The sequence below is a fragment of the Candidatus Thiodiazotropha endoloripes genome, assembly GCF_001708965.1.
Classification (GTDB): Bacteria; Pseudomonadota; Gammaproteobacteria; order Chromatiales; family Chromatiaceae; genus Thiodiazotropha; species Thiodiazotropha endoloripes.
In genome coordinates this window covers 230,686-288,356 of record NZ_LVJW01000006.1, presented here as the reverse complement: position 1 = coordinate 288,356, position 57,671 = coordinate 230,686, and the positions used below count along the sequence as shown (strand labels likewise).

The following is a 57,671-nucleotide window of genomic DNA, read 5'->3' as shown; positions in this document are numbered from 1 at the left end:
GCGCTTTGCTGGGCGACCAGCGGATCTATGCCGAGGCCGGTGTCTCTTGTGCGAAGGTTGCCCGTGTTGCTGCCAGAGCCGGACGCTGCGGGGTTGAGTTCCTGGCCGGTATTCCCGGCACCATGGGAGGCGCCCTGGCGATGAACGCAGGTGCATTCGGTGGCGAAACCTGGCAGAGGGTGGAGCAGGTCGAAACCATCGATCGCTACGGTGTGGTCCGGCAAAGAGAGACCACCGACTTCCAGGTCGGTTATCGCCATGTGAGCAGACCCGAAGGTGAGTGGTTTCTCTCCGCCCAACTCTCACTGCTGGCTGGTGATGTGGCGGCGGCCCAGGAAAAGATCAGAGCGCTGCTGGCAAAACGTTCGGCCACCCAGCCCACCACCCAGCCCAGTTGTGGTTCGGTCTTCCGCAATCCACCTGGGGACCATGCGGCGAGGCTGATCGAGTCAATTGGATTGAAGGGCCGGCAGTTGGGCGGTGCCCAGGTGTCCGAAAAGCACGCCAACTTCATCGTCAATACGGGAGACGCTACGGCCGCGGATATCGAAACTTTGATCGAGACAGTACAGCGCGAAGTGAAAGCGGCCACCGGTATCGATCTGATCACTGAAGTCCACCGACTGGGAGGGCCGAAGTAGATGTCTGTTTCAGCTGACAGCTTTGGCAAGGTGGCGGTGTTGATGGGAGGTCGTTCCGCGGAGCGTGAGATCTCGCTGAGAAGTGGTGACGCCGTTCTCTCTGCACTGCTGCGCAGCGGTGTCGATGCGGTTGGCATAGATACCGGTGAGGGGGTGTTCAATCAGCTCGACGGGGCAGGCTTCGAACGGGCCTTCATCATTCTCCACGGACGCGGCGGCGAGGACGGCACCATGCAGGGTGCCCTGCAGACTCTGGGTCTGCCCTATACCGGCAGTGGTGTGCTTGGATCGTCGTTGGCGATGGAGAAGCACCGTACCAAAGTGTTGTGGCGGGGATTGTCACTGCCCACACCTGACGCGGTGTTGCTCGAGACGGAGGAAGACCTCAACCAGGCCGATGCGTTGGGTTATCCGCTGATCATCAAACCCAGTGCCGAGGGTTCGAGTATCGGTATGAGCAAAGTCGAAAACCGAGAGCAGCTGCAGCAGGCCTGGCAGATCGCCAGTGAGTATGACAGCCGGGTTCTGGCGGAACGCTGGGTGGTCGGTGCGGAGTATACCGCAGGGTTTCTGCAGGGGGAGATGCTGCCGCTGATCCGGCTCGAGACACCCCATCAGTTTTACGACTATCAGGCCAAGTACAGTGCGGATACCACCCGGTACCTCTGTCCCTGTGGTCTGCCCGAGGCGGAGGAAGCGCAACTTCAATCACTCTGCCGGAAGGCCTACGAAACGGTGGGTGCCAGTGGTTGGGGGCGAGTCGACCTGATGCTCGATGAGCAGCACCAGCCCTGGTTGATTGAAGTCAACACGGTACCGGGAATGACCGATCACAGTCTGGTGCCGATGGCGGCGAAGGCGGCCGGGATCGGTTTTGATGAGCTGGTGATGCGAATACTGCAAACCAGTCATGAGCAGCAGGTGGCGTCATGAGCAACAGACGTCAGAGTGCAAAACAGCCGCAGAAACCGCTACTGCCTGAGAACAGTCTGCTGTGGCTGAAGCTGGCGCTGTTCTGCCTGGTAATGATCTCCGCACTCTATTGGGTGGGGAGGATGCTGGGGGATCCCGCCGTGATGCCGGTTCGTACCGTGGGTGTTGACGGTGAGATGCGATTTGTTAAGCGGGAGCGCCTGGAACAGGTCGTTGCGGAAGCGGTCAATGGCAGCTTTTTCAGTATTGATTTGAAGCGGATGCGCGAGCAGATCGAAGCCATGCCCTGGGTAAAGCAGGCCAGTATACGACGGGTCTGGCCCGACAAGCTGAGAGTGCAGGTAACGGAACATCAGCCACTGGCCTACTGGGGTGAAGAGGCGATGGTCAGTCAGTTGGCCGAGGTCTTTGAGCCGGAGAACCTGCCGCAGCTGCCGGGGCTGGTGACCCTGGTTGGCGATGCTCAACAGGCGAAGACCATCACCCGGGAGTATCAGCGTATGCAGACCCTGCTCGATACCGCAGGTTTGAGTCTGACCCGGATCTGGGTGGATGCGCGACAGGCCTGGCGGATCAAAACCGAGCGTGGCCTGTTACTCCAGTTGGGGCGGCGGGATGTGATGCAGAGGCTGACCCGCTTTGTGCGTCTCTATCCCGATCTGATGGCGCAGCATGATCGTCAGCTGGTGAGTGTTGATTTGAGATATACCAATGGCTTTTCCGTGCAGTGGCGGACCAATGAGGAAGCGACTGCCGAAGCTGGCCAGGCGTTGGGGTTTTATAGGGATGGGGCTCGGATGAGCCGCGCAGATTCCGAAAATAATTTGAGGAAAACGGGCAAAAGTCCCGGGTAGATGCATGACTAAACGAAGTGAGAAAAACCTGATCATCGGGCTCGATATCGGTACCTCGAAGGTGGTGGCCATTGTTGGCGAGATCAAAGCGGACAATGGCATTGAGATTATCGGTATCGGTTCCCATCCTTCACGCGGATTGAAGAAGGGAGTCGTGGTGAATATCGAGTCCACGGTGCAGTCGATTCAGCGTGCGGTTGAAGAGGCGGAGCTGATGGCGGGTTGTGAGATCCATTCAGTCTTTGCCGGGATTGCCGGCAGCCATATCCGCAGCCTCAATTCCCACGGTATTGTTGCAATCAAGGACAAAGAGGTCAGTCAGAGCGATGTTGAACGGGTGATCGATGCCGCCCGGGCGGTTGCCATACCGGCCGACCAGAAGATTCTGCACATCCTGCCTCAAGAGTTCATCATCGATGAACAGGAAGGTATTCGCGATCCGGTGGGTATGTCAGGTGTGCGTCTCGAAGCCCGGGTTCATATGGTCACCGGTGCGGTGAGTGCGGCACAGAACATTGTTAAGTGTGTGCGTCGCTGCGGGTTGGACGTGGATGACCTGATTCTGGAGCAGTTGGCCTCCAGTTATTCCGTGTTGAGCGATGACGAAAAAGAGCTGGGTGTCTGCCTGGTGGACATCGGTGGCGGCACCACCGATATCGCGGTATTCACCGGTGGTTCGATCCGCCATACCGCGGTGATCCCCATTGCCGGAGATCAGGTGACCAACGATATCGCGGTCGCCCTGCGTACCCCGACCCAGCATGCGGAAGAGATCAAGATCAAATATGCCTGCGCTTTGACCCAGCTGGCGACCAGCGATGAGACCATCGAGGTGCCCAGTATCGGCGAGCGGCCACCGCGCAGGCTCTCCCGCCAGACCCTGGCGGAGGTGGTCGAGCCACGTTACGAAGAGTTGATGACGCTGATCCAGGCGGAGTTGAGACGAAGTGGTTTTGAAGATGTGATTGCCGGTGGTGTGGTGCTGACCGGTGGCAGTTCGAAGATCGAGGGAGTTATCGATCTGGCGGAAGAGGTATTTCACATGCCGGTGCGATTAGGTGTGCCCCAGTATGTCAGCGGTCTGGCTGACGTGGTGCGCAATCCGATCTATTCCACTGGAGTGGGATTGTTACTGTTTGGTCAACGAAATCGCGCCCAGGGTGGGCGGGAGTTGGCCAATGATGGTGGCCTGAAAGCGATATGGGAAAGAATGAAGCATTGGTTTCAGGGCAATTTTTAATTTTATTTTTTGACATCTGTTAGGCGCAACAGACGCGGAGGTAGAACATGTTTGAATTAATGGATACACACAGTCAGAATGCTGTGATCAAAGTGATCGGTGTCGGCGGCGGTGGCGGCAATGCGGTCAATCATATGCTGACCGGAGAGATTGAAGGGGTCGACTTCATCTGTGCCAACACCGATGCCCAGGCACTGCGTAACAGTGAGGTGCGTACCCTGCTGCAGCTCGGTTCCGATATCACCAAGGGATTGGGCGCGGGTGCCGATCCTGAGATCGGTCGCCAGGCGGCGCTTGAGGATCGTGACCGTATCGAAGAGGCACTCGACGGTGCGGATATGATCTTCATCACCGCTGGAATGGGTGGCGGAACCGGTACCGGCGCCGCACCTGTGGTAGCACAGGTCGCCAAGGATCTGGGTATTCTGACCGTGGCGGTGGTCACCAAACCGTTTGGTTTTGAGGGGGGCAAACGGATGAAGATCGCTGAACAGGGTATGGAAGACCTGGGAAAACATGTGGATTCCCTGATCACCATCCCCAATGAAAAGTTGTTGGCGGTACTCGGCAAGGAGATGAGTCTGCTGAATGCCTTCAAATCGGCCAATGATGTGCTGCTGCATGCGGTTCAGGGCATTGCCGAGCTGATCACCCGGCCCGGGCTGATCAACGTGGACTTCGCCGACGTCAAAACCGTGATGTCGGAGATGGGTGCTGCGATGATGGGCTCCGGTGAGGCGAATGGTGACAATCGAGCCCGCGAAGCGGCGGAACGGGCGATTCGCAGTCCACTGCTTGAAGATGTCAATCTGGCCGGCGCGAAGGGTATTCTTGTAAATATCACGGCCGGACTCAATCTGGCGATCGGTGAGTTTGACGAAGTCGGCACCACGATTCGTGAATTTGCCGATGAAGATGCCACCGTGGTGGTCGGTACTGTCATCGATCCCGACATGCAGAACGATATGCGGGTTACCGTGGTGGCTACCGGTCTGGGTGAACGGCTCAAGGCCGAGCTGCCGAAACCGACCAAAGTCGAGGATCTGCCACCGGTTAAACTGGTCGATAGCCAGGAACCGCAGCGGGTTCCGGAGGACTATCGGGAGTTGGATCGCCCCACAGTGTTGCGAAATAGCAACAGTGACCGCAGTGCTGCAGTGGCAACCGCCGATGGCAACCTGGATTACCTGGATATACCAGCTTTTTTACGTCGCCAGGCAGACTAATGTAGAATTCCCAGTTACAATGTGATGACAAGTTTTGTATGCTTGTTACAACAATGCTGGGAATATAACTGTTTTTACAGATGAACCAGCTGTGATAGCATGCGCGCCTTTTGTGGTGCCAATGGCCATTTTCAGTATGGGAGCTGCGAGTCGATGATTTGGCAACGTACGTTGAAGAACGTGATACGCGCTACCGGTGTGGGACTGCACACCGGTGAGAAGGTCTACCTGACCCTGCGACCGGCCGCTCCGGATACGGGAATCATTTTCAGACGGGTCGATCTCGATCCGCCGGTTGAGATTCGCGCCTGCGCGGAAAATGTCGGAGATACAAGGCTTTCCAGTACTCTGGTACAGGATGGGGTGCGGGTCTCCACGGTCGAGCATCTGCTCTCCGCTTTGGCTGGCCTGGGTATCGACAACGCCTATGTGGATGTGAGTGCAGCGGAAGTGCCGATCATGGACGGCAGTGCCGGTCCTTTCGTGTTTCTGTTGCAGTCCGCCGGGGTTGAGGAGCAGAACAAGGCCAAGCGGTTCATTCGTATCAAGCGAAAAGTTGAAGTGGTTGAGGGTGACAAACGCGCCAGTTTCGAACCCTTTGATGGTTTCAAGGTCTCTTTCTCGATCGATTTTGACCATCCCGCCTTCAAGGAGCGATCCCAGTTCGCCACGATTGATTTCTCATCTACCTCTTTTGTCAGAGAGGTCAGTCGGGCGAGAACCTTCGGCTTTTTGCGTGATATCGAGATGTTACGACAGAAAGAGCTGGCACTTGGCGGCAGTCTCGACAACGCGGTTGTGGTCGATGACTACCGGGTGATGAATGTGGATGGCCTGCGCTACGAAGATGAATTCGTCAAGCACAAAATCCTCGACGCCATCGGTGACCTCTATCTTCTGGGACACAGTCTGGTTGGCGCCTTCAATGGTCATAAATCTGGACATGCCTTGAACAACCGGCTGCTGCTTGAGCTGATCAGTCAGGAGGATGCCTGGGAGGAGATTACCTTCGAAGAGCCGGAGGACGCGCCGATCTCCTACATGCAGCCTGCTCATCTTACGGTCTCTTAGAACCTGTAAACATTCATAACCCCCCTGCTTCACTCAGGGGGGTTATTTTCCCTCTTCGCCATGCCGGCTCAATTTCAACAGCGCCTCACTGAGGTCCGGATCACGGATCGCGGCGGCTGTTTGACGCAATATTTCACCGTTATGTTTGCTCAAGGAGAGGGTTTTGTGCTTCAGGGAAGAGGGTTTTATTCCAGCTTCTAGCAGGATACGGGTGCGTATCCGCTCAACTCCCAATCCGTGCTGCTGCAGTTGCTCAAGCAATTGGGGAGCAGCGTAGCGCAGCCGGCTGGCCCACACCGGGGAAGAGACGAACAGACTGAGCACGCCCGCTTGCAGTACGGTGGCCTTCAGCTGCTGGTCGAGAGGGGCTGGCAGGTTGGACCTGACCATCTTGCAGAGTGCTTCGTAGTCAGCCACTCTTTTGCCCAGTTTTGCTGGAGTTGAGTTGCTGCCAACAATGTTCCTGACCGATTTCATAGCGCGAGCTTAGAGCAGTTTTAAAGAAAAAACATCACATTTTGCCCGGAAAGTGGTAAAGTTCGAGAGTTTTTGACCGAAGAAATGTATTGACAGGGTCAGTTCTTTAAGTATTTTTTGCTATGAAATTCATATACTTACGCGGTGCTGTACAAGATTACGATCTCGCCTCCAGGTGGCTGATGCCGGGGGTTTTTCTGCTATTGGGTCTGCTGTTTGGTGTGGCCATGTTGTGGACGGGCTACCAAATGGGCGTCAGTGATACGGAGTTTCCAGAACACCAGCTGGTGACCAGTCTGGAGAACAGCTTTGCCAAGGAGCGTCAGACCCTGCAGGATATGAAAATCGATACCCAAAGTGGCATCGATGCCCTGGCGATTCGTGTCGGCCAGATTCAGTCCCAACTGTTGCGTCTCGATGCACTGGGTGAGCGACTGGTCACGATCGGTGGATTGGATAAAGGGGAGTTCAGTTTTGAAGCACTTCCTGCCCTGGGTGGTCCGAATGGGATCTCATCCGTGAGCGAGGCATCGGCGCTGCCTGATCTGTTGCACGAGATGGAGCAGCTTGAAGCGATGATCGAGCATCGTCATCAGCAACTCAATCTGGTGGAAGACCTGATCATGAACTCAAATCTGGAGAATTCCGTTCATCCGGCGGGTCGTCCGGTGAAAAAAGGCTGGATCTCCTCCTACTTCGGTATGCGCAATGATCCGTTTACCGGTAAACGTGCGATGCACAAAGGTATGGATTTCGCCGGCAAATCGGGATCCGATGTGGTTGCGGTGGCTGCCGGAGTAGTGACCTGGGCCGATGATCGTTATGGTTACGGTAAACTGGTCGAGATCAACCATGGCAAAGGCTACGTCACCCGATACGGGCACAATGCAGAGATCCTGGTTGAGATTGGCGATCGGGTGAAGCAGGGAGAGGTGGTTGCCAAAATGGGCTCTACCGGCCGCTCCACAGGGCCTCATGTCCATTTCGAGGTGGTACGAAACGGCAAGATTGTCGACCCCACGAAATATATCCTGTCGAAACGCGATAAGGGCTGAAGATCCGCTTGCTTGATTTTCCCTGTCGACATCCACTGATGTCACATTCTGTTTCCGCTTAAGACTTTGAGCTGTCTGCAATCCTCTCTGCCGATGGATTGTTTATCGCTGTGGTTGAATTTGTGAGCGCCAATCCCCACATAGGGGACGCAGGCTGAACGCGATCCAGCCTGAGATGATCAGCTTATCCTTCTGCATCGCTACGGCATGCTGTATGATCGCAAACATTTCGCATTCTCACGGAAACCAGGATTCATGGTTAGTAAAATCTTTACAAAGATCTTTGGCAGCCGTAATGACCGGCTGGTAAAACGAATGACAAAAACGGTCGCCCAGATTACCAATCTGGAGTCCGAAATCGAACAGCTCTCAGACGATGCCTTAAAGCAGAAAACGGTGGATTTCCGTGCACGGTTGGATGCAGGTGAGAATCTGGACGGCCTGATGCAGGAAGCCTTCGCCGTGGTACGCGAAGCCGGGCGACGGACCATGCAGATGCGCCACTTCGATGTGCAGATGATTGGCGGCATGGTACTCCATCAAGGCAAAATTGCCGAGATGCGTACCGGTGAGGGTAAGACCCTGGTGGCTACCCTGGCCGCCTATCTCAACGCCCTGCCGGCGAAAGGGGTTCATGTGGTCACGGTGAATGACTATCTGGCCCGACGTGATGCGGCCTGGATGGGGCGCATCTACCATTTTCTTGGTCTCAGCACCGGGGTGATCAACTCATCCGGTGGTGCAGGGCCGGACAGTACATCCTATCTCTACGATCCCGAATATGATGGCGCCAAGGGAGGCTATCTGCATCTGCGTCCGGTCTCCCGCAAGGAGGCCTACGCCGCCGATATCACCTACGGCACCAACAATGAATATGGCTTCGACTATCTGCGCGACAACATGGCCTTCAGCAGCGACCAGCGGGTGCAGCGTCCGCCGTTTTTTGCCATCGTCGATGAGGTCGATTCGATCCTGATCGATGAGGCCCGTACGCCGCTGATCATCTCCGGGCCGACCGACGACTCCTCCGAACTCTACATGGCTGTGAATAAGATCATTCCAAGCCTGACCCGCCAGGATCCGATCACCAATGAAGAGGGTAAGCCCGATTTTGGTCCGGGTGACTACTCGGTGGATGAAAAGGCCAAGCAGGTCTACTTCAGTGAAGAGGGCCACCAGCATGTGGAGGAGATGCTGACCGAGGCCGGATTGCTGGAGGAGGGTGCCAGTCTCTACGACAGCGCCAATATCATCCTCATGCATCATGCCAATGCGGCACTGCGCGCTCATGCGCTGTTTCAGCGTAATGTGGATTACATTGTCAAGGATGGTCAGATCGTCATCGTTGATGAGTTTACCGGTCGTACCATGCCGGGGCGTCGCTGGTCCGACGGACAGCATCAGGCGGTGGAAGCCAAAGAGGGGGTGGAGATTCAGAAAGAGAATCAGACCCTGGCTTCGATCACCTTCCAGAACTACTTCCGGCTGTATGACAAACTCTCCGGTATGACCGGTACAGCGGATACCGAGGCGTTTGAATTTCAACAGATCTACGGTCTCGAAGTGGTGGTGATCCCGACCAACCAGGCAATGGTGCGGGACGATATGGGTGACCTTGTCTACCTCACCCCGGAAGAGAAATATGATGCCATCCTGGAAGATGTCCAGGATTGTGTGAAACGGGGCCAGCCGGTGCTGGTCGGTACCGCTTCCATCGAGACCTCCGAGTTGGTCTCCGGGTTGCTGGAGAAAGCCAAGGTGCCGCACAAGGTGTTGAATGCCAAGCACCATGAACAGGAGGCGGCAATCGTTGCCCAGGCGGGTGTGCCAGGAGCCGTTACCATCGCCACCAACATGGCGGGTCGTGGTACCGATATCGTACTCGGCGGTAATCTGGATACTGAGTTGGAAACACTCGGGGATAACCCTGATCCCGCGACGGTGGAAGACTATAAAGCGCAGTGGAAAAAGGTTCACAAACAGGTATTGGAGGCCGGCGGCCTGCATGTGATCGGTACCGAGCGTCACGAGTCACGACGCATCGACAACCAGCTACGTGGACGTTCCGGCCGTCAGGGTGATCCGGGTTCGAGTCGTTTCTATCTCTCTCTGCAAGACAGCCTGATGCGTATCTTCGCCTCCGACAAGGTTGGCGGACTGATGCAGAAGATGGGTATGGAAAAAGGCGAGGCGATTGAACACCCCTGGGTCTCCCGTGCGATCGAGAATGCCCAGCGCAAGGTCGAAGGGCGTAACTTCGATATTCGTAAGCAACTGCTCGAATATGATGATGTGGCCAACGATCAGCGTAAGGTGGTCTACGAGCAGCGTAACGATCTGATGGATACCTCGGATGTCTCCAGTTCCATCTCGGCGCTGCGTGAAGATGTGCTGGATGAAGTCTTTCATGCCCACATTCCCCGGGACTCCATCGAAGAGCAGTGGGATGTGCCTGGATTGAGTGAAGCCCTGGCCGAAACATTCAGTGGTGAATGGCCGCTACAGCAGTGGCTGGATGATGACAGTGATCTGCATGAAGAGACCTTGAAGGCGAAGATCCTCGATAGGCTCTCCTCCAGCTACCAGGAGAAACAGACCCTGGTGGGTGACGAGAACATGCGCCAGTTTGAAAAGGCGATGATGTTGCAGACCCTGGATAGTCACTGGAAAGAGCATCTGGCTGCCATGGACTATCTGCGACAGGGCATTCACCTGCGTGGTTATGCGCAGAAAAACCCCAAGCAGGAGTATAAGCGGGAAGCCTTCTCCATGTTCTCCGGCATGCTGGAGAGTATCAAGCAGGAGGTGGTCAGCCTGCTTTCGAAAGTTCAGGTTCAGATGCCGGAAGAGCTGGCGCTGCAGGAGCAACAGCCCCAGGTCAATGAGTTTGAGTTCAAACATGAGACATTTGAAGGGCTGGCCGGCGAGTCGGAAGCTGAACAGCCGGCGCCTGAGCAGGAGGAGGCACATCAACCGTTTGTCCGGGATGGGCGTAAGATCGGGCGCAATGAACCCTGCCCCTGTGGTTCCGGGAAAAAGTATAAGCAGTGCCACGGCCGCTTGAATTGAGATGAGTGATTCCGTCCACACGATTGCTGGCGTAAGACTGGGTGTTGCCGCGGCGGGGATATCCTATGCCGACCGGGATGACCTGCTGGTGATGGAGTTGGCGGAAGGTGCGCAATGTGCTGCGGTGTTTACCCGCAATGCCTTTTGTGCCGCTCCCGTGCACCTGGCCAAGCAGCATCTTCGTCAGGGGAGTCCGAGACTGCTGCTGATCAATTCCGGCAATGCCAATGCCGGTACTGGAGAGCAGGGGATGGATGACGCCGTCAACTGCTGCCGTGGACTGGCCGATCTGGCCGCTTGTGAGCCCCATCAGGTGTTGCCTTTCTCCACCGGCGTGATCGGTGAGACACTGCCGGTTGAACGGATGCAGCTGGCTTTCCCCAAAGCCCTGGCGGCACTCACGGAGGCTGGCTGGGAGTCTGCGTCGCGGGCGATCATGACCACCGACACCCGACCGAAACTGGCTTCCCGCAGTTTTCAGGTGGATGGAGTGACCGTCCGGGTTACCGGTATGGCCAAAGGCTCGGGCATGATCCGGCCCGATATGGCAACCATGCTGGCCTATCTTGCAACTGACCTGGCGGTATCCCGGGAGTTGCTGCAAAGCTGCCTCGATCGGGCTGTGAAGCCCTCCTTCAACAGTATTACGGTCGATGGGGATACCTCGACCAATGATGCCTGTGTATTGATTGCCACCGGTGCTTCTTCCCTGCCACCACTCAGCGATGCCGATTCACCCCTCTATCAGCAGCTGGCGGATGCGGTGCTCGACCTCTGTATGGAACTTGCCCGAGCGATCGTGGCCGATGGGGAGGGAGCAACCAAGCTGGTGGATGTGGAGGTCAACGGGGCCGCCAGCGAATCAGAGGCACGAGAGGTAGCCTATACCATCGCTCATTCGCCACTGGTCAAGACGGCGCTGTTCGCATCGGATCCAAACTGGGGGCGAATTCTGGCCGCAGTGGGCCGTGCCGGCATCGAGGATCTGGTGATCGACACGATTGAGATCTGGCTGGGTGATGTCTGCATCGTGCGTCAGGGAGGCCGGGCGGACGACTACACGGAAGCGGCTGGCCAGGCCGTGATGCAGCAGAGTGAGATCACCATTCGGGTCGAGTTGGGTCGCGGCAGCGCCACGACCAAAGTGGTGACCTGCGATCTCTCCTACGACTACGTGAAGATCAACGCCGAATACCGCAGTTAAAAGCCCCGGTGTTGGATCCAAACTTTCAACGGGCTAACACTCATGAAGATCCATGTCGCAGCCGCTGCAATCCTCGATCAGTCTGGCCGGGTATTGATCAGCCAACGGGCTGAAAATACCCACCAGGGTGGTTTGTGGGAGTTTCCCGGCGGTAAGCTTGAGGCAGGGGAGACAGCCGCTGCAGCGCTCTCCCGGGAGCTTGAAGAGGAGCTGGGGATTGTGCCGCTGGCGACTGAACCACTGATCAGGATCCGGCATGACTACGAGGATCGTCATGTGGTGCTCGATTTCTATCGGGTCAGCGCCTATCGGGGTGAGGCCAGGGGTCTTGAAGGTCAGCCTCTGCAATGGCTTTCACCTGCTGATATGCAGCCTGAGTCTTTTCCAGCGGCCGATCGACCGGTGATCACCGCCCTGAAGCTGCCGCAACGTTACATGATTACCGGGGCAGATGCTGAACGGCCCGAAGAATTTCTGAAACACCTCTCCATGGCGATCGAGGGTGGTATAGAGCTGGTTCAGCTGAGAGCTCATCCTTTATCCGATAGCGCTTATCGGCAGCTGCTGGCCAAGCTGCTTCCTGTGTGTCGTGCCAGAGGTGTCAAGCTGCTTGTCAATCGCCCTCAAGGGGTGTTGGGCTGGCAGTCTGAAGCTGACGGTCTGCATCTTACAGCCAACCAGCTGGCGTCACTCTCCCGGCGACCTGATGGGGCCAAGTTGATTGGTGCCTCCTGTCATCATCTGCATGAGTTGCAGATGGCGGAGCGTGCCGGTCTGGACTATGTGCTGCTTTCGCCAGTGCAGAAGACCACAACTCATCCCCAGGCTGCCAGCCTGGGTTGGTCTCGTTTCGCCGACCTGGTGGACCAGGTCAACCTGCCGGTATACGCCCTCGGTGGTCTGTCGGCAGATGATCTGCCGAATGCCATTCTCAAGGGTGCCCAAGGAGTCGCGGCAATCTCTGCATTCTGGTCACCAGTCAATTAATCGCTGAAGCCATACTCCTCGATCAGTTGCTGCAACCTTTCGATTTTTTCGGCGGACTGATCAACGAATTCACAACCCGAATCGTAGAATGCGGTGTTGATATCTTTTGAACTCCATCTGCATATGGCTTTGAAATTCAAGAACTTGATCTCTTCTTCACCATCAGGAAGATGAATTTTCAAATTCAGTTCCTCACCGGTTGGAATCGGTTTTTCACCGATCAGCATCAACCCCTGGGAATTGATATCAACCACCTGTCCCAAGGGCGTATTATCTTCGGTTCGCCAGACTCTCAGGTAGTAGATCAGATGGCGGCGCTTCACGGATCTCCGCTCTTCAGGTTTGAGGCTGTTCTCGTGGATGTGTTCTGCGGGGCTCTTAATGTACATCTTGGAAACCTAAATTTAGTATTTATTTTAAGGGGTTAATGTTGACTGGAAGCTGATTTGAGGAGAAAGTCCATACTTTTCCCAGGGCAGGACCGGTGGATAACTCCCAGTAAGATGATAGTTGCTGGCTGTGAATGCGCAATTCCCTGTGCCATGGGTTAGCCGGGTATGGGCCTGGTAACTCACTGAGTTTTCGCATCGGGATCGGAAAAACCATAAAATTGATCTTCTGCAAAAAACGGGAATATCCTATAAACAGGGGATAGACTGATGGATTTGTGAGTATTTATCCACAAAGTGGATAAATAAAGTGCATTTAATTCTTGTCCGGATTAAAAAATGTGCGAAATATGTAGAACGGAGTTTGAAGGGATGGTTGTGATCTGCAAAGTGGATCCGGGGTATCTGAAGCTGGAATGGCACAACAAACCGTGTCGCTTTGGTCTGCATCCAGGGATACTATTTGATGCTTAAGAGATTCTTCGAGTCAAGGCTGTTAGCCAATTCGGAGTACCAGCAAGCGCTCGTACGGCTGGGAATTTGGCTTTTCTGTTTCCTTTCGATGTGGTTTGCGATCCAAACCAACTACTACTCTGTCGATTTGCAGCTGTTCGTTACCCTCTACACCTCCTACTTCACCTACTTCGTTCTGCTCCTGGTCAGCATCGTCATCTGGCCGAAGGTGCCCTACCGGGTTGAGATCGATCTGATTATCGATATCAGTGCAACCAGCCTGGCGATACTCCTGACCTCGGATGCTTTCAGTCCGTTCTATCTGATCTATCACTGGATCTACATCTCCTACGGAATCAGGTATGGCGCCAGGCCGTTGATGATTGCGTCGATCTTGAGTTTTCTCTCCTACGCTATGGTTCTGACCTATCTGCAACAGTGGCAGGTCCATATCTTCGAAGCCTTCGTGTTTGTACTGCTGCTGTTGGTTATCCCCGCTTATCAGTACATCCTGCTCAGGCAGTTACACAAGGCCAGACGGGAGGCGATGTTGGCCAAGCAGGCCAGGGGTAACTTTCTCGCCACCATGACCCACGAACTGCGTACTCCGCTGGTTGGCGTGATGGGCATGGCCAGGTTACTGCAGAACACCCCACTGGATGCAGAGCAGAAGGAGTATGTGCAATCGATCAATGATTCTGTCCGCTTGCTCAGATCGATGATCAGTGATGTGCTGGATCTTTCCAAGATTGACGCCAACAAACTGGAGTTGACCAGTGACTGGTTCGATCTGCATGAACTGGTGAAAAACATCTCCTCGAGTCTGGCCTCAGAGGCCCAGGGTAAAAAGCTGGAGATGTATTGCTGGGTAGATCCGGAGATTCCGCAGAAGCTCTATGGTGATCGTCTCAGAGTTACCCAGATCCTGTTCAATATGGTGGGCAATGCGATCAAGTTCACCGATCATGGGTATGTCTGCTTGCGGGTAACGCTGGCAGAGGCGGATGCCAATGTACCGACCAGACACATTCTGTTTGAAGTCGAGGACAGTGGTATCGGCATACCGGAGGATAAACTCGCCGAGATATTCAATGCCTACTGGCAGTCAGAGAGTGCCAGTCAGCAGCGGCGTTATGAGGGATCCGGGCTCGGTACATCGGTGATCCGTGATCTGACAGGATTGATGAAGGGGCGGGTGAATGTGGTCAGCAGGCTGGGGGAGGGAACCAAGTTCAGCGTCCAGCTGCCGTTGCTTGGTGAGGAGGTCGATAGCCCGCCACAACCGGTCGTACCGATGACCCGGAGGTACCCTTTGCTGAAGGGTAAGAAGGTGCTGATTTACGATCAGGACCCAAATGCGCTGCAGTTGCATCTGCAATTTGCCGATGAGCTTGAAATGGAGACATTGGCGGCGATGGAATTGAACGCTTTCTGCCGGCAATTGAGTGGTGATGTCAATCTGGTGCTGGTGTGTGACTCCTTCAGTGACAGCTCGATTAAGCAGGTGATCCGTTGCGTCAATACGATTGAGCCCTCGATACCCATGGTGTTGGCTGTCTATCGCACCCAGAACCTGAGTTATACCTCGATCAATACACCGTTACTGATCAAGCCGTTTCTCTGCACTGAGTTTGCCAAGGTGGTGATGGAACTATTGGTGCCACATCAGGAACAGAACCAGGAGGCTGAAGCGCTACTGGAAAAAACCAGTAACAACCGCTCGATCAATGTGCTGCTCGCGGATGACAATGCGATCGCTTCAAAGGTGATGGCCACACTACTGAAGCAGCGCGGGCACCGTGTCAAAGTGACCAAAAGCGGCAAAGAGGCTTTGCAGGCGTTAAACGAGAAAGAGTATGAGTTGGCCTTTGTCGATCTCTGTATGCCCGATGTGGATGGTATCGAATTCACCCGCCTCTATCGGGAGAGAGAGTCGCAGAGTCGCTATATGCCGATCTATGCACTGACGGCGAACAGTGTTGAGGATATGATGGAGCACTGCATCCGGGTCGGTATGGATGGATTTCTGACCAAGCCGGTGGAGCCTGAAGAGCTTGATGGTATCATCGAACGACATCTCAGCGGACGACTCAACTCCAAGCATTGGTTGCCTGTACCGAGCTGAGGCGGTTAGTTCCCCAGACTCAGTATAAATATTGTTCACTTGCCACAGTCTGGTGGATAATGCCAGTCGATCTATCGTGAAAGTGAAATTGTTACTAGCGCTTTCCCGATGATGCACGGTAGTTTCAGATGAATTAATCTCCTGTTGTAGCCAAATGAACGATCGAAATTCTGTTGTTAGAAGTCTCAGAAGTTATAGCTTCTGAAAGATCAGGGATAGATTTTGAATTACCGTAAAGAAATCGATGGCTTAAGAGCAATTGCCGTCATTCCCGTGATTTTCTTTCATGCCGGGTATGAGCTGTTCAGCGGCGGCTACGTTGGCGTCGATGTATTCTTTGTGATCAGCGGTTATCTGATCACATCAATCATCCTCAATGATCTGCAGGCCGGCCGGTTCAGTATCAAGACCTTCTATGTACGACGCTCAAAGCGTATCCTGCCTGCGCTGATCCTGGTAACCCTCTGCAGCCTGCCTTTCGCCTGGGTGATGCTGACCCCCAGCCATTTCGACTCGTATGCCAACAGCCTGTTGGGCGTGGCAACCTTCTCATCCAATATCCTGTTTTGGCTTGAAAGCGGCTATTTCGATACCGCCTCTGAGCTTAAACCGTTGTTGCATACCTGGAGTCTGGCGGTTGAGGAGCAGTACTACATCCTCTTCCCGCTGTTTTTGATGGCCGTCTGGCCCTATGGCAGAAAGCCACTCTTGGTCAGCCTGGCGGTAATGTGTGTGATCAGCCTGGGGATTGCCCAATGGGGTGCCTATAACGCAACGGGAGCGGCTTTCTTTCTGTTGCCCGCACGAGGCTGGGAATTGCTGTTCGGGGTGTTCTGTGCCTTCTACTTGAACCACAAAACAGAGCCATCCTCGCCTCACCTTGAACAGAGTATGAGTCTGCTGGGTTTGTTGCTCATCAGCTACGCGGTTTTCAGTTTTGATGCGACCACACCGACGCCCAGTTTTTATACCATGATCCCGGTGATCGGTACGGTTCTGCTGATACTGTTTGCAAACAGCGGCACGCTGGCGAAGCGGATGCTTGGTTTGGCGCCGGTTGTCGGTATCGGGTTGATCTCATACAGTGCCTATTTATGGCATCAGCCGATCATCGCTTTTTTGAAATACAGCTATCTGTTTGAGGCTGAACCCTTCCGCCTGCTGACGGTGTTACTGGTTTTCCCCCTCTCATACCTCTCCTGGAAGTATGTCGAAAGGCCGTTCAGGACTTCAAATCTAAAAGCGGAAAGGGTGTTGGGTGTCAGCGCCATGGCCTTGTCGGCGCTTTTCGTTGTCGGCTTGTTCGGGCGTTTGGAGTTGTATCCCAGTTACCTGCAGATCGCCCATCCGGAGTGGAGCAATGAGTATATCAGGGAGCCCGCATCGCCACTGGTGGATTGCGAAGGTTTTGAGGTTATACAGGGCGATACCAGCTGTAAACGAATCGGTGACGGCGCCTATAAGATTGTGATCTGGGGAGACTCACACTCGCATATGCTGCGCACCACGACCCCCGACATTGAAGGCGCAACGATCATCAACATTACCCATGGTGGTTGTCCGCCGTTGCTCGGGGTAAAACGTTTTGATGATTTGACCAACTCCGTGAACTGTAACAACACGAAGATCATGTCGTCGTATCTTGACTACATCAATGGCATTGAGCCTGACCTGGTGGTGTTGGTCGGCCGCTGGACGCTCTATCTCAAAGGTTGGATCCGGGATGGTGAAAACCAGCCCGCTCATCACTTGATCGTTGATGATCATACTGTCGAAGAAGAGGTGGTCGGTTCAGTGAAGACGCGAATGCGTATTCTGAAAGAGGCCTTTGAAAGGACGATTGATGGAATTTCCAGCAACAGTGAGGTTCTGGTTGTTTCACAGATACCGGATTATGGCTGGTTCAGCTACAGAAACCTGTTCAAAAGTGATGCCGTGTCGAAGTCCAAGATCAGTGCCTGGCATATCGAGGAGGAGACGCTGATGGATCTGTTGAAGGGTGATGAATACAGTCTGCTGGATGCAAAATCCCTGTTTTGTACAGATGTGGTCTGTGCGACCCGGATCGATGGCGCACTGATCTACAGCGATGACAATCACCTCAATGACAAGGGTGCTGAAATGCTCTGGGCATCCATTCTGAAGCCGTTTATCAACCATGGCGTCAGTTATCAATAGGCTGTTCTCGGATGGCGTAATCCGGGGGCAGTGATTGAGACACGCCGCATCAGTACTACCGGTTGAAACCCGCGATGAGGTCTCAACCGGGTAGCGGAGTCATCGGCGTAGGTAATCAGCCAGACTCCGGTAGTGGTGATCTACAATCCCAACGCCTGCCAGATCTGCTGACATTGGGCGGAGCGATTCATGGTGTAGAAATGGAGTCCGGGCGCCCCACCGGCCAGCAGGCGTTGACACAGGTCGCTGACGACCTCGATGCCATAATTGCGGATCGAGTCCAGATCATCGCCGTAACTCTCCAGCCGTTTTCTCAACCAGCGGGGGATTTCGGTCCCGCAACTGTCCGAGAATCTTGCCAGCTGTGCAAAATTGGTGATCGGCATGATGCCCGGCACAATGGGAATCTCGATGGCCAGACGCTGGCACTCATCGATAAACCTGAAATAGGCATCCGCGTTGTAGAAATACTGGGTGATGGCACTGCTAGCCCCGGCTTCCACCTTACGTTTGAAGTTCTGCAGATCCTGTTGCGGGGTGGCTGCCTGGGGATGGAACTCGGGATAGGCGGCCACCTCAATGTGAAAATAGTCACCAAACTGTTGGCGAATCAGCGAGACCAGCTGATTGGCGTGATTGAGTTCACCCAGACCGCCGAGCCCGGTGCCGGAGGGCAGGTCGCCACGCAGCGCCACCAGCCGATTGATCCCCTGGGCTTTGTAACGGGCCAGTATCTCCAGGATCTCATCCTCATCCGCACCGATGCAGGAGAGGTGAGGGGCGGTGTCGATCCGTTGCTCAACCAGCCAGTCGACCGTATCGAAGGTACGCTGTTGGGTCGAGCCGCCTGCACCATAGGTGACCGAAAAGAATGCAGGATTCAGCTCCTGCAGCTGTTGTACATTGGTTTTTAGGTTCTCCATCCCCTTCTCCGTCTTCGGCGGAAAGAGTTCGAAGCTGAAAATCTGTTGTTTTGTTTGTTCGTTCATGACAAGCAGTTACCGTATGAGGGTTATACGCATGAGCAGTGGAGCGGCCGAGAGGATTGCTCCTCTTCACCGGTCCCTTAAAGGCCAGTGTGCTCAATAGCGATAGTGGTCCGGCTTATAGGGGCCTTCAACGGGCACGCCGATATAGTCAGCCTGATCCTGGGAGAGGGTCGTCAGTTTCGCGCCGATCTTGGTGAGATGGAGCCTGGCAACCTCTTCGTCGAGCTTCTTGGGCAACACATAGACCTTGTTCTCATACTCACCTGAGCGGGTGAAGAACTCGATCTGCGCCAAAACCTGATTGGAGAAGGAGTTGGACATCACAAAGCTGGGATGTCCGGTGGCGCAGCCCAGGTTGACCAGTCGTCCTTCCGCCAGCAGGATGATCCGCTTGCCATCGGGAAAGATGACGTGATGCACCTGGGGTTTGATCTCTTCCCACTGGTAGTCACGGATACCGGCAATATCGATCTCATTGTCGAAGTGGCCGATATTGCAGACGATCGACTGGTCCTTCATGGCAGCCATGTGATCATGGGTGATGATATTGAAGTTACCGGTGGTGGTGACGAAGATATCCGCCTGTGGTGCAGCCTCTTCCATGGTGACCACACGATAACCCTCCATCGCCGCCTGTAAGGCGCATATCGGATCGATCTCCGTGACCCAGACCGTCGCCCCCAGACCACGCAGAGACTGGGCACAGCCCTTGCCTACATCCCCATAGCCGGCTACCAGTGCGATCTTTCCGGCAATCATCACATCGGTTGCCCGTTTGATGCCGTCCACCAGAGACTCACGGCAGCCATAGAGGTTGTCGAATTTCGACTTGGTCACCGAATCGTTGACGTTCATGGCGGGAAACAGCAGGGTACCCTGTTCCATCATCTGGTAGAGGCGATGCACGCCGGTGGTGGTCTCTTCGGTAACGCCTTTGATCGATTCAGCCATCCGGTGATAGCGCTTGGGGTCCTCCTCCAGGCTGCGTTTGAGCACGCCGAGGATCACCTGCCACTCTTCCGCATCGTCCGCCTTGGGTTCGGGTACGGCGCCCGCGTCGGCGTATTCGACTCCTTTGTGTACCAGCAGGGTGGCGTCGCCGCCATCATCGAGGATCATGTTCGGCGATTCGCCGTCCGGCCAGTTGAGTACCTGTTCGGTACACCACCAGTACTCTTCCAGGGATTCGCCTTTCCAGGCGTAGACCGGAATGCCCTGGGCGGCGATTGCCGCCGCCGCATGGTCCTGGGTGGAGAAGATGTTGCAGGAACACCAACGCACCTGGGCGCCCAACGCAACCAGGGTTTCGATCAGCACAGCGGTCTGTATGGTCATGTGCAGGGAGCCGGTAATGCGCGCGCCTTTGAGGGGTTGTTCGGCGGCATACTTTTCGCGGATTGCCATCAGACCGGGCATCTCTGTCTCGGCAATGGCAATCTCCCGGCGGCCGAAATCGGCCAGTGAAATATCAGCTACTTTGTAGTCGGTGAACTCACTCATGGTAGTCATCTCCTGAATATCGTGAGTGAGCGCGGTTTGTCATGTTGTTTCAACCTTCATGCCGAGCCTGGCGGAATCGAATCCGTTGCAGCGCTCCTCGGCATGGAAGCTCTAAAGTCTACTCTCTGGTTAGAGTTTTGCGTCCGCTCGCAGCGCTTCCGCCTTATCGGTGTTCTCCCAGGTAAAACCTTCATCCTCACGGCCGAAGTGGCCGTAGGCGGCGGTTTTGCGGTATTTGATCGTGTCGCTGTTCAACAGATCGAGCATTTTCAGAATACCGTAAGGTCTGAGGTCGAAATGTTGACGCACCAGAGCGGAGATCGCCTCATCCGCTATCTTGCCGGTACCGAAGGTCTCGACCATGATCGAGGTGGGTTCTGCCACACCGATCGCATAGGAGATCTGGATTTCACAGCGCTCGGCCAGTCCGGCGGCGACGATGTTCTTGGCCACATAGCGGCCCGCATAGGCGGCAGAGCGGTCGACTTTTGAGGGATCCTTGCCGGAGAAGGCGCCGCCGCCGTGTCTGGCGGCACCACCATAGGTATCGACGATGATCTTACGCCCGGTGAGGCCACAGTCGCCCACCGGACCACCGATCACGAAGCTGCCGGTCGGGTTGATGTGGATCTTCTCCTGAGGGCATCTGTCGAGCCACTCCTTGGGCAGCACAGGCTGGATGATGTTCTCCATCACCGCTTCCTGCAGCTGTTTGTAGTCGATATCCGGATCGTGCTGGGTTGAGAGCACCACCGCACCGATACCGCTGACTTTGCCATCTTCATACTGCAGGGTCACTTGGCTTTTGGCATCGGGGCGCAACCAGGGGAGTATGCCCGACTTACGGATCTGCGACTGCCGTTTCACCAGCCGCTGGGCATAGGTGATGGGGGCGGGCATCAAGACATCGGTCTCATTGGTGGCATAGCCGAACATCATTCCCTGGTCACCGGCACCCTGTTCTTCCGGTGCAGCCCGGTCGACGCCCTGGGCAATGTTGGCCGACTGTTTGCCGATGAGAGACATAACGGCACAGGTTGAACCATCAAAACCCACATCGGAACTGGTGTAACCGATATCACAAACCACCTCTCTGACCAGGTCGTCCAGGTCGATCCACGCCTCGGTGGTAATCTCTCCGGCAACGATAACCGCACCGGTCTTGATCAGTGTTTCACAGGCCACACGAGCTCGATCCGGATGGGGATCCTGGGCCAGGATCGCATCCAGCATGGCGTCCGATATCTGATCAGCAACCTTGTCCGGGTGTCCTTCAGAGACAGATTCCGAGGTGAAAATAAACTCTTTACTCATGGTATTCCTGATAATTTGTATGTCATAGGTACCACCGACTTGATGATACATCTATAGATTGACGGCCAACGCTCAGCGAAACGGGATTTTACACACCAGCTCGCTTTTTGCATAATGCCCCACCCCGATTCAATTCAATGTATTGTGTGAAATAATAATGGTATCCCTACAGACGCCGATTTGTGACTTTGATGCTGAGGCCCCGGATTTCCAACTCCCCGGAGTTGATGGCAAGACCTGGTCCCTGCAACAATGCGCCGGAGAGAAAGGACTGCTGGTGATGTTTATCTGTAACCACTGCCCCTATGTGAAGGCGGTGATCGACAGAATTATCAGGGATACCAAGGAGTTGGCAGCGCTGGGTGTGAACGCTGTGGCAATTATGTCGAACGATCCCACCGATTATGCGGAAGACTCATTCGAGAACATGCGCCTGGTCTCGGAGCGGTTGGGTTTTCCCTTTCCCTACCTGATTGACGAAACTCAGCAGGTTGCCAAGGCCTATGGTGCGGTATGTACCCCCGATTTCTTTGGCTACAACGCCGACCTGAAACTGCAATATCGGGGCAGACTGGATGAAAGTAAGAAGGAAGCGGCAGACCCAAATGTGCGTCGTGACCTCTTTGAAGCGATGAAGCAGGTTGCCGAGTCGGGCCGAGGACCTCAGGATCAGATACCCAGTATGGGCTGTTCCATTAAGTGGTGTGAAGAGCCAACTTCATGAATTTACTTGAAAATTGAAGGTGTAGCCCATTCCATCAAGCCAGCTTATCGGCCATTAAAGCAAGCTGCTTTGCTCTGTGGTTGCTGCTTGGGTCAGAATAGCGAACCTTTGCCCGAGCGGGTTAACCATTGCCGTATGCGAAAAGGGGACGGCATAACCAGGTACGCAAGGGTTGATAAACAAAGAATTTAGCGGATTTCCGCCTAGTTAAGTCGTAAAGGACTTAGAAACAGATTAACAAATCATTAATAAATCAGGAGGGGTCAATGTCCTCACGCAGAGAACTCGCCAATGCCATTCGTGCCCTGAGTATGGATGCTGTGCAACAAGCCAATTCAGGTCATCCAGGTGCGCCCATGGGTATGGCCGATATTGCCGAAGTACTGTGGAACAGCCACCTGAAACACAATCCGGCCAATCCGGATTGGGCTGATCGCGACCGTTTCATTCTGTCGAACGGCCATGGTTCGATGCTGATCTATTCGCTGCTGCACCTCACAGGTTACGAGCTGAGCATCGATGATCTTAAGAATTTCCGTCAGTTGCATTCGAAAACACCCGGTCATCCGGAGTATGGCTACGCACCTGGCGTGGAGACCACCACCGGTCCGCTGGGACAGGGCATCACCAACGGTGTTGGTATGGCTCTGGCCGAGAAGACTCTGGCGGCACAGTTCAACAAGCCCGGACATGATATCGTCGACCACTTCACCTACGTGTTCCTGGGCGACGGTTGCATGATGGAAGGCATCTCGCACGAGTCCTGCTCATTGGCCGGTACCCTCGGTCTGGGCAAACTGGTCGCTTTCTGGGACGACAACGGTATCAGTATCGATGGTGAGACCGAAGGTTGGTTCACCGACGATACACCGGCACGATTCGAGTCTTACGGCTGGCAGGTGATCCGTGATGTGGACGGCCATGATGCGGACGCCATCAACCAGGCCATCGAAGCGGCCAAGGCTGAAGGTGACAAGCCAAGCCTGATCTGCTGCAAGACCACCATCGGTTTCGGTTCACCCAACCTGGCTGGCAGTCACGACTGTCACGGCGCCCCATTGGGTGCTGACGAGATTGTCGCTACCCGGGAGAAGCTTGGATGGGCACACGATGCCTTCGTGATTCCTGAGGATATCTATGCCGATTGGAGTGCAAAGAGCTCCGGTGCGGAAGCTGAGTCTGGCTGGAACGACAAGTTTACCGCCTATCAGGCTGCTTTTCCCGAGCTGGCTGCTGAATTCAAGCGTCGTATGAGCGGTGATCTGCCGGACAACTGGGAAGCCGAGGCGGCCAAGTTCATCGCTGAGGTGAATGGCAAGGCGGAATCCCCGGCGACACGTAAAGCCTCGCAGAACGCCCTCAACGGCTATGGTCCTCTGCTGCCGGAATTCCTCGGTGGTTCAGCTGACCTGACGCCTTCGAACCTGACCGCCTGGTCCGGCTCCAAGTCGATTACCGACGGCAATGTGGATGGTAACTACCTCTCTTACGGTGTACGTGAGTTCGGTATGTCGGCAATCATGAACGGTGTGGCGCTGCATGGTGGTTTCATCCCTTACGGCGGCACCTTCCTGATGTTCTCCGAGTATGCCCGTAACGCCCTGCGTATGGCGGCGCTGATGAAGATCCAGTCGATCTTTGTCTATACTCACGACTCCATCGGTCTGGGTGAGGATGGACCTACCCATCAGCCGGTCGAACAGATCCCAACCCTGCGTATGGTGCCGAACATGGACCTCTGGCGTCCTTGTGACGCGGTGGAAACCGCTGTGGCCTGGAAAGCGGCCGTAGAGAAAAGCACTGGTCCTACCTGCCTGATCTTCTCGCGTCAGGGTCTGGCCCATCAGGATCGTACCGATGCGCAGATCGCGGATATCGCCAAGGGCGGGTATGTGATCGCCGATTGTGACGGTACACCGGACGCAATCGTCATCGCCACCGGCTCTGAAGTTGATCTTGCGGTCAAGGCGGCAGCCGAGTCCGACAAGCAGGTTCGGGTTGTTTCCATGCCCAATACCAAAGCCTTCGATGAGCAGGATGCAGCCTACAAAGAGTCTGTTCTGCCTGCGGCGGTAACCGCGCGTGTGGCAGTGGAAGCTGCTGTGACCGATGCCTGGTACAAATATGTTGGTATCAATGGCAAGGTTATTGGAATCGATCACTTCGGTGAGTCGGCACCTGCGGGCGAACTGTTCAAAGAGTTCGGTTTCACAGCTGAGAATGTGCTCGCTGCGATCAACGAAGTGACCGCTTAATGATTGATGGCTGGGAGGCGCCTGATAGGCGCCTCCCAGCAACACTGACAAATGACAATTCTATATATGTATAACGGAGAATCGCTATGACTATCAAAGTAGGTATCAACGGTTTTGGCCGCATCGGCCGTATGGCATTCCGTGCTATCGCAAAAGACTTCCCTGGTATTGAAGTCGTCGGCATCAACGACCTGCTGGAACCTGATTATCTGGCCTACATGCTGAAGTACGATTCAGTCCATGGCAATTTCGATGGTGATATTTCTGTCGATGGCAGTAACATGGTTGTAAACGGCAAAAAGATTCGCCTCACCGCTGAGCGCGATCCAGCTGATCTGAAATGGGATGAGATCGGTGCTGATCTGGTCATCGAGTGTACCGGTTTCTTCCTCACTGGTGAGACCTGTCAGAAGCACATCGACGCGGGCGCCAAAAAAGTCGTACAGAGTGCGCCTTCCAAAGATGACACCCCGATGTTCGTGTATGGCGTAAATCACAACAACTACGATGGACAGGCGATTGTTTCAGCCGCCTCTTGTACCACCAACTGTCTGGCGCCTGTGGCTAAAGTGCTGAATGACAAGTGGGGCATCAAGCGTGGCCTGATGTCTACCGTACATGCAGCAACTGCTACCCAGAAGACTGTTGACGGTCCTTCCATGAAAGACTGGCGCGGTGGTCGCGGTATCCTGGAAAATATCATTCCTTCCTCTACCGGTGCTGCCAAAGCGGTTGGTAAGGTACTGCCTGAGCTGAACGGTAAACTGACCGGCATGGCATTCCGCGTACCGACCTCCGATGTCTCTGTTGTCGACCTGACTGTCGAACTGAACAGTGGCGCCAGCTACGATGACATCTGTGCTGCCATGAAAGCGGCTTCCGAGTCTGGTGATCTGGCCGGTGTGCTGGCTTACACCGAAGATAAAGTTGTTTCCACCGATTTCCGTGGTTGCTCCAATCCTTCAATCTTCGATTCCGGCGCCGGTATCGCACTGGATGATACTTTCGTCAAAGTTGTCTCCTGGTACGACAACGAGTATGGCTACACCTGCAACATGCTGCGCATGGTTGAGCACGTCTCTAAGTAAGTGCTGATCTTCACAGGGCAGGTTCAATCCTGCCCTGTGACTCCACTGCGTGAGTCATGAGTTATGTATTTTTTTGCAGCTTTGTAATCTGCAACAACAAAATCCATAACTCAGAATTCACATTTTAAAATTACAATCGAAGCAGGAGTCTGTTATGTCATTTATCAAGCTGACCGATCTTGATCTTGCCGGCAAGCGCGTATTGATCCGCGCTGATCTCAATGTGCCAGTTAAAGACGGTAAGGTAACTTCGGATGCACGTATCACGGCTTCCATGCCGACCATCGAACACTGCGCCAAAGCCGGTGCGAAAGTGATGGTGATGTCACATCGTGGCAGGCCGGAAGAGGGCGTCTATTCAGAAGAGAACTCGATGGCGCCGATTGCCGATGACATGTCTGCAAAACTGGGTGGCACAGTTCGTCTGATCAAAGAGTATCTGGATGGTGGTTTCGACGTGGCGGAAGGTGAGGTTGTGCTGCTCGAGAACGTCCGTTTCAATGCCGGTGAGAAGAAGGATAACGAAGCGCTGGCACAGAAATATGCCGCCCTGTGTGATGTCTATGTCATGGATGCATTCGGTACCGCCCATCGCGCCCAGGCCTCTACCCATGGTGCTGGCAAGTTTGCCCCGGTTGCCTGTGCCGGGCTGTTGCTCGCCGATGAGCTGGACAATCTGGCGAAGGCGCTGGCCAATCCGGCCCGTCCGATGGTGGCAATCGTCGGTGGATCCAAGGTTTCAACCAAGCTGACCGTGCTGGAAGCGCTGTCAGAAAAGGTCGATCAGCTGGTAGTGGGTGGCGGTATCGCCAATACCTTCCTCAAGGCCACCGGACACAATGTGGGTAAGTCCCTGTGTGAAGATGATCTGGTACCCACCGCTCAGGCTCTGATCGAAAAGATGAAAGAGCGTGGCGCCATTATACCAATCGCAACTGATGTGGTGGTCGGCAAAAACTTTGCCGAAGAGGAGCCTGCAGTACTCAAGCCTGCCGGTGAGGTTGCTGATGATGAAATGATTTTCGATATCGGTCCTGACAGTGCCAATGAGCTGGCTGAGATCATCAAACAGGCTGGAACCATTGTCTGGAATGGTCCTGTCGGGGTATTCGAATTCGATCAATTCGGTGAAGGCACCAAGACCGTCTCCATGGCGATCGCGGATTCCGATGGCTTCTCCCTGGCGGGCGGCGGCGACACCATCGCAGCTATTCAGAAATACGACATCTATAACAAAGTCTCCTACATCTCAACCGCTGGTGGCGCCTTCCTCGAGTATCTGGAAGGTAAAACCCTGCCTGCGGTGGCGATGCTGGAAGCTTGCGCGGCCAAGTGATCTATGTCCACTGACCAGAGGTCGGACAGGGGTCCGGCCCAAGACAACGTGCAGCAAGCATGTAATTGGATAGGTATGCCTAGAAGAACCAAAATTGTAGCAACCCTGGGTCCGGCAACGGATGACCCAAAGGTTCTCGACAAGCTCATACACGCCGGGGTGGATATCGTTCGCCTCAACCTTTCACACGATGCTCACGACTCGCAAAGACAACGTGCGGAACGGATTCGTAACCGGGCCCGTGCCTGTGGTCGTCAAATCGGTGTGTTGGCGGATCTTCAGGGGCCGAAAATCCGTATCGGCAAATTCAAGAACGGCTATACCGAACTGGAAGAGAACGGCCAATTCATCCTCGATGCGTCGCTGCCGCTGGATGCGGGTGATGACGAACGGGTGGGGCTGACCTATCCGGAACTGATCAATGATGTCTCCCGTGGTGATACCCTGTTGCTCGACGACGGTGCTGTTGAGCTCTGGGTCTCTGAGGTTACCGACAAAGAGGTCCATTGCAAAGTGGTGGTTGGCGGCAAGCTCTCCAACAACAAAGGGATCAACAAACAAGGCGGTGGACTTTCAGCACCCGCACTGACCGACAAGGATCGGGCGGATATCCTGTTTGCCGCTGAGATCGACGTGGATTATCTCGCTGTCTCTTTCGTTCGTAATGCGGATGATGTGATTGAGGCGCGCCGCCTTCTGGAGGAGGCGGGTGGTAATGGCGGTATCGTAGCCAAGGTTGAGCGCGCTGAGGCGCTGGACTGCATTGAAGAGATTATCCAGGCTTCGGATGTGATCATGGTTGCCCGTGGTGACCTGGGTGTTGAGATCGGTGATGCCGAACTGCCAGCTGTGCAGAAAGAGATGATCAAAAAGGCCCGGGAGATGAACTCGGTGGTGATCACAGCGACGCAGATGATGCAGTCGATGATCGAGAATCCGATCCCCACCCGTGCTGAAGTGTTTGATGTTGCCAACGCAGTGATCGATGGCACAGATGCAGTTATGCTCTCCGCCGAAACCTCGGTCGGCAAGTATCCACATAAAGTGATCAAGGCAATGGACCGGGTGTGTGTCGAAGCTGAGAAGCACCAGCTTGCACGGCGCTCAAGTCACAGACTCGACAGCGTCTTCGGCCGGGTGGATGAGGCCATCGCCATGTCCACCATGTACACCGCCAATCACCTTGGGGTGAAAGCGATTGCCGCACTGACCGAATCCGGCTCGACAGTAAAATGGATGTCCAGAATCAGTTCCGACATTCCGATCTATGCATTGACCCGACATGTACGTACCCGACGTAAAGTGACACTCTATCGCGGTGTCTATCCGGTCAGCTTCGATGTGGCCAGCACTGACATTGCCCAGGTCAATGAAGAGGTGATCGACGAGTTGCTGCGCCGTGGAGAGGTCAGAGAGAATGATCTTGTGATCATCACCAAGGGCGACCGCTCCGGTGTGGAAGGCCAAACCAATATCATGAAAGTAATGCGTGTCGGCGAGCATGTGCTGGCCGACAAAAATAAAGATTGAAGTCACCACCAATGGGTGGTGATTAAGTTGTAACGAGTATATATAAACAAACCAAGGAGGCTATCATGGCTCTGATTTCCCTGCGCCAACTACTCGACCATGCCGCGGAGCACGGCTATGGTCTGCCTGCGTTCAATGTTAATAACATGGAGCAGGTGCATGCCATCATGCAGGCAGCTGATGCCGTCAACAGTCCGGTCATTCTGCAAGGTTCTGCGGGCGCCCGGTCTTACGCAGGTGAACCCTTCCTGCGTCATCTGATCATTGCTGCAACCGAAATGTATCCTCACATTCCTGTTTGTATGCATCAGGATCACGGTACCTCACCATCCGTCTGTCTGCGTTCGATTCAGTCAGGCTTCTCATCGGTGATGATGGACGGCTCCCTGATGACCGACGGTAAGACCCCTTCCAGCTACGAATACAATGTGGATACCACAGCCAAGGTGGTCGATATTGCCCACGCCGGCGGTGTTTCCGTTGAGGGTGAGCTGGGTTGTCTCGGTTCCCTGGAAACCGGTCAGGCCGGTGAAGAGGATGGTATCGGTGCGGAAGGTACCCTGGACCACAGTCAGCTGCTGACTGATCCTGATGAAGCGGCGGATTTCGTCAAGAAGACCGGTGTGGATGCCCTGGCAATCGCAATCGGTACTTCCCACGGCGCCTACAAGTTCACCCGTCCGCCAACAGGGGATATCCTGGCCATCGATCGGGTCAAAGAGATCCACGCACGTATTCCGGATACCCATCTGGTAATGCATGGCTCCTCATCTGTACCGCAGGACTGGCTGGCCATCATCAATGAGTATGGTGGTGATATGGGTGAGACCTATGGTGTGCCGGTTGAAGAGATCGTCGAAGGTATCAAGCATGGTGTGCGTAAGGTCAACATCGACACCGACCTGCGTATGGCCTCTACCGGCTCGATTCGTAAGCACCTCAATGACAACAAGTCCAACTTCGATCCACGCAAGTTCCTGAAAGAGGCCACCAAGGCGATGTCGGATATCTGTAAGGCACGTTATGAAGCCTTCGGTTCTGCCGGGATGGCGGAGAAGATCACTCCGATCTCTCTCGAGAACATGCAGGTTCGCTACGAAAGTGGTGAACTCGATCCGAAAATCAACTGATTTGGTTTTCGGTTAGCCGTTGATTCGGTAGATGATAAAGGGGCCATTCGGCCCCTTTATTTTTTCTGCCGGAATCATCACCAGGGGATGGCCCGGTTGTGCGGCCTACATCAGTCCTTCAAGTTCCAGTGCTTTTTTCAGTCGATTGGGATTGAATCCCTCGAATTTTTGATTGCCGACCAGGATCAGCGGTACGCTTTTACCACCGATCTCAAAAAACTTTTTCTGGATCTTGCCGGGTTTGGCCACATTGAAGTCTAGAAAGGGTACGTTGTTTCGTTTCAGCCAACGCTTTAAATGGAGACAATGGGGGCACCTCAACGTAGTGTAGATCACTACCCGGGCTGCTTTGTTATAATCTTTTGTCATATCCTCAGAAGTGTATAAGCTCAATCTGGTCTTGCCTAATATTATTTTCGACTGAAGTATTCTATCTGTCCTGGTCGATCATTCATCGACTGGAATCAGTGGCACAGTGTGTGCGACTGAACTGATGAGAAGGTATAAGATTGATCAATGAATCGCCGTGGTCAATACAATACGGCATATCAAAATTGAGTCGCTTCATATAGCTGCAGTAATCCGCTCTGAACCTGTCAGAGTGCTCATGGTTAAAGCTCATATCTTAGCTTAAATTATAGATCCAAAATACGAATTGGATTCTTGAAGCGTAGTCTTTGATTGATAAGTCTCAACTCTTTCTCAGGATAACAGCCTTGTAGCGTTACATGGCTGCCTACAGTCTGATAACTCTGCGGCATCTAGACTGACCCGGGTAGTTCGTGTAGCGGATTGGTCGGGTGATATCCGCAGTTATCAAAGCCAGGCGATTGTCGGCTGAATCCAAATCTATTTACCGGTCAGGCGTGTTTCTGCCTCACGGTACTTTTCAGCGGTTTTGTCGATGACCTCCTGGGGCAGTTCAGGGCCCGGCGGGGTCTTATCCCAATCCAGGGTCTCCAGGTAATCTCTGACAAACTGTTTATCGAAGCTGACCGGACTGGTTCCGGGGCGATAGCTGTCTGCCGGCCAGAATCTCGATGAATCCGGTGTCAGTGCCTCATCGATCAAATGCAACTGTCCATCATCATCCAGACCGAACTCAAATTTGGTATCGGCAATGATGATGCCTTTGCTCAACGCGTAGTCGGCCGCCTGGGTATAGATGCTCAGACTGGTCTCCTTCACTTGTGCCGCCAGCTCACGGCCAAGCAGATTTTCAGTCTGGCTGAAATCGATGTTTTCATCGTGATCCCCCACATCCGCTTTTGTGGATGGGGTGAAGATGGCTTCGGGTAGACGGTCCGCCTGCTGCAGACCGGTGGGCAGGGGGATGCCGCAGACCGATTGATTGAGTTGGTAATCCTTCCAACCGGAGCCGATCAGGTAACCCCGTACGATCGCTTCGATCGGCAGCGGCTTGAGCTTGCGCACGATCATGTATCTGTCACCCAGACTGTTGCGCTGATCCGGGTTTGCCAGGATGTCAGAAAGCTGCAGTTTCGCCAGATGGTTTGGAATCAATGACTCGGTTCGCTGAAACCAGAAATTAGCCACCCGGGTGAGGACCTCGCCTTTGCCGGGGATGGGTTGTGGCAGGACCACATCGAATGCTGATAGACGGTCACTGGTGACGATCAACAGATGCTGATCATCCACCTCATAGATATCACGTACTTTGCCACGATTGAGCAGCTTCAGGTCCAGGTTTGATTCGAAAAGGGTATGGCTATCAGTCGTCATGGGTTGTAACCGGCAGAGGCAAAGGGCCATTATACCCATGATCGGACAGGAAACTCATGCTGGTAATACCGGTGCGGGCCTCCCCGTGGGTAAGATACCTGGCCATCGTCCGCTTTGATGCGGAGTTTCCATTCTCTTAGTGGTGTGGTGATGAACGAACAGGATAATTTTTTAAAGGCCTTCAAAGGCAGTTTCACTTCCGCGTTGCGTTGGCATCAGCTGGATACTCTTTGGCAGGTGTTGAGAGACGATGCCGCCGGGGGTTGGTATGTCTATGCGGTTGGCGAACCGCCACCCGAGGTTCCCTCTGATGAATCGAGGTTGCTGACATTCGTCGAAAGCATCGATGAGTTGTTGCGACGTGAGCATAATGAGGAGTACTGCGGTATCGTCTATGCGGATGATCTGCAACAACCGTCATTCATCAAGATCTATGATCCGAACAATCTCGGCGTCTCATGCGGCTACAGTGACAATCCACCTCTGCCTGGCTGGGTGTTGAGCAAGATCCGGCCGGTCGATCTGCCGGCGGTGGCGATGCCCAACAACCGCAAACGCTGGTGGCATTCGTTATGGAAGAGCGAGGCTTGAATGGAATTCTGAATTACCTTGGTTTCCCTTGGGTTTTAACCGGATCAATCGTGTTAGACTGACAAAAACCAAGTTAAATAGTAGGTAATAGCCGACATGAGTGAAACCACCCAACAGAATAGCGCTGTTTCAATCGATGACCGTCTAGCAATCACCCGGGGGGTGATGAATCTGTTCGACAACTGGGGGCTGCATAGTGAAGAGATGATGTCGCTCCTGGATATCAACGGCAAGGCGCGCCAGATGGCGCAATATCGACATAACAAGGCCTTTCCCGAAAGCCCGGAAATGATGAAGCGGATCGACTATCTGGTCAGAATCAATGATGCGTTGCGTACCACCTATCCGACCAATCCGAGCATGGGCAAGCGCTGGTTGCGTCAACGCAACCATCTGTTCAATCAGCGTACGCCATTATCCATGATGATGGGGGATGGAGAGCAGGGGATGGTCTATGTACTGTCGAGACTGGATTGTACATTTGCCTGGGATCAGAGTGGATCTACGCCCAGTTGATGTTTTTGTTGAAGTCCGCAAATGAAAGCAAATAAGTGTCGCAAATTGTCATCGTGTTTGGGGTTGTATTAGCCCTACAAATAAACATGCCCTGTGATTATTTTGAGGCTATTGGCGGTTCCTGGCGTTAATTTACGGACTTTACAATTACCCCGCTGCCGCCTCTTCCCGGCGTGCCAGCCAGACCTCGATGCCCTGGGCGTCCAGGTCCAGATCCATGGCCATCAGCTCAAGGCTTTTGTCAGCTGCGAGGGTGTTGCCATTCTGCTCTAGCTTTTGCAGCAACCACTTCTGTAGCGCGCGCTCTATCTCACTTTTTCTTTGCTCTCCCGGTTCCTCTACTGCGGCCAGCGCAATGGTGGTGAACTCCTGCAGATGCTGACGCAGTTGTCCGACCAGTTTCTCTGGTTCACTGACTTCACCGAAGTGGGTGAGGTAGAGTTTTTCTGGCTTCAGCTCCATCAATCGGTCCAGGGTCTCATACCAGGCGTCCGGATCGAGTTGGATTGGTGTGGTGGTGGGTACGATAAAGGGACCCTGTGTGCCGCTGAGTTCGGGATAGGAGAGCCCGAAGGTGTCACCGGTGAACAGGCCGCGGCTCTGTTCATCGAAAATGCAGATGTGGTGACGCGCGTGTCCCGGGGTGTCGAGACAGAGCAGTTCCCGATTGCCGAAGTGGCAACGAAAGCCATCCGGCGCCTGGATGACCCGCTCTTCCGGGATCGGGATCAATTGACCGAACTGCTTTTCGAACGCTTCTTCACCGTAGACGGCTGTTGCGCCGGCGATCAACTTCGAGGGATCGATCAGATGCTTGGCCCCGTAAGGATGAATCACCAGAGAGGCATTCGGCAGTTGGCTCATCAGACTACCCGCTCCCCCGGCATGGTCCAGATGCACATGGGTGGGGATCACATATCGGACCTGTGAAGGGGAGATCCCTTTCTGTTCCAGCACCGCCATCAATTGGGGCACACTGTTACTGGTGCCGGTGTCGATGAAGGCCGCTTCCCCTTCGGATTCGAGCAGATAGCAGGCAGCCAGCCCCTGGCGCTGGTAGAAGGTATCGATGCAGGTGATCTGTTGGGCGTATTCCAGGGTGCGCGGATTCGGCATTAGTTGTCACTCTCACTGATCTTATCTTCGGCACCGGAGATAAGATTGGTTATGTTGGAACGGTGGCGCCAAAACAGGATGACGCTGATCAGGATTTGCATCACTATCAGCTCTGGGGCAGGCCAGATCAACCATACGATAAATGGTGCCAATGCCATCGAGATCAGGGCGGATAGTGAGGAGATGTTGACCACCTTGGCGATAAACAGCCAGACCAGAGCAACCGCCAGGCCCACTCCCCAGTGCAGTCCAAACTGGACACCAAGTGCGGTGGCAACCCCCTTACCCCCTTTGAAGCTGAAAAACACCGGGTAGAGGTGGCCGAGAAATGCGGCCAATCCGGTCAGTGCGAGGAACAGGGGTGGGGCATCGAACAGATGGGCAATCAGCATCGGGATCAATCCCTTGATCATATCCCCGAAGAGGGTGATGGCGGCTGCCTTTTTGCCACCGATTCGCAGCACATTGGTGGCCCCTGGATTATTGGAACCCTGGCTGCGGGGATCGGGCAGACCCATTAGGCGACAAACGATGATGGCACTGGAGATCGAACCGAGCAGATAGGCGATAACAACGATAGTAGAGTGGATAATCATGGGTGCATTGGAACCTCTGGCAGCGGGTCAGGTCAAGCCGGGGGTTTGTTCTTGATCAATACTCATCTACTATGACTGTTTTCAAAATAGTGGTTGTTGAGTTATGGATATCGTCTTCATTCGTGATCTTCGCATTGAAACCGTCATCGGTATCTACGACTGGGAAAGGGAGATCACCCAAACGGTGGTATTTGACCTGGAGATGGGGGCCGATATCAAAAGGGCAGCGGAGTCGGATGCCATTGAGGATGCGTTGGATTACAAAGCGGTCAGCAAGCGTCTGGTCTCCTTTGTACGGGAGAGTAAGTTCCAGCTGGTCGAGACTCTGGCAGAGCGTTGTGCCGACATCGTCCTCGACGAATTCAACGTGCCTTGGGTGAGGTTGACCCTGAACAAGATCGGTGCCGTGAGTATGGCCCGGGATGTGGGTGTGATCATCGAGAGAAGCCGGAGTGACTGACACCGCTCGGGTCAGGGCCTGGCTAAGTCTTGGTAGCAATCAGTCACCACGCAGATACCTTCCCAGTGCCATAGCTGATTTGCGCGAGAGTTTTGGCAATCTGACCATTTCAACCGTGTATGAGAGTGAGGCGGTGGGATTTACCGGAGAGAACTTCCTCAACCTGGTGGTCGGCATCCACACCAGCTTATCGGTAGAGGCTGTGAATCGCCGATTGAAAGAGATTGAAACCCGTCATGGTCGGGTGCGCAATGAAGAGCGGTTTGCGGCCAGGACTTTGGATATCGACCTGCTGACCTATGGCGATCAGATTATTGAGGGTGATGGCATCCGTTTGCCCAGAGATGAGATTTTACGTTATGCCTTCGTTTTGCTGCCCCTCTCGGAAGTGGCCAGTGATGAGATTCACCCTGAGGAGGGTAAGAGCTATCAGCAGCTGTGGCAGGGTTTTGATCGCTCCGCACAGGCATTGTGGCCGGTAGTGCTGGAACTGGAGAGAGAGGATCGGGCACCAGGGGGATAAACGCCTCAGCCTAAGCGACAGGGCTGGTTGATATGGGAAAGTCGGGGAGTTTTCTCTCCCCCAATAAAAAAACCCCGGCACCCGCTCCTTGGGCACCAGGATCTTGTGTCGCACTGATTGGTTGGCAAATGGTATCAGTCCAATACATCCGTGTTCATGTGCACCAATCCGTGGCATCCTTCTCTGCGACGGTTAAAGTCTAAGTGAATAACCCTGGTTAAGATGCAGGTTTGTTCTCATTTTAAGGTAGGATTTTTCTGACATCGATTGAGTCTCTCTCTTGATTCCCCCTTATCTATTTTGAAACAATCCCCCCCTCGCATACCACTTGGGCCAGAGTGTGCCCTACAGACCATGAGGAAAAACCCATGCCGCTGATCAGAGCTTTTCCCGGACTTCGTCCTGCCGAGGGTCGTGCCGCCGATGTTGCCGCACCGCCATATGATGTCATGAACGAGGCGGAAGCTCGGCAGATGGCAGAGGGTCGGGAGTGGAGCTTCCTGCATATCTCCAGGCCTGAGATCGACCTGCCACAGGGGACAGATCCGTATGCACCTGAGGTCTATCAAAAAGCGGCCGAGAATCTTGCCAGGATGCAGCAGGATGGGGTTCTGATCCGCGATACCAAGCCCTGTTACTATGTCTATCGCCTGACCATGGGGGAGCATGTTCAGACCGGACTCGCTGCAGCGGCCTCGGTCGCCGCCTATGACCAGAACCGGATCAAGAAGCATGAGTTCACCCGTCCGGCGAAAGAGGATGACCGGGTGCGTCAGGTGGATGCACTGAATGCTCAGACCGGGCCGGTGTTTCTTGTCTACCCAAGTGCCCCTGAGGTCGACCAGATACTGAGTCAGGTTTCCCAGGCCCAGCCGGCAATGGATGTCACCGCTGCGGATCAGGTTCGTCACGAGATCTGGGTGTTGGATGATGATGCGACAGTGGCCCGTCTGACCGAGCTGTTCGATGCCATGGATGCCCTCTATGTGGCAGATGGGCACCACCGTTCGGCCGCAGGTTCGAGGGTTGGCGCATCGCGCAAAGAGGCCAACCCAAACCACAGTGGTGATGAGTCATACAACTACTTTCTGAGTGTCATCTTTCCCCACAATCAGATGCAGATTCTGGACTACAACCGGGTGGTCAAGGATCTCAATGGACTCGATAAAGAGACATTTCTCGCCAGTCTTGAGAGCGATTTTCAAGTCGTGCCAAGCGAGCAGCCGGTGAAGCCGGCACAACCGGCCGAGTTCGGTATGTACCTGGATAAACAGTGGTACCGGCTGACGCTCAATCCGGACAAGGTGCCGACGGATGATCCGGTGGCCCGGCTCGATGTCAGCCTGCTGGCCAGCTACCTGATCGAACCGGTGCTCGGCATCAGCGATCCCCGACGGGATGCGCGGATCGATTTCGTCGGCGGTATCCGCGGCCTGGCCGGGCTGGAGAAACGGGTCGACTCCGGAGAGATGGCCGTCGCTTTCTCTCTCTACCCCACCCGAATGGAAGATCTGATGGCTGTCGCCGATGCCGATGAAGTGATGCCGCCCAAGTCGACCTGGTTCGAACCCAAGCTGGCGGATGGCCTGGTCAGTCATGTGCTCGACTGAAATCCAACAGAGTTGATAGGCCCTAGCGACAGAGATGGTCACCACCAACAGCAGTCTGCCTGAAGGCGAGTCAATCGATAATCCGGCCATTGATCGTTGGCTGGAGATGCTGCCTGATGAGTTCGACGCAGATGACCGGGACTACTTCCGGGGGGCTGCCGAGATCGCTCTACAGGTTCAATCGAACCTTCAGGCTGTCGGCGAGCGCCAGCTACGTCACTCCCTGAGTGTGGCGGAGATTCTCGCTCAACTGCACATGGACCGGGAGACTGTTGCCGCGGCCATGTTGCTTGGGGTGTTGAATGATCCACAACTCAGCCTTGATAAGTTAGAGCGGAAAGTCGGCATCAGCACCGCGAAGATGGTTGACGATCTGGGGCGAATCGGTGCTCTGACCGATAGCTCCCGTGAGATTACCAAGGAAGAGGAGCAGCAACATGCAGAAAATCTGCGTCGTCTGCTGCTGGGCATCGCTGAGGATGTACGGGTCATCCTGGTGGTGGTTGCAGAGCAGCTGCAACTGATGCGCACCGCCCGGAATCTCGCCCCAGAACAGCGCCGGCGAGTGGCCAAAGAGACCCAGGATATCTACGCTCCGTTGGCCAACCGGCTGGGTATCTGGCAGGTCAAATGGGAGCTGGAGGATCTGGCGCTGCGTTTTCTCCACCCCGACGATTACAAGCGTATCGCCAGCCAGCTGGATGGGCGCCGCAGCGATCGTGAACAGTTCATCAAAGAGGTCATGGAGCTGCTCAAGGAGAAGTTTCTTGCAGCCGGTGTTCATGCGGAAATCAGTGGTCGTCCGAAACATATCTTCAGTATCTGGAAAAAGATGCAACGCAAGGCGGTCGATATCGAACAGATTTTCGATCTGCGGGCGGTGCGGGTACTGGTGGATGACATAGCCCAATGCTATGCGGCGCTGGGTGTGGTGCATGGGCTGTGGAAACATATCCCCGGTGAGTTCGATGACTACATCGCCACACCGAAGGCCAATCTCTACCGTTCGATTCACACCGCAGTGATCGGTCCGGAAGAGAAGACTCTCGAAGTTCAGATCCGAACCCGGGACATGCACCACCATGCGGAGTTGGGGGTCGCGGCCCACTGGCGTTACAAGGAGGATGCCAAGCAGGATAAGGATTTTGAACGGCGCATCGTCTGGATGCGGCAGTGGCTGGAGAAGAAGGATTTTGGCGAGCAGACCGACGGACTGCAGGACGCCTTCGATCAGGAGATGGAAGCGACCCGCATCTATGTATTGACGCCGATGGGCAAGGTGGTCGAGCTGCCGAAGAACTCGACACCGCTCGATTTTGCCTATGCGATCCACACCGACATCGGCCATACCTGTCGCGGTGCCAGGGTCGACGGCCATATCGTACAGCTGAACCGGGCGCTGCGCAGTGGCGAGACGGTTGAGGTCCTGACAGCTAAGAATGGCACGCCAAGCCGTGACTGGATCAATCCGCATCTGGGTTATCTGCACAGCTCAAAGGCGAGAAACCGGGTCAAGCAGTGGTTCAAACAGCTCGACTACGAACACCATGTGGAGCTGGGGCGCTCAGCGCTGGAGCGGGAGATGACCCGGCTCTCGATCAGTGAAAAACCGGATCTGGAGAAGGTGGCCGCGAAATATAACCTGCAGCATGGTGAGGATGTCTATGCGGCCATCGGCCGCGGTGATCTGTCGCCAATCCAGGTCGCTGGTTTTGGTGGCCGGGAGAAGCCGGCGCCCCGTTCCAGGGCGATTCCCGATTCGAGCAAGTCATCGGGGGTGGCCAAGGGGGAAGTGGTGGTTGCCGGGGTAGACGACCTGATGACCACGATCGCCCGCTGCTGCAAACCCGTCCCCTACGATGCCATCATCGGCTATGTCACCCGTGGGCGCGGGGTTACCGTTCACCGTCGCGATTGTCCCAATGTGCGGGCGATGCCTGAGGATGAACAGGACCGGCTGGTGGCGGTGCACTGGAGCGATGAACAGCAGGAGACTCAGTATGCGGTGGACTTCATGGTCACCGCGAGTGACAGAAAAGGATTGCTCAGGGATATCTCAGCGGTCCTCACCAATGAGAATATCGATGTGATTGGCGTCAATACCAACAGTGACCGAAAGACCGATACTGCAACCATGCGTTTCACCATAGAGGTCAAGGATATGAATCAGTTGAGCCGGGTATTGTCCAAGATCGAGCAGTTGCAGGATATCAACCTGGTTAAACGATTGCTGTGAGCTCTGACCTGGAAATCCGGTGTGGTGTCTCATACTGATCATGCACAATTGCCAGTCCGCTCCAGCAGGTCTAAACTAACGCACTGTAATTTTATGTGTTTTCCTCGAAACCGGTATCACCATACCCTATTGCGAACCACCAGATTTGACTAACCAAGTGACAAAAACCAATCTTTTGAATCTCGATCTGCAAGAGATGGAGCGTTTTTTTATGGCGCTCGGCTCGAAGGCATTTCATGGTCGCAATGTATTCAAATGGATCCATAAGCATGGTGTTGTGGATTTCAATGCCATGACCGATATCTCGAAACGTCTGCGGGAACAGTTGCAGCAGGTGGCGGAGATCACGATCCCCCGGTTGGCACTGGAACAGCCGGCACAGGACGGTACCCGCAAATGGCTGCTCGAACTGGAGGACGGTCAGCGCATCGAAACCGTCTATATACCGGATAATGGACGCAGCACCATCTGTGTCTCCTCCCAGGTCGGCTGTGCCCTGGATTGCTCCTTCTGCTCCACCGCCAGACAGGGGTTCAATCGCAACCTTACAGTGGCTGAAATCATCGGCCAGGTCTGGGTGGCGGCCCGTGAACTGGGTGAGCCGCCAAGCAATATCGTGATGATGGGCATGGGTGAGCCGCTGGCCAACCTGGAAGCGGTGATCACCGCCATGAATATCATGCAGGATGATCTGGCCTATATGGTCTCCAAATACCGGGTGACCGTCAGTACCTCCGGCATCGTACCCGGTCTGAAACGTCTCAGGGAGGTCTGTGACATCAGTCTGGCGGTCTCCCTGCATGCACCGGACAATGCCTTGCGCGATCAGCTGGTACCGATCAACCGCAAGTATCCCCTGGAGGAGTTGATCCCGGCCTGTCGTGAATTCGTGCGTGGGGATAAGCGGCGCAAGGTGACCTGGGAGTATGTCATGCTGGATGGGGTGAATGACTCCCTGGCCCATGCCAAGGCCTTGATCCGGCTGCTGGAAGGGACCCCCTCCAAAGTCAACCTGATTCCATTCAATCCATTCCCGGGTACCGAATACCAGGTCTCGCCTGCAGATCGTGTTGAAGCCTTCCGGATGCGTCTGAAACGTTCCGGTATTATCGCCACAACCCGTAAAACCCGGGGTGATGATATCGATGCGGCCTGTGGACAGTTGGTCGGTAAGGTCAAGGACCGCAGCAGTCGACAGTTGCGTTTTGAGCGGCTGGATAGTCTCAAACAAGGTGTTTCATGAAATCAATCTCTGCTTGCCAGGTGATCTTTACCTCCCTCCTTGTATTGCTGCTGTCAGGTTGCGCCACACAACAGAAGAGTGCAGATACCACCGGCAGTCTGGGGCGGGAGAAGCGTAACAGCCCGGCCAAGATCTATGTGGATATGGGTATCGAATATATGCGTGACGGCCAATCCGCGGTGGCTTTGAAAAAGCTCAAGAAAGCGATCAAGGTCGATGATGATTATCCCCAGGCACACAACGTGATCGCCATTCTCTATGAGCGACTGGGCAATCAACAGCTGGCCGGAGTTCACTATGAAGAGGCGATCAAGCTGGATGGTCAAGATCCCTATATCCGCAATGCCCGGGGCAGTTTCTACTGTAAGCAGGGCAGATTGAAGGATGCGGAGTTCGATTTTCAGCAGGCTCTGGCCAATCCGCTCTATCCCACACCCTGGGTGGCGCTGACCAATGCGGGGCTCTGTCGGGAACGTGCCGGTGACCAGTCGAAGGCGGAAAACTACTATCGTCGGGCATTGACGGTCAATCCGAAATACGCCACAGCCCTTTATCAGATGGCGGAGCTGTCACTGGAACAGAAAAAGGACCTGTCCGCTCGTGCTTATCTGGAGCGCTACCACGGTGAGACCAGACCCTCTGCTGCCTCTCTTTTGCTCGGTATAAAGATTGAGAAGAGACTCAAGGATTTGGCCAAAGCTGACGAATACAAAGGCAAGTTATTCGCCGAATTTCCTGATGCGCCAGAGATACAGATGCTCTACCAAGCTGAAGAAGTGCAATGAACCAAGCCGAGAATGACGATCAGGATAAAGCTGTATCTGCTTCCGAGCAGGGACCTGGTTCACTACTGAAAAAGGCCCGCGAGCGACAGAGCATGAGTGCCGCGTCCGTGGCAGCCCAACTCCATCTCCAATCCAATATCGTTGATGCCCTCGAGCGGGACGATTACGACAGCCTGCCAGGGCCTGTGTTCGTGCAAGGCTATCTCAGGAACTATGCCCGCTTGGTCGGTCTGCAAGAGGATGCTGTTGTCGCTGCCTATCAGCGACTCTTTCCGGAGATCGAGGAGCAGACGATCCTGAACAAACCTGAGCGTGGTGAGAGCAAAGCCATGCACAGCAGTCATGGATTGATGCGTCTGGTAACCTGGGGCATTGTCATCGTTCTGGGGGCGTTGCTCTTTTTCTGGTGGCAGACAAGGGCCGAACTGGAACCGCCTGAACCTTTTCCGGTCACTGAGGAGAGTCAGCCGCAGGATATGCCAATGGCGGAGCAGCCGGCTGATATCGATAGGCAGCTCGATTCGGTGGATGGACAACAAGATGAGCCGCTTCCCCTGGAGGAGCCCCTGCCTGAGGATGAGGAGATGGCTGCCTCCCCGCAGAACGAACTCTTGCAGGAGCCGGTAGCTGCCGATCTTCTACCCCAACAATCGACCCCGACGCCAGAATCGGATGAGTCCCAATCTGAACCTGAGGTGGTGGAACCGGAAGCCGCACGGATTGAGCCTGTCGCTGTTGTTGAAGAGACGCCTGCTCCACTCGAGAGCCGCTCAAAGTCACTGCTGTTCAGCTTCGAGGGCCCCTGCTGGACTGAGGTCAGAAGCCTGGATGGGAAAGCCCGGATCATTGGTGAGATGCGGAGTGGCTCCAAACGACGGCTGAGCAGCGAATATGGTCCGTTCAATGTCGTGTTGGGGGATGCCGCGGCAGTGACCCTGACGATTGACGGACAGCCCTTCGATCTCACCCCGTTCACTCGCGGCAAAGTGGCCCGCTTCACCCTGGATCCCGATCAGCTGTAGCCGTTTATGCGGATAACCCTCTGCGACGGTTTCACTGAGTGGCGCAGATTCGATGAGTCGCTCAGCTGGCGACCGATGGTTTGCTGCCCCACAGATTTCACGCATTAGTATGAGACAGTACACCAGGCCAAGATAACATGTTAATCTTGCCTGCTTTTATCCATATTTTTGAGTAGAAATGGCAAAGCAGATCCAGGCCATCCGCGGGATGAAGGACATCCTGCCCCAGCAGACCCCTGTCTGGCAGTTTCTCGAAGATCGGGTGCGCTCGGTATTGAACCGCTATGGGTATGCGGAAATCCGTATGCCGATTGTCGAGATGACCGACCTTTTCAAGCGCTCCATCGGTGAGGTGACCGATATCGTGGAGAAGGAGATGTATACCTTCGAGGACCGCAATGGGGACAGTCTTACCCTGCGTCCGGAGGGCACGGCCGGATGTGTGCGCGCCGGGCTGGAGCATGGCCTGATCTTCAATCAGACCCAGAGACTCTGGTATCAGGGTCCGATGTTTCGACATGAACGCCCGCAGAAGGGGCGTTATCGCCAGTTTCATCAGATCGGGGTTGAGAGCTTCGGTATGAGTGGGCCGGATATCGATCTTGAGCTGATTCTGATCACCGCCAGGATCTGGCGTGAGCTGGGTCTGCAGGATCTTCAGCTGCAGATCAACACCCTGGGAACATCGGCTGAACGGGCAGCGTATCGGGATCAGCTGGTCGACTACTTCAAACAGCATCTGGAACTACTGGATGAGGACAGCAATCGCAGGCTGGAGAGCAATCCGTTGCGGATTCTCGACAGTAAAAACCCCGCCATGACGGAGCTGATCGCCCAGGCGCCAACCCTGATGCAGCACCTGGGGGATGATTCGCTTGCCCACTATCAGGCGATCTGCCAGGGACTGGATGATGCCGGAGTGACGTATGTGGAAAACCCCCGGCTGGTACGCGGCCTGGATTACTACAGCCGCACCGTGTTCGAATGGATCACCGACGCCTTGGGCGCCCAGGGTACGGTATGCGCCGGCGGTCGCTATGATGGTCTGGTGAAACAGCTGGGAGGCAGAGAGACCCCGGCGGTGGGATTTGCGATGGGGCTGGAGCGGCTGATCGCGTTGCTGGAAGAGACCGATGTGATGGAACGTCTGGCGGTTCCTGACGTCTATCTGGTGACCCTTGGGCAGGCTCCTGAACGGGAGGGTGTCAAGCTGGCGGAACAGCTGCGGGATCGTCTGCCCACACTGCGACTGATCAGTCATTGCGGTGGTGGCGGTTTCAAGAGTCAGCTGAAAAAGGCGGATAAGAGTCAGGCCCGTTTTGCCCTGATTCTGGGCGAGGATGAGCTGCAGAAGCAGCAGATCATTTTGAAGCCGCTACGCGGTGGTGAACAGAGCCAGATTGGAATATCAGAACTTGAGTCGACCCTTGCTGAGTTACTTGCCCGGTAATCAGTAAGCGCGACATATAATCATTAATCAAATGACTTTAATGGGTTAGAGCATTATGAGTACATATCAGACCGAAGAAGAACAGGTCGAGGCCATAAAACGCTGGTGGAAAGAGAATGGCACCTCGGTAATCGCCGGCTTGGTGATTGGGCTGGGTGGCGTGTTCGGCTGGCAGGCCTGGGGTACCTACCAGGATCGTGTCGGTGCCGAGGCCTCCACGGCATTCAGCCAGCTGGTTGGTGCGGTACAGCGTGGCGACAGTCAGTCGGCAAGCAAACAGGCTGAACTGCTGAAAGAGAATTTTGAAGGCAGCAGCTACGCCACTTTTGCCGCGCTTTCGGAAGCTCGGTTGCATATGGAAGCCGGGGAGAGCGATCTGGCAAAGCAGAAGCTGAATGGAATTATTCAGCAGGGTAAAGTGCCCGCGCTGACCCAGATGGCACAACTCAGTCTGGCGAGAATCCTGCTGAATGAGGGTGATCTGGCCGGTGCCGAACAGCAGGTGGATGTTACCAGCGGCAGTTTCGCTGGAGAATTCGCCGTGGTACGCGGGGATATCGCCCATGCAAAAGGAGATCTCGAAGGGGCTGCAGCGGCCTATACCGAAGCGATGACCCATGAGGTCAATGATCGTTCACTGCTGCAGATGAAGCTCGACGATCTGGCCGTTGCCAAACCCTGAAATGACCATGCATCGTGTTCTGATCTGGCTGCCTTTGCTGCTGCTGACCGGTTGCAGCCTTTTTACCGGTACCGACAATACGGATCCCCCCTCTGAGCTGGTTGAGCTGGAGCCGGAGCTGCGCATCGAAACCCTTTGGGATGAAGATTTTGAAGGGGGTGATGGGGCACAGCTCAAACTGCCGCCAGCCTACCAGACTGGGGTGATCTATCTTGCCGAGCCTTCCGGTGAAGTCTATGCCCTGGACGCCAAGACCGGTGATGAGCTCTGGTCGTTGGATACCGAGAGTCCGCTGAGTGGTGGTCCCGGTCTGGCAGAGGGTCTGCTGGCTGTGGGTACCATGGAAGCGGAATTGATCGTACTCGATAGCGAAACAGGAGAGTTGCGCTGGCGCAAACGGGTCGGTAGCGAAGTGTTGTCGGTGCCTGCCATCGGTGGTGGCTCCGTGGTCTGCAGAACCGGTGATGGCGGTGTTGCCGCTTTTGCCGCCGACAGTGGTGAGCCGCGTTGGCTCTACGATCGCAGCGTTCCTGTATTATCCCTGCGTGGTGACAGCTCTCCGATGATCAGTGATTCGCTGGTGGTCTCCGGATTTGCCGGTGGCAAGTTGATCGGTCTGACCCTGGATGCGGGACTGGTGGCCTGGGAGGCGTCGATCTCCACCCCCAAGGGGCGGACTGAACTGGAGCGGGTGGTCGATATCGATTCCGATCCGAAACTGGTGGAAGGGACAGCCTATGTGGCCGCCTTTCAGGGTGAGGTCGCCGCTGTCTCCGAATCGAGCGGTGTGGTGCTTTGGCGACGGGAGATCTCATCCCATGCGGGTCTGGATGCTTCCTGGCGACAACTGTTTGTGACCGATGACCAGGACCATATCTGGTCGCTGGATGCCACCAATGGCGCCACCCTGTGGCAACAAAAGGCGATGCATGCCCGACGTCTGACCGCACCGGCGATGGTGGGTGACTATCTGGTGGTTGGTGATCTGGACGGTTATGTCCATTGGCTCTCCCAGGAGGATGGACATCAGATGGCTCGGATCAAAGTGGGTAGCGATGAGATACGTTACCAGCCCCTGGTGATCGATGGCCTGGTCTATGTCCTGGATGAGGGGGGAACCCTGACCGTACTGAAGGCCCACCCCTTGAATGCCGAGAACCCCTGATGTTACCGGTGATCGCTCTGGTTGGACGCCCCAATGTGGGTAAGTCCACACTCTTCAACCGCTTGACCCGCAGTCGTGATGCGCTGGTTGCCGACCAGCCCGGATTGACCCGTGACCGCAAGTACGGCACCGGCAAGCTGGGCAAGCACCCCTATGTGGTGGTGGATACCGGTGGGATCAGCGGTGATCAGTTGGGTATAGATCAACTGATGGAACAGCAGGTGCATCAGGCGATTGGCGAAGCGGACCATATTCTGTTTCTGCTGGATGGCCGTGAGGGATGCACCGGCGGGGATGAGATCATCGCCCAGCAGCTGCGCAAGACCGGCAAGCCGGTCAGCGTCGCGGTGAACAAGAGCGAAGGGCTGGATGAGACCCTCGCCGCCAGCGATTTCTATCGTCTGGGACTGGGTGATCCAATTGCCATCGCCGCAGTTCATGGACGTGGTGTTCGAACCCTGATTGATGGCATTCTGAGCCAGTTTCCACCCGCGGAAGAGGCGGACGCCGATGAGGAGAAGGGGATACAGATTGCTGTGGTGGGCCGCCCCAACGTCGGCAAGTCAACCCTGGTCAATCGACTGTTGGGTGAAGAGCGGGTGGTGGCCTACGATCAGCCCGGTACCACCAGGGACAGCATCTATATTCCGATCACCCGCAATGACAAACGCTATACACTGATCGATACCGCCGGTGTGAGACGCCGAGCCCGGATCAAGGAAGCGATCGAAAAATTCAGCATCATCAAGACACTGCAATCGATGCAGGAGGCCAATGTGGTGCTGCTGGTACTGGATGCCCAGCAGGAGATCGGTGAGCAGGACGCCACCCTGGCCGGTCATGTGCTGGAGAGCGGCCGGGCATTGATTCTGGTGATCAACAAATGGGATGGCCTGTCACAGGATCAGCGGGAGTGGATCAAAGCCGAAATCGAACGCAAACTGCCGTTTCTGAGTTTTGCCCGGCATCACTATATCTCTGCCCTGCATGGTTCCGGTGTTGGCGATCTATTCGGCCTGGTGGATCAGGTCTACAAAAGCGCCATGCGGGATCTGGCCACCCCTGAGCTGACGCGGATTCTGGAAGCCCTGGTGGAAGAGCATCAACCACCGCTGGTCCACGGTCGGCGGATCAAGTTGCGCTATGCCCATCAGGGAGGCAAGAATCCACCGCTGATCGTGATTCATGGCAATCAGACAGAGCGGGTTCCGGACGGCTATAAACGCTATCTGATCTCCCGCTTCCGCTCGATTCTAAAACTGCGGGGTACCCCGGTACGCATTGAGTTCCGTTCCGGCGACAATCCCTTCCAGGGCAAGCAGAACAAACTCACCAAGCGCCAGATCCAGAAACGCCAACGACTGAAGAAGTTTGTTTCACGCAAGCGGTGAGGCGTCTAGGCATGACCCACTCCTCAGCCGAACAGGCACGAGTCACCACGCTGCTCAAGCAGGCCGGCATCGAGCGTCTGGCCCCGACCCAGCAGCAATTTATCGAACAACAGGCAAACCGTCACCGCTTCACCCAACAGGAGCTGAGGCAGCTGTGTGACATGGCTGCCGATCTGGCGATGTGGGGTGAGGGCGAGCTGGCGCAATACTGGACAGGGGATGTTCCTCTCGAACTGGCCCCCAAACAGCGGCGCAAGCTGTTGCTGGATCACCTGCGGGCAGCCTGGCAGGAGTTGCGCGAAAAGCCCAACCACTACCCGGCCATTCCACTGACGCCGGCACGGGCGGAGCAGCGGATCCGCCGGATCGAGGTTGAGAAGCAGAAACTGGGACTGGGGCCCTGTCCGGTGGCATCCCCCCGTACCCGTTGCTGCAATCTGCTGACCCTGGATGCGGTGGAGAACTGTGGCTTCGATTGCAGTTACTGCAGCATTCAGTCTTTCTATCATGGTGATGAAGTACGCTTCGACAGCCGCTTTCCGGAAAAACTGGCGCAACTGGAGATCGACCCGGATCGCTTCTATCACATCGGTACCGGACAATCCTCCGACTCCCTGATGTGGGGCAATCAGGGCGGCATACTCGATGCCCTGCTGGAGTTCGCCTGGCAGCACCCGAATGTGATTCTGGAGTTGAAGAGCAAATCGAAAAACATCCAGCATCTGCTGAAGCGGGATCTGCCAGGCAATCTCCTCTGCACCTGGTCACTCAATACCCCCACCCTGATCGCCCATGAAGAGCATCTGACCGCTTCCCTGGATGAGCGCCTGAAATGCGCACGACGGATAGCCGACCATGGTGCGCTGATCGGATTCCATCTCCACCCGATGATTCACTACGACAACTGGCGTGAGGAGTACGCCGCGCTCTTCCTGCGCCTGCTGGATGAGTTCACTGCCGAGGAGGTGGTGCTGCTCTCTCTGGGTACCCTCACCTATATCAAGCCGGTGATCAAAAAGCTGCGCGCGCGCAAAGGTTTTCAGAGCAAGATACTGCAGATGCCCTGGGTGGAGAGCGACGGCAAACTCTCCTATCCGAAGGCGATCAAGCAGGAGATGTTCTCATTTGCCTATCAGTCGTTGCAGCCCTGGCATAAGGATGTGTTTTTCTATCTGTGCATGGAAAACCACGATCTGTGGCAGCCGGTATTCGGGTATGAGTATCCCACCAACCAGGCCTTTGAAACGGCGATGAAGTCGGCCTATCTGGGGAAGATAAAACAACGGCAAAAAAGGAGTGAAGCGTGAGCCAGCAACTGATGGTCGGCTTGAGTTTTGTTCTCTATCTCCTGGTGGTACTGGGAATCGGCGTGGTTGCCTGGCGACGCACCCGCAATCTCTCCGACTTCGTGCTTGGTGGCCGGCGGCTGGGCAGCTGGGTTGCTGCACTGAGTGCCAGTGCCTCGGATATGAGCGGCTGGCTGCTGCTGGGCCTGCCCGGCTACGCCTATCTGGCCGGGCTCGAGGCGATCTGGATCGCACTCGGCCTGTTGTTGGGAACCTGGCTCAACTGGCGGCTGGTGGCCGCCCGGCTGCGCACCGCCTCCGAAGCGGCCGGCAATGCTCTGACCCTGCCGGAGTATCTCTCCAACCGGTTTGAGGATAACAGTGGATTGATCCGGGTGGTCTCTTCGATCTTTGTACTGCTGTTCTTTCTTTTCTACACCAGTTCCGGGTTGGTGGCGGGAGGCAAGCTGTTCGAAGCGGTGTTCGGACTGCCCTATATCTGGGCTGTGGCCAGTGGGGTGCTGGTGATCATTCTCTATACCGCATTCGGTGGCTTTCTTGCGGTCTCCTGGACCGATCTGTTCCAAGGCCTGCTGATGCTGTTGGCGCTGGTCGCCATCCCCCTGTTTGCCCTGCAGGGATTCGGTGGCGTTGAACCGATGAGCGACCTGATTGGGCAACAGAATCCGGCTCTGCTCGATCCGATGACCGACAGTAAGGGTGAGCCGCTGGGATGGATTGCGATCCTCTCACTGCTGGCCTGGGGCTTGGGTTATTTCGGCCAGCCCCATATCCTGGCCAGATTCAAAGCGATTCAGCAGGTCAGCTTCGTCCCCAGGGCCAGACAGATTGCCGTCAGCTGGGTATTTATCACTCTGGCCGCCGCCTGTCTGGTCGGTATGGCGGGTATCCCTATCTTCGAAACGCCCCTTGAGGATGCGGAAAAGGTCTTCATCCGGCTGGTCGATATGATGTTCCACCCGCTGCTGGCGGGGATCTGTCTGGCCGCCATACTGGCCGCCATCATGAGTACTGCGGATTCACAGCTGCTGGTCTCTTCCAGCACCTTTACCGGTGATCTCTATCGACTGATTCGAAAACAGGCCACAGAGAGGGAGTTGGTTGTGGTTGGACGCCTGGCTGTGGTTACCATTGCGCTGGTCGCTTTCCTGCTGGCCCTGGACAGAGAGAGCAAGGTGCTCGATCTGGTGGCCTATGCCTGGGCCGGATTCGGTGCCGCGTTCGGGCCCGCGGTACTGCTCTCGCTCTACTGGCGGGGTATGAACCGCTGGGGGGCGTTGGCCGGTATCATTACCGGTGGATTGACGGTGGTGGTGTGGAAGCCCATGTCGGGTGGTCTGTTCGATCTGTATGAGATCGTCCCCGGATTTGTCCTCTCACTGCTGATGATTCTGATCGTCAGTCGAACCACGGCTGTTCGTGACAGGGATTCCGCTTAGAGGCTGCTGTATGAACTCCAGGCAGGTTTGCAGGCAGCTCTGATCCCTGAGGATCTTCTTGTGTCCCAGGCCATTGGTGGTATGCAGTCTCGCCTGCCTGGCAACAGCAAGGAGGTTTTCAGCATGATGGTAGGGGACTTCGAGATCCTGCCTGTCATGCAACAGCAGAATCTCATGTTCGATGGTTTGAATGGTCTTCAGAGGTGACAGATCACGCCATTGCCAGGTTTTGCCAAGTAGCTTGGCATATCGGCGCTGGGCCTCATCCCGCATTGCGCCAATCACCCGTTGATTCATGGCAAACGCTTCGCCGAACTGATCGGTTACCCAATAGATATCATCAAAACAGCTGAACAGGATCAGTTTTTCAGCTTCTATCTGAAAACGGTTCATCGCCAGCAGGGCAATGCCCGACCCAAATGAGTGACCGATGACAGCCTTGAGGGGGCCCAGCGATCCGGCCAAGGCGACCAGGGTAGTGGTCACCTCCAGCATGTTGGTGCGTTTTCCACTCGACTGGCCGTGGGCCGGGGCATCGAAGGTAACCGCCTGGTAACCCGCCTCAACGATGATTTCGACCAGGGCATGGAAATGACTGCCCCGTCCCCCCCAGCCATGGCTGAACAGTATTGGTTCGCCTTCACCCCATCGATAGACTGCGATGCGCTGGCCGTTGATCTGCTGAAACTGATGATCACTGTTCTGCTCTGCAACGCTTTCCCGACGGCGTGCAGGAAACCTGGGTGGCGTCATGAACAGCCTCAGAGCCAGCTTCCCCGTCAGCATCGGCGCAACCCTGCCGAGGATCCCGAAAAATGTCCGCGCTGTGGCGAAAAAGAGCCGTACCCTGAGCGGGTATTTGTGGCTTTTGAACGGGTTGCCTGATCGATTGCGGTTCATTGCAGCGTTCGTCCCATCTGCCGAATTCCGGCCAGATGAAGTGAGCCGATGAGAAAACTGATGATTGAGGTGATGATCAGAAAGTCATCCACCTGCTCGGGTGAGAGCAACATCATCGGCAACAGACCGACACCCCGTAGCAGATAGATCAGGGTGATGATGATCAAAACCGGCTTCAGCCAAGGCAGGCGGCGCAATAATCCGGCGGCTGAAAAGGCATACAAGGCCCAACCGAAAAACACCAGGGCGATGCCCAGAGTGATCACGCCCGGATAGATTGAGCCTTGTCTGGAGAGCTCCACCATCGTCTCGCCTGCACCAAAAAAACGGTACCACTCGGTTCCACCGATGATGATGATCAGGTGCAGCAGGGACGTGGTCAGACTGCAGATACCTGCGATGATCAGTGCTTTATTTAGATTAACCATTGATGCTCCATGTTCACTTCGGCCTCCATGCGTTCGAATATCTGATAGAGACCGAATAGGGTGCGATCGAAATAGATGAATTCGTTGGCGATCGTGTCGATTTTCTTTATCTGGCTGAGTTTTGCGAAGATCTCCACTCCCTCTTTCATATAGGCGGAGTCACGCTTGGCAAAATTGAATCTGCCGGCTTTGAACGGTTTGGTTAGCCAATCGCCGAACGGTTTCAGCAACGCTTCATAAAAGTCCTGTTGCTGGCCGGCATCGAGACCTTCGACTACCATCCCCAGTTTTTTGTAATAGTGAAGAACAGCACTGGCATCCTGTTCCAGATAGGCGTTCAGCAGCTGTGGCATCAGTGCCACGAAATCCGCGGAAAAATGTCTTACGCAGCCGAAGTCGATCAGACCGAGAGTGCCATCCTCTGCAAACAGGTAGTTGCCGGGATTGGGATCGGCATGCAGCGCATTCAGGCCATAGAACGAGTTCACGAACAGGTCATAGAGGATCTGTGCAAAATGGTTTCGTTCCGCCTGGCTGGGATTGCAGGAGAGCCACTGATCCATATGCTCACCTACTAGGCGGGTGGTGGTGATGATGCGTTTGCTGGAGTAGTCACGGCGTACCTCGGGAATCCTGATCGGGGCGAGCTGTAGTGCCGAGCTGAACCACTCTGTATTGTCCGCTTCCTGATGATAATCGACCTCCTCATTAAGGCGCTGGCTGATCTCATCCAATGAGGAGAGCAACAAATCGGCATGGGCTGTCCGTTTGACCAGCATCCGCATGATCTGCAGATCACTGTCGATCGTGATATCGATTCCAGGGTACTGCAGTTTCACTGCCAGCTCTTCGCCCTCACGGCTCTTCGCCCGGTGGACCTGACCCAGGCTTGCTGCGGCAAAGGCCTGAGTGTCGAACTCGGTAAATATCTTCTCCGGCGCCCTGTTAAACTCCTGCAGAAACAGCTTTCTGATCAGCGGACGCCCCAAGGGTGTTACCTGGTGGCAGGACCAGGCGAGCTGTTTACGCATCGGCTCAGGTAGGTAGTGGCTGTCCATGCTCAACATCTGGGCCAGCTTGAGCGCTGTACCTCTGAGTTGGGAGAGGGCGTTGAAGAGAATCTCTGCTGTCTGTTGATCGAGCAGCGTTTTCTCCTCCATGCAGCTCTCACTGCTCATGAAAGGTCGGCGGGCGATATGGGAAAGATGTTTGCCACCAGCCTTGAGCACTGCACCACTGGCCAGGCGGGAGCGGGCCAACTTCCCTGTCGGTACCGATTTAGCCATCGTGGCTGGCCATGAACTGCCGCTTGGCTTTTTTCCAGGGGCGTGTGTAGTCACCGAAGCTGTTGAGGGTTCGGCTGATGTGGGTACGAAACAGAAAAGAGACCAGCTCCATGGTTTTACCGATCACACCGGTCTGCAGCACGATTGTGATCAGCTCGACACTCTGGTCAACCAGTCGGGTGGTGTTGGCAAAGCCTTCTGAGTCGTCACGCAACCAGTATGCTAGCACTGCAGTCGTATAGTCCCAGTAGAGGGGGGCCAGCAGGGATTGGTAGGGCTGTTCCGGTATCTCACCCGCCTCTACCGCATTGTTGATGATCTCATCCACCATCAGATTGAACAGCCGCCGGGTTTCTGCCAGGTTTACCAGGCTGGCGGCGGGTGAGTAGAAGGTCGTATCGAACACTTCCCCAAGAAACTCCCGGTCGGGCAGCCACAGGGTCAGCTCTGTTTCGATCAACTGATGCAGCTGCTCCTGGATGGTGTACTGGTCGAAGCCGTCGAGCTCACGCAGTGCCTGAGCCACTTCGTGCTGGCGGTTTTCACAGTAGCCATACAGCAGTTTTTCCTTGCTGGGAAAATAGTTGTAGATCGTAGCGTCACCCACTTCAGCGCGACGGGCGATTTCGCGCATGGAGGCGGCTTTAAAACCCCGTTCCGCAATCACTTCGGAAGCGGCAACCAGGATTTTGCTACGGGTGGCCGCCTTCTCCTGTTTGCTGATTTTCATGTCCACCTCTTAAAGTGAAAATACACTTTATTAAAATTAATATTAATGAGATTATAGTATAGTAATTATTTTTATCAAATCATGATAAGTTCTGATCTCCTGCTATTCTTAATACGTGTTGAAAAATCACTCATCTTTCTTCCACCGTGTGCGACAGATCACTGTGTGAAGATAAAAAATGGTGTGATATTGCTCTGACCCTTGTTTGATAGGGAAGGTCGAAGTTCTTAAAACAGTTAAACACAATGAACGTGTTGAAACGGGAGACAACATGGGAAGACGGGGAGAACACAGCAAGTCAGAAATCGAGAATATGGCACTCGTGGCAGCTGAAGAATTAATAGAAACCCAGGGCTACGAGGGACTATCAGCCCGCAAGGTTGCTTCTGCTATCGGCTATACAGTCGGAAGCCTCTATTTCGTATTCAAAAATCTTGATGAACTGGTGCAGAGGGTCAACGGGAGAACTCTGGATCAGCTCTATATGGTGCTCAGTGAGCGGTTGACCGAATGTCGGCATCCACAGGATTGCCTCTATACATTGGGATCAGCCTATCTCGACTTTGCTTCAAAGCACGCCCATCGCTGGCGCATGGTGTTCGAACACCAACCGCAGACAGAAGGATTGCTGATGGAGATTCATGAAGACAAGCTGGATCGTCTTTATGAACTGGTTGAGCGTCAAATTGCCGCACTGACCATGAATAAAATGCCACAAAATGAGATCGCACTGGCTGCCAGAGCGATCTGGAACGGCATACATGGTATCGCCATCATGCGCACCACCAACCAGCTCCAGGTTTCTGGGCAGGGTTCCGTAGCGTCACTGGTTGAACATCTGATAGAGCGCTATCTGGCCGGTCTCAATGCACTTCAGTCAACGGATAGAGCGATTCCGCATCAAGAAGTCATCTGATCCGGCCCGAAGCGGATAGGAAGACTCTCAGCGGCTCAATCCGTGAGATCAGGACACGCCTTCAGTCTACTGAAGGCGTGTGATTTGCTGTGCATCAGTCAAAACCCAGGAAAATGCTTGGTATCTTGTCTTGATTTTCGTGTAGAATCCCCCGCCATGAAGTTTTCAGTAATATTGACGGGCCAAACCCATGTGTCCGCTTGCAGGAGTAACTGACGATGTCTGAATTGACACAAGATGCTGTGAAAGAGGCAATCAAAGGCTATATCGAGCCGAATCTGGAAAAGGATTTGGTAACAGCCAAGGCGGTAAAGGCTGTGGAACTGGATGGTGGCAGCGTCAAAGTCGCCATTGAGTTGGGATTTCCAGCCAATGGTTGTCATAGTGATATTGAGTCGGCGGTCACTGAGCAGGTCAAAACAGTCTCCGGTGTGGAATCGGTTGAGGTTTCCATTACTACCAAGATCGTGGCCCATTCGGTGCAAAAGGCACTGAAACCGATCGACAACATCAAGAACATCATTGCCGTCGCTTCCGGTAAAGGGGGCGTCGGAAAATCCACCACGGCGGTCAACATCGCCCTTGCCCTGGCGGAAGAGGGAGCCAAGGTCGGGGTTCTGGATGCCGATATCTACGGTCCCTCACAGCCTCGTATGCTGGGCATCAACGGCAAGCCCGATTCCAAAGACGGCAAGAGCCTCGAGCCGATGGAAGGTTACGGTCTGCAGGCGATGTCGATCGGTTTTCTGATTGATGAAGAGACGCCGATGATCTGGCGTGGCCCGATGGTCACTCAGGCTTTGGAACAGCTGCTCAATGACACCAACTGGGACAGTCTGGACTATCTGGTCGTGGATCTGCCGCCGGGTACCGGTGATACCCAGTTGACTCTGGCGCAGAAGGTGCCGGTCTCCGGAGCGGTGATCGTCACCACACCTCAGGACATCGCCCTGCTGGATGCCCGCAAAGGCCTCAAGATGTTCGAAAAGGTTGAGGTGCCTGTATTGGGTATCGTTGAGAACATGAGTACCCATATCTGCTCCAAGTGTGGTCATGAAGAGCACATCTTCGGTCAGGGTGGCGGCTCCTCCATGGCTAATCAGTACCATGTGGATCTGCTTGGCGCCCTGCCTCTGGATATCCGCATCCGGGAAGAGACCGACGGTGGTAAACCGACCGTGGTTGCCGAGCCGGAGGCGCGCATCTCTCAGATCTATCGGGAGATCGCCCGTAAGACAGCCGCCAAGCTCTCCTTGCAGGCCAAGGACTATGCGGCGAAATTCCCCAACATTGTGATTCAGAACAACTGATCTGGATCGATCCGGAAACCCTCCCCCCTATCCATCGGTAGTGGGGAGGGTTGGCGTCTCTTCCGCGTTCATTGGCGGACCTTAGAATCTTCCGATTAGCATTGAGGGCAAGGGCCCGAATCCGGTTCTACTCGAGTGGTGCCGGTGTGCCGCATGCCTGCTGCCACTGATTGATGATGGTGCAGAACAGCCTGGCCGTCTGTTCGGTGTCGTAGATGGCTGAATGGGCCTGGGCGCTGTCCCAATCCAGTCCCGCCGCTTTGGCGGCTTTGGCCAGCACGGTCTGGCCATAGGCCATGCCGGCCAGTGAGACGGTGTCGAAGGTGCTGAATGGGTGAAAGGGGTTTCGCTTGATGCCACAGCGTGCCACCGCGGCATTGAGAAAGCCGAGATCGAAAAAGGCGTTGTGTCCCACCAGAATGGCTCTTTTGCAGCCGCTTGCCTTGATCGCTTTACGAATCGGTGCAAACAGCTGCTTCAATCCGTCGGACTCCGTGAGGGCTTCACGGAATGGGTGGTCAGGGTCAATGCCATTGAACTCCAAGGCTTTTGGGTCGATATTCGCCCCTTCGAATGGAGCAATATGGTGGGCAAAGGTCTCCGCAGGATGGAGCAATCCCTGCTCGTCCATGGCCAGGGTGGTGGCCGCGATCTCCAGCAGGGCATCCTTGCTGGCATCGAAACCGCCGGTCTCTACGTCGACGACAACCGGCAGATAGCCCCTGAAGCGATGTGCAATCGCACTGTTATAAATCGTGTCACTCATCCGGCCAAGGATAAAGAAAACAGAATTCTATTTCGAGATTATTTAGTTTTTTTTTCTTTAGGGTTTACAATCCCCCTGGCAACTGGTGTTGTGTGTGGTCTGCACCAGATCTTAATTCTCAATTGGGCCGTTCGTCGTGATAAAAAGGATTCCTGCGATAATATTGATTCTGCTGTTCCTTTCGGGGTGTTCCAGCTTCCAGAGCCGGCATCCGGCAGATCCACTTGAGTCGTTCAACAGAAAATCGGATCAGTTCAATCAGGACTTCGATCGGGCCGTGGCCAAACCGGTTGCCCAGGGTTATCGCTATGTGACCCCTTCGGTGATCGATCTTGGGGTTACCAATTTTTTCAGAAATCTGGCCGACATCCCGTCTGCGGCGAACAACCTGTTGCAACTGAAACCTGGACGGGCCCTGTCGGATCTCGGACGTGTCTGCATCAACTCCACGCTGGGGATTTTCGGTCTGTTCGATGTGGCCAGTGATATGGGGATTCCCAGTTACAAGGAGGATATGGGGCAGACTCTGGGTTATTGGGGAATGGGCGATACACCCTATATCGTGGTTCCGTTCCTCGGGCCGTCCACCTTACGGGATCTGTTGGGTAGGGTTGGGGATACACTGATAAACCCGATCAGCTACCCCTCCCAGTCAGCCTATTTGGCCTTGAGTACACTGCAACTTGTGGATATCCGGGCCGATTTGTTGGAAGCCGGCAATGTACTCGATGAGGCGGCCGTCGACCGCTACGCCTTTCTGCGGGAGTTCTATCTGCAGCAGCGGCAGACAGCGATCAAAGACGGCCCGAATCATATGGACGATGACGAGTTGTTCGACGAAAGCCTGTTTGACGATGAAGCGCAGTTCAACGAAAACGCTGAGTAACCGAATCAGCCACCCTGCTCGGTGATCAGTTGCCAATGGACTGTCTGACCGGCCTTTAAAGGCACAACCATGTCCTTGCCGAATCGATAGCTCTCCGCTACCTGCCAGTCACGTTTCTGCAGTGTGATCCGCTCGGTGTTACGCGGCATGCCGTAGAAGTCGGGGCCATGGTGGCTGGCAAACCCCTCCAGTTTATCCAGAGCATTTTCAGCTTCAAAGATCTCCGTATAGAGTTCGATGGCGGCATGGGCGGTATAACAACCTGCGCATCCGCAGGCACACTCCTTGGCATGCTGTGGATGTGGCGCACTGTCGGTCCCGAGAAAGAATCGGGAGTTGCCACTGGTCGCGGCTTCGATCAATGCCTCCTGATGAGTCTCCCGTTTGAGGATGGGCAGACAGTAGTAGTGGGGTCTGATGCCGCCGGCCAGCATATGGTTCCTGTTGTACATCAGGTGTTGCACCGTAATCGTCGCCCCGATGGGGCCATTGCTCTCGCGCACAAAGTCAACGGCATCGCGGGTGGTTACATGCTCGAAGACGATGGCCAGCTCTGGAAACTCCTGTCTCAGCTTGGTCATGTGGCGATCGATGAATACCCGTTCACGATCGAAGATGTCGATCTCAGGTTCGGTCACCTCGGCATGCACCAGAAGCGGCATCGATTCCCGCTGCATGGTCTCCAGCACCGGATAGAGTTTGCGGATGTCGGTGACACCCGCATCGGAATTGGTGGTGGCACCTGCCGGATAGAGTTTGATGCCATGGACAAAGCCGCTCTGTTTTGCCCGGATCACCTCGTCCGA

51 protein-coding genes and 1 riboswitch (2 of these 52 only partly in view) are annotated in these 57,671 nt (G+C 55.0%); of the genes, 36 read left to right on the top strand and 15 right to left on the bottom strand.

The features are described from left to right. The 6 genes from murB to lpxC form a co-directional block, all read left to right on the top strand. Nucleotides 1-641, top strand: the 3' portion of a protein-coding gene (gene murB, locus A3193_RS11845; protein WP_083218457.1) for a UDP-N-acetylmuramate dehydrogenase. It extends 256 nt beyond the left edge of the window; the window shows 641 of its 897 coding nt (coding positions 257-897); its start codon lies off the left edge, out of view; its stop codon occupies nt 639-641. Continuing rightward, nucleotides 642-1,574 (top strand): D-alanine--D-alanine ligase, encoded by a 933-nt coding sequence (locus A3193_RS11840; protein WP_069006303.1) that lies wholly within the window; start codon nt 642-644, stop codon nt 1,572-1,574. After that, a complete protein-coding gene (locus A3193_RS11835) occupies nt 1,571-2,428 on the top strand; it encodes a cell division protein FtsQ/DivIB (RefSeq protein ID WP_069006302.1) in 858 nt (285 codons plus the stop codon). Before A3193_RS11840 ends, A3193_RS11835 begins: the two co-directional genes overlap by 4 nt. A 4-nt stretch (nt 2,429-2,432) precedes the next feature. After that, nucleotides 2,433-3,668 carry a cell division protein FtsA gene (ftsA, locus tag A3193_RS11830; RefSeq protein ID WP_069006301.1) on the top strand — a complete coding sequence of 412 codons (1,236 nt, stop codon included), beginning with the start codon at nt 2,433-2,435 and terminating at the stop codon, nt 3,666-3,668. Nucleotides 3,669-3,715: 47 nt separating this feature from the next. Beyond that, nucleotides 3,716-4,894, top strand: coding sequence for a cell division protein FtsZ (gene ftsZ / locus A3193_RS11825; RefSeq protein ID WP_069006300.1), 1,179 nt, complete (start codon nt 3,716-3,718; stop codon nt 4,892-4,894). Between the two features lie 153 nt (nt 4,895-5,047). After that, nucleotides 5,048-5,965, top strand: a complete 918-nt coding sequence (lpxC, locus tag A3193_RS11820; RefSeq protein WP_069006344.1) for a UDP-3-O-acyl-N-acetylglucosamine deacetylase — start codon at nt 5,048-5,050, stop codon at nt 5,963-5,965. Between the two features lie 42 nt (nt 5,966-6,007). On the opposite strand, the gene A3193_RS11815 is transcribed toward lpxC, so the two are convergent. Next, a complete protein-coding gene (locus A3193_RS11815) occupies nt 6,008-6,442 on the bottom strand; it encodes a DciA family protein (RefSeq protein WP_069006299.1) in 435 nt (144 codons plus the stop codon). 122 nt (nt 6,443-6,564) lie between these two features. Between A3193_RS11815 and A3193_RS11810 the strand changes: the two genes are divergently transcribed. The 4 genes from A3193_RS11810 (at nt 6,565) to A3193_RS11795 (ending at nt 12,757) form a co-directional block, all read left to right on the top strand. Continuing rightward, nucleotides 6,565-7,497, top strand: a complete 933-nt coding sequence (locus A3193_RS11810; protein ID WP_069014952.1) for a M23 family metallopeptidase — start codon at nt 6,565-6,567, stop codon at nt 7,495-7,497. 255 nt (nt 7,498-7,752) lie between these two features. Beyond that, nucleotides 7,753-10,566: a preprotein translocase subunit SecA gene (secA, locus tag A3193_RS11805; RefSeq protein ID WP_069015474.1), complete on the top strand. Its 2,814-nt coding sequence runs from the start codon at nt 7,753-7,755 to the stop codon at nt 10,564-10,566. A gap of 1 nt (nt 10,567) precedes the next feature. Continuing rightward, a complete protein-coding gene (gene argJ / locus A3193_RS11800; protein ID WP_069006297.1) occupies nt 10,568-11,770 on the top strand; it encodes a bifunctional glutamate N-acetyltransferase/amino-acid acetyltransferase ArgJ in 1,203 nt (400 codons plus the stop codon). 42 nt (nt 11,771-11,812) lie between these two features. After that, complete coding sequence (locus A3193_RS11795) at nt 11,813-12,757, top strand: Nudix family hydrolase (RefSeq protein WP_069014950.1); 945 nt, start codon at nt 11,813-11,815, stop codon at nt 12,755-12,757. On the opposite strand, the gene A3193_RS11790 is transcribed toward A3193_RS11795, so the two are convergent. Then, nucleotides 12,754-13,146: a PilZ domain-containing protein gene (locus tag A3193_RS11790; RefSeq protein ID WP_069006295.1), complete on the bottom strand. Its 393-nt coding sequence runs from the start codon at nt 13,144-13,146 to the stop codon at nt 12,754-12,756. The two genes, A3193_RS11795 and A3193_RS11790, sit on opposite strands and share 4 nt — an antisense overlap. Nucleotides 13,147-13,708: 562 nt before the next feature. Between A3193_RS11790 and A3193_RS11785 the strand changes: the two genes are divergently transcribed. Beyond that, nucleotides 13,709-15,724, top strand: a complete 2,016-nt coding sequence (locus A3193_RS11785; RefSeq protein ID WP_162272440.1) for a response regulator — start codon at nt 13,709-13,711, stop codon at nt 15,722-15,724. A gap of 222 nt (nt 15,725-15,946) precedes the next feature. Beyond that, the gene (locus A3193_RS11780; RefSeq protein ID WP_162272441.1) at nt 15,947-17,902 is read left to right on the top strand and encodes an acyltransferase family protein; all 1,956 of its coding nucleotides are present in this window, start codon (nt 15,947-15,949) and stop codon (nt 17,900-17,902) included. 140 nt (nt 17,903-18,042) lie between these two features. Here A3193_RS11780 and metF read toward each other — a convergent pair whose 3' ends face one another. The 3 genes from metF to metK all read right to left on the bottom strand — a co-directional run bounded on the left by metF (nt 18,043) and on the right by metK (nt 21,705). Next, entirely contained in the window at nt 18,043-18,891 is an 849-nt protein-coding gene (gene metF / locus A3193_RS11775) for a methylenetetrahydrofolate reductase [NAD(P)H] (RefSeq protein ID WP_069006292.1), read from the bottom strand. Between the two features lie 93 nt (nt 18,892-18,984). Further along, a complete protein-coding gene (gene ahcY, locus A3193_RS11770; RefSeq protein ID WP_069014946.1) occupies nt 18,985-20,391 on the bottom strand; it encodes an adenosylhomocysteinase in 1,407 nt (468 codons plus the stop codon). Between the two features lie 20 nt (nt 20,392-20,411). Beyond that, nucleotides 20,412-20,496, bottom strand: a riboswitch (S-adenosyl-L-homocysteine riboswitch). Nucleotides 20,497-20,520: 24 nt separating this feature from the next. Next, nucleotides 20,521-21,705 carry a methionine adenosyltransferase gene (metK, locus tag A3193_RS11765; protein ID WP_069014944.1) on the bottom strand — a complete coding sequence of 395 codons (1,185 nt, stop codon included), beginning with the start codon at nt 21,703-21,705 and terminating at the stop codon, nt 20,521-20,523. A gap of 157 nt (nt 21,706-21,862) precedes the next feature. On the opposite strand from metK, the gene A3193_RS11760 reads away from it, so the two are divergent. From A3193_RS11760 to fba, 6 genes are all read left to right on the top strand, one after another. After that, entirely contained in the window at nt 21,863-22,429 is a 567-nt protein-coding gene (locus tag A3193_RS11760; protein ID WP_069014942.1) for a thioredoxin family protein, read from the top strand. 266 nt (nt 22,430-22,695) lie between these two features. After that, a complete protein-coding gene (tkt, locus tag A3193_RS11755; RefSeq protein WP_069014940.1) occupies nt 22,696-24,684 on the top strand; it encodes a transketolase in 1,989 nt (662 codons plus the stop codon). Nucleotides 24,685-24,770: 86 nt separating this feature from the next. Then, on the top strand, nt 24,771-25,772 hold the full coding sequence (gene gap / locus A3193_RS11750; RefSeq protein ID WP_069006287.1) for a type I glyceraldehyde-3-phosphate dehydrogenase: 1,002 nt from the start codon (nt 24,771-24,773) through the stop codon (nt 25,770-25,772). 154 nt (nt 25,773-25,926) lie between these two features. Further along, entirely contained in the window at nt 25,927-27,108 is a 1,182-nt protein-coding gene (locus A3193_RS11745) for a phosphoglycerate kinase (protein WP_069014938.1), read from the top strand. A 75-nt stretch (nt 27,109-27,183) separates the two neighbouring features. Then, complete coding sequence (gene pyk / locus A3193_RS11740; RefSeq protein ID WP_069006285.1) at nt 27,184-28,638, top strand: pyruvate kinase; 1,455 nt, start codon at nt 27,184-27,186, stop codon at nt 28,636-28,638. A gap of 65 nt (nt 28,639-28,703) precedes the next feature. Beyond that, a complete protein-coding gene (fba, locus tag A3193_RS11735; RefSeq protein WP_069006284.1) occupies nt 28,704-29,768 on the top strand; it encodes a class II fructose-bisphosphate aldolase in 1,065 nt (354 codons plus the stop codon). Between the two features lie 105 nt (nt 29,769-29,873). Here the strand turns inward: fba and A3193_RS11730 are convergent, their stop codons facing one another. Beyond that, on the bottom strand, nt 29,874-30,137 hold the full coding sequence (locus A3193_RS11730) for a glutaredoxin family protein (RefSeq protein WP_069006283.1): 264 nt from the start codon (nt 30,135-30,137) through the stop codon (nt 29,874-29,876). 480 nt (nt 30,138-30,617) lie between these two features. Further along, a complete protein-coding gene (locus tag A3193_RS11725; protein ID WP_069014936.1) occupies nt 30,618-31,511 on the bottom strand; it encodes a phosphoribosylaminoimidazolesuccinocarboxamide synthase in 894 nt (297 codons plus the stop codon). Between the two features lie 150 nt (nt 31,512-31,661). Here A3193_RS11725 and A3193_RS11720 point away from each other — a divergent pair, with 150 nt between their 5' ends. Together A3193_RS11720 and A3193_RS11715 are read left to right on the top strand one after the other, a co-directional pair. Beyond that, nucleotides 31,662-32,102, top strand: a complete 441-nt coding sequence (locus A3193_RS11720; RefSeq protein WP_069006281.1) for a hypothetical protein — start codon at nt 31,662-31,664, stop codon at nt 32,100-32,102. A 96-nt stretch (nt 32,103-32,198) separates the two neighbouring features. Beyond that, a complete protein-coding gene (locus tag A3193_RS11715) occupies nt 32,199-32,618 on the top strand; it encodes an MbcA/ParS/Xre antitoxin family protein (protein ID WP_069006280.1) in 420 nt (139 codons plus the stop codon). A gap of 147 nt (nt 32,619-32,765) precedes the next feature. Here the strand turns inward: A3193_RS11715 and A3193_RS11710 are convergent, their stop codons facing one another. Together A3193_RS11710 and plsY are read right to left on the bottom strand one after the other, a co-directional pair. Then, nucleotides 32,766-33,734 (bottom strand): MBL fold metallo-hydrolase, encoded by a 969-nt coding sequence (locus A3193_RS11710; protein ID WP_069006279.1) that lies wholly within the window; start codon nt 33,732-33,734, stop codon nt 32,766-32,768. Beyond that, nucleotides 33,734-34,330, bottom strand: a complete 597-nt coding sequence (gene plsY / locus A3193_RS11705; RefSeq protein WP_069006278.1) for a glycerol-3-phosphate 1-O-acyltransferase PlsY — start codon at nt 34,328-34,330, stop codon at nt 33,734-33,736. The genes A3193_RS11710 and plsY overlap by 1 nt, the downstream gene beginning before the upstream one ends. A gap of 103 nt (nt 34,331-34,433) precedes the next feature. Here plsY and folB point away from each other — a divergent pair, with 103 nt between their 5' ends. From folB to putP, 13 genes are all read left to right on the top strand, one after another. Further along, nucleotides 34,434-34,790: a dihydroneopterin aldolase gene (gene folB, locus A3193_RS11700; RefSeq protein WP_069006277.1), complete on the top strand. Its 357-nt coding sequence runs from the start codon at nt 34,434-34,436 to the stop codon at nt 34,788-34,790. After that, nucleotides 34,783-35,313 (top strand): 2-amino-4-hydroxy-6-hydroxymethyldihydropteridine diphosphokinase, encoded by a 531-nt coding sequence (gene folK, locus A3193_RS11695; RefSeq protein WP_069006276.1) that lies wholly within the window; start codon nt 34,783-34,785, stop codon nt 35,311-35,313. The genes folB and folK overlap by 8 nt, the downstream gene beginning before the upstream one ends. A 368-nt stretch (nt 35,314-35,681) precedes the next feature. After that, entirely contained in the window at nt 35,682-36,923 is a 1,242-nt protein-coding gene (locus A3193_RS11690; RefSeq protein ID WP_069006275.1) for a DUF1015 domain-containing protein, read from the top strand. A 34-nt stretch (nt 36,924-36,957) separates the two neighbouring features. Continuing rightward, the gene (locus A3193_RS11685; protein ID WP_069014934.1) at nt 36,958-39,159 is read left to right on the top strand and encodes a RelA/SpoT family protein; all 2,202 of its coding nucleotides are present in this window, start codon (nt 36,958-36,960) and stop codon (nt 39,157-39,159) included. Between the two features lie 157 nt (nt 39,160-39,316). Beyond that, a complete protein-coding gene (gene rlmN, locus A3193_RS11680) occupies nt 39,317-40,402 on the top strand; it encodes a dual-specificity RNA methyltransferase RlmN (protein ID WP_268804197.1) in 1,086 nt (361 codons plus the stop codon). After that, nucleotides 40,399-41,187 (top strand): type IV pilus biogenesis/stability protein PilW, encoded by a 789-nt coding sequence (gene pilW, locus A3193_RS11675; protein ID WP_069006273.1) that lies wholly within the window; start codon nt 40,399-40,401, stop codon nt 41,185-41,187. Before rlmN ends, pilW begins: the two co-directional genes overlap by 4 nt. Next, nucleotides 41,184-42,209, top strand: a complete 1,026-nt coding sequence (locus A3193_RS11670) for a RodZ domain-containing protein (protein WP_069014932.1) — start codon at nt 41,184-41,186, stop codon at nt 42,207-42,209. The genes pilW and A3193_RS11670 overlap by 4 nt, the downstream gene beginning before the upstream one ends. 178 nt (nt 42,210-42,387) lie before the next feature. Next, the gene (gene hisS / locus A3193_RS11665; protein WP_069006271.1) at nt 42,388-43,659 is read left to right on the top strand and encodes a histidine--tRNA ligase; all 1,272 of its coding nucleotides are present in this window, start codon (nt 42,388-42,390) and stop codon (nt 43,657-43,659) included. 55 nt (nt 43,660-43,714) lie between these two features. After that, nucleotides 43,715-44,341, top strand: a complete 627-nt coding sequence (locus A3193_RS11660; RefSeq protein ID WP_069006270.1) for a YfgM family protein — start codon at nt 43,715-43,717, stop codon at nt 44,339-44,341. A gap of 7 nt (nt 44,342-44,348) precedes the next feature. Beyond that, nucleotides 44,349-45,506 carry an outer membrane protein assembly factor BamB gene (bamB, locus tag A3193_RS11655; protein WP_235614987.1) on the top strand — a complete coding sequence of 386 codons (1,158 nt, stop codon included), beginning with the start codon at nt 44,349-44,351 and terminating at the stop codon, nt 45,504-45,506. After that, complete coding sequence (gene der, locus A3193_RS11650) at nt 45,506-46,897, top strand: ribosome biogenesis GTPase Der (protein WP_069014928.1); 1,392 nt, start codon at nt 45,506-45,508, stop codon at nt 46,895-46,897. The genes bamB and der overlap by 1 nt, the downstream gene beginning before the upstream one ends. Nucleotides 46,898-46,908: 11 nt before the next feature. Beyond that, entirely contained in the window at nt 46,909-48,204 is a 1,296-nt protein-coding gene (locus A3193_RS11645) for an SPL family radical SAM protein (RefSeq protein WP_139117061.1), read from the top strand. 11 nt (nt 48,205-48,215) lie between these two features. Next, nucleotides 48,216-49,643 carry a sodium/proline symporter PutP gene (gene putP / locus A3193_RS11640; RefSeq protein WP_069006340.1) on the top strand — a complete coding sequence of 476 codons (1,428 nt, stop codon included), beginning with the start codon at nt 48,216-48,218 and terminating at the stop codon, nt 49,641-49,643. On the opposite strand, the gene A3193_RS11635 is transcribed toward putP, so the two are convergent. From A3193_RS11635 to A3193_RS11620, 4 genes are read right to left on the bottom strand one after another with little or no spacing between them, the layout of a single operon-like run. Next, a complete protein-coding gene (locus A3193_RS11635; RefSeq protein WP_069014926.1) occupies nt 49,581-50,543 on the bottom strand; it encodes an alpha/beta fold hydrolase in 963 nt (320 codons plus the stop codon). The genes putP and A3193_RS11635 overlap by 63 nt on opposite strands. Next, complete coding sequence (locus tag A3193_RS11630) at nt 50,540-50,971, bottom strand: hypothetical protein (protein ID WP_069014924.1); 432 nt, start codon at nt 50,969-50,971, stop codon at nt 50,540-50,542. The genes A3193_RS11635 and A3193_RS11630 overlap by 4 nt, the downstream gene beginning before the upstream one ends. Continuing rightward, the gene (locus tag A3193_RS11625) at nt 50,959-52,257 is read right to left on the bottom strand and encodes an ABC1 kinase family protein (RefSeq protein WP_069014922.1); all 1,299 of its coding nucleotides are present in this window, start codon (nt 52,255-52,257) and stop codon (nt 50,959-50,961) included. Before A3193_RS11625 ends, A3193_RS11630 begins: the two co-directional genes overlap by 13 nt. Then, the gene (locus A3193_RS11620) at nt 52,250-52,987 is read right to left on the bottom strand and encodes a TetR/AcrR family transcriptional regulator (RefSeq protein WP_069014920.1); all 738 of its coding nucleotides are present in this window, start codon (nt 52,985-52,987) and stop codon (nt 52,250-52,252) included. The genes A3193_RS11625 and A3193_RS11620 overlap by 8 nt, the downstream gene beginning before the upstream one ends. Nucleotides 52,988-53,258: 271 nt before the next feature. On the opposite strand from A3193_RS11620, the gene A3193_RS11615 reads away from it, so the two are divergent. Together A3193_RS11615 and apbC are read left to right on the top strand one after the other, a co-directional pair. Further along, complete coding sequence (locus tag A3193_RS11615; RefSeq protein ID WP_069014918.1) at nt 53,259-53,903, top strand: TetR/AcrR family transcriptional regulator; 645 nt, start codon at nt 53,259-53,261, stop codon at nt 53,901-53,903. Between the two features lie 218 nt (nt 53,904-54,121). After that, nucleotides 54,122-55,213: an iron-sulfur cluster carrier protein ApbC gene (apbC, locus tag A3193_RS11610; RefSeq protein WP_069006261.1), complete on the top strand. Its 1,092-nt coding sequence runs from the start codon at nt 54,122-54,124 to the stop codon at nt 55,211-55,213. A gap of 127 nt (nt 55,214-55,340) precedes the next feature. On the opposite strand, the gene rnt is transcribed toward apbC, so the two are convergent. Continuing rightward, the gene (rnt, locus tag A3193_RS11605) at nt 55,341-55,979 is read right to left on the bottom strand and encodes a ribonuclease T (protein ID WP_069006260.1); all 639 of its coding nucleotides are present in this window, start codon (nt 55,977-55,979) and stop codon (nt 55,341-55,343) included. Between the two features lie 163 nt (nt 55,980-56,142). On the opposite strand from rnt, the gene A3193_RS11600 reads away from it, so the two are divergent. Then, nucleotides 56,143-56,865 carry an MlaA family lipoprotein gene (locus A3193_RS11600; protein WP_235614986.1) on the top strand — a complete coding sequence of 241 codons (723 nt, stop codon included), beginning with the start codon at nt 56,143-56,145 and terminating at the stop codon, nt 56,863-56,865. 5 nt (nt 56,866-56,870) lie between these two features. Here A3193_RS11600 and pyrC read toward each other — a convergent pair whose 3' ends face one another. After that, nucleotides 56,871-57,671 carry the 3' portion of a dihydroorotase gene (gene pyrC, locus A3193_RS11595; protein WP_069006258.1) on the bottom strand. The gene runs 243 nt beyond the window's last position, so the window shows 801 of its 1,044 coding nt (coding positions 244-1,044); its start codon lies beyond the right edge, outside the window; its stop codon occupies nt 56,871-56,873.

Coding starts and splice junctions, on each gene's coding strand:
- gap (WP_069006287.1), top strand. CDS start 24,771: ATGACTATCAAAGTAGGTATCAACGGTTTTGGCCGCATCGGCCGTATG.
- secA (WP_069015474.1), top strand. CDS start 7,753: ATGGTTAGTAAAATCTTTACAAAGATCTTTGGCAGCCGTAATGACCGG.
- A3193_RS11635 (WP_069014926.1), bottom strand. CDS start 50,543: ATGAACCGCAATCGATCAGGCAACCCGTTCAAAAGCCACAAATACCCG.
- A3193_RS11690 (WP_069006275.1), top strand. CDS start 35,682: ATGCCGCTGATCAGAGCTTTTCCCGGACTTCGTCCTGCCGAGGGTCGT.
- A3193_RS11620 (WP_069014920.1), bottom strand. CDS start 52,987: ATGAAAATCAGCAAACAGGAGAAGGCGGCCACCCGTAGCAAAATCCTG.
- argJ (WP_069006297.1), top strand. CDS start 10,568: ATGAGTGATTCCGTCCACACGATTGCTGGCGTAAGACTGGGTGTTGCC.
- A3193_RS11785 (WP_162272440.1), top strand. CDS start 13,709: ATGTGGTTTGCGATCCAAACCAACTACTACTCTGTCGATTTGCAGCTG.
- plsY (WP_069006278.1), bottom strand. CDS start 34,330: ATGATTATCCACTCTACTATCGTTGTTATCGCCTATCTGCTCGGTTCG.
- A3193_RS11835 (WP_069006302.1), top strand. CDS start 1,571: ATGAGCAACAGACGTCAGAGTGCAAAACAGCCGCAGAAACCGCTACTG.
- tkt (WP_069014940.1), top strand. CDS start 22,696: ATGTCCTCACGCAGAGAACTCGCCAATGCCATTCGTGCCCTGAGTATG.
- A3193_RS11630 (WP_069014924.1), bottom strand. CDS start 50,971: ATGGTTAATCTAAATAAAGCACTGATCATCGCAGGTATCTGCAGTCTG.
- pilW (WP_069006273.1), top strand. CDS start 40,399: ATGAAATCAATCTCTGCTTGCCAGGTGATCTTTACCTCCCTCCTTGTA.
- lpxC (WP_069006344.1), top strand. CDS start 5,048: ATGATTTGGCAACGTACGTTGAAGAACGTGATACGCGCTACCGGTGTG.
- A3193_RS11840 (WP_069006303.1), top strand. CDS start 642: ATGTCTGTTTCAGCTGACAGCTTTGGCAAGGTGGCGGTGTTGATGGGA.
- der (WP_069014928.1), top strand. CDS start 45,506: ATGTTACCGGTGATCGCTCTGGTTGGACGCCCCAATGTGGGTAAGTCC.
- A3193_RS11670 (WP_069014932.1), top strand. CDS start 41,184: ATGAACCAAGCCGAGAATGACGATCAGGATAAAGCTGTATCTGCTTCC.
- A3193_RS11810 (WP_069014952.1), top strand. CDS start 6,565: ATGAAATTCATATACTTACGCGGTGCTGTACAAGATTACGATCTCGCC.
- A3193_RS11760 (WP_069014942.1), top strand. CDS start 21,863: ATGGTATCCCTACAGACGCCGATTTGTGACTTTGATGCTGAGGCCCCG.
- A3193_RS11790 (WP_069006295.1), bottom strand. CDS start 13,146: ATGTACATTAAGAGCCCCGCAGAACACATCCACGAGAACAGCCTCAAA.
- hisS (WP_069006271.1), top strand. CDS start 42,388: ATGGCAAAGCAGATCCAGGCCATCCGCGGGATGAAGGACATCCTGCCC.
- metF (WP_069006292.1), bottom strand. CDS start 18,891: ATGAACGAACAAACAAAACAACAGATTTTCAGCTTCGAACTCTTTCCG.
- ftsZ (WP_069006300.1), top strand. CDS start 3,716: ATGTTTGAATTAATGGATACACACAGTCAGAATGCTGTGATCAAAGTG.
- A3193_RS11725 (WP_069014936.1), bottom strand. CDS start 31,511: ATGACGACTGATAGCCATACCCTTTTCGAATCAAACCTGGACCTGAAG.
- metK (WP_069014944.1), bottom strand. CDS start 21,705: ATGAGTAAAGAGTTTATTTTCACCTCGGAATCTGTCTCTGAAGGACAC.
- A3193_RS11615 (WP_069014918.1), top strand. CDS start 53,259: ATGGGAAGACGGGGAGAACACAGCAAGTCAGAAATCGAGAATATGGCA.
- A3193_RS11720 (WP_069006281.1), top strand. CDS start 31,662: ATGAACGAACAGGATAATTTTTTAAAGGCCTTCAAAGGCAGTTTCACT.
- A3193_RS11625 (WP_069014922.1), bottom strand. CDS start 52,257: ATGGCTAAATCGGTACCGACAGGGAAGTTGGCCCGCTCCCGCCTGGCC.
- A3193_RS11815 (WP_069006299.1), bottom strand. CDS start 6,442: ATGAAATCGGTCAGGAACATTGTTGGCAGCAACTCAACTCCAGCAAAA.
- rnt (WP_069006260.1), bottom strand. CDS start 55,979: ATGAGTGACACGATTTATAACAGTGCGATTGCACATCGCTTCAGGGGC.
- bamB (WP_235614987.1), top strand. CDS start 44,349: ATGCATCGTGTTCTGATCTGGCTGCCTTTGCTGCTGCTGACCGGTTGC.
- A3193_RS11715 (WP_069006280.1), top strand. CDS start 32,199: ATGAGTGAAACCACCCAACAGAATAGCGCTGTTTCAATCGATGACCGT.
- A3193_RS11795 (WP_069014950.1), top strand. CDS start 11,813: ATGAAGATCCATGTCGCAGCCGCTGCAATCCTCGATCAGTCTGGCCGG.
- ftsA (WP_069006301.1), top strand. CDS start 2,433: ATGACTAAACGAAGTGAGAAAAACCTGATCATCGGGCTCGATATCGGT.
- A3193_RS11730 (WP_069006283.1), bottom strand. CDS start 30,137: ATGACAAAAGATTATAACAAAGCAGCCCGGGTAGTGATCTACACTACG.
- ahcY (WP_069014946.1), bottom strand. CDS start 20,391: ATGAGTGAGTTCACCGACTACAAAGTAGCTGATATTTCACTGGCCGAT.
- A3193_RS11660 (WP_069006270.1), top strand. CDS start 43,715: ATGAGTACATATCAGACCGAAGAAGAACAGGTCGAGGCCATAAAACGC.
- A3193_RS11645 (WP_139117061.1), top strand. CDS start 46,909: ATGACCCACTCCTCAGCCGAACAGGCACGAGTCACCACGCTGCTCAAG.
- apbC (WP_069006261.1), top strand. CDS start 54,122: ATGTCTGAATTGACACAAGATGCTGTGAAAGAGGCAATCAAAGGCTAT.
- A3193_RS11710 (WP_069006279.1), bottom strand. CDS start 33,734: ATGCCGAATCCGCGCACCCTGGAATACGCCCAACAGATCACCTGCATC.
- fba (WP_069006284.1), top strand. CDS start 28,704: ATGGCTCTGATTTCCCTGCGCCAACTACTCGACCATGCCGCGGAGCAC.
- pyk (WP_069006285.1), top strand. CDS start 27,184: ATGCCTAGAAGAACCAAAATTGTAGCAACCCTGGGTCCGGCAACGGAT.
- putP (WP_069006340.1), top strand. CDS start 48,216: ATGGTCGGCTTGAGTTTTGTTCTCTATCTCCTGGTGGTACTGGGAATC.
- folB (WP_069006277.1), top strand. CDS start 34,434: ATGGATATCGTCTTCATTCGTGATCTTCGCATTGAAACCGTCATCGGT.
- A3193_RS11685 (WP_069014934.1), top strand. CDS start 36,958: ATGGTCACCACCAACAGCAGTCTGCCTGAAGGCGAGTCAATCGATAAT.
- A3193_RS11745 (WP_069014938.1), top strand. CDS start 25,927: ATGTCATTTATCAAGCTGACCGATCTTGATCTTGCCGGCAAGCGCGTA.